Below are 52,818 nucleotides of genomic sequence, written 5' to 3'. Positions count from 1 at the left end.
CGCCCACCCCGAGGCCGGCCCGGACGGCTTCCTCCCGTCGACCGCGCTGCTCGCCGCGGCGCTCGCGGCCGAGGCGGTCGACCGGCTGCGCGCCGACGCGGCCAGCGAGGCGGGCCGGGTGCGCCAGATCGAGGTGCCGGCCCAGCAGGTGCGGACCGGCCGGGTGGTCGGCGCGCACGGTTGCCCGCGGTGCGGGCTGGGACGGGACGAGACGACGCGGTCGTACGAACGGCTGCCCGAGCTGCTGCAGGGAGTGTGGCGATGATCCAGGTCGAGGAGACCACCCGCACCGACGGGCGCATGGACGCGGCGACCATGGCGTACGCCGTGGCCACCGACCCCCAGTTCGCCCCGCCGGCTCGCCCGTGCCTGGCGGCCGGCCTGGTCCAGGTGCCGCTGGTCGACGGCGTCGCGTTCGTGGGCACCGGCAACCGGCAGACCGTGCTCCGCGGCCGTTCGGCGGTGCAGCTCGTTCCCCGGCTGCTGCCGTACCTGGACGGCACCCGCACGGTGGCCGAGCTGGCCGAGGCGCTCCCGCGCGTACCGCTGAAGTCGTTGCACGGCTGCGTGTCCCTGCTCTACGTGAGCGGCCTGCTGCAGGACGGACCGGTCGGCGAGGTCGTCGAGGTGATCCCGCCCGAGGTCGCCGGATACCTCGGCCGGAACCTGGACACCACCCGGGTCAACCGCAGCCGCAACGAGGCGTGCGAGCGCCTGGCCCGTACCCGGGTGCTGGTCGCCGGGGCCGGGCCGCTCGCCGCGACGCTGCGCGCCGAACTGGCCGGCGCGGGCGCCGACGCGCACCCCTGGGCCGGTGAGGAGCTGACCGCCGGTGACTTCCTGGTCGCCGTCGACGACGGGGACGCCGCCGCGATGGCGAAGGTCGACGCCGCCTGCCGGGAAGCCGGGGTCAGCTGGCTTCGGACCGCGGCCGGCGCGAACACCGCCGAGGTCGGGCCCCTGTTCGACGCCCGATACACCTGCTGCCACGACTGCTTCGCGCGGAACCGGTCCGGCCCGGCGGGAGTGCCGTCCCCGGCCCGCGCCGCGGCCTGGGTGGCGCTGGCCGTGACCGAAACCGTTCACCTGCTCTCCCGGGTCGGCCAGACACCGTCGATGCAGGTCTGCACGGTCTACGACCTGAACGAGTGGTCGCAACTCGCCGTCGGCGCCTTCCGCCGGCCCGGCTGCCCGGTCTGCCTGCCCGCCGACCCGAACGCCGCGACGCAGACGCCGCCGGTGGCCCACCGCTACGAGCAGGCGGTCGCCTTCCCCGCCCGGGAATGGCTCAACCCCAAGGAGCACCAGGCGCACTACCGGCCCGCGAACCACGCGCTGCAGCGCTACAACAAGGAGTTCAAGGCCGCCCCGCGTCTCGCGCTGGGCGACGGGTCACTGTCAGATCTTCTTCGCCGTACGGCGGGTCTGCGCGACCTCGGTGACAACGGCCTGCCGGGTCAGATCAGCCGGTGGGCGCCGACCGGTGGGAACCTGGGGTCGGTGCAGGCGTACCTGCTCGCGTCCGGCGTCGAGGGGCTGGACCCGGGCTGGTACTTCTACCAGCGCGCCGACCACAGCCTGGGCCGCGTCCGGGCCGCGTCGGCCGGTGCCTGCCCCGAGCTCGAGGAGACCGGCCCGTCCGCGCTGCTGGTGCTCACCGGGGCCCTCGCCGTCGTCGGGGCCAAGTACTTCGACTTCGCCTACCGGATCCTCGGCCTCGACGCCGGGTGCGCGCTCGCCCAGCTCTCCGCCGTCGCGGCGACGCACGGCATCACCAGCCGGTTCGCCACCCGCTGGGACGACACGGCGATCCACGACGCGCTGCGCACCGACCCGGACACCGAGCCGGTCACCGCCGTGATCGCCCTGGACGGCATCGCGGGAGGCCTGTGATGACCGTTTCTGAGCAGCCCGGAACGACCGCCTGTGGAGGCCTGCCATGACTGTCACCACCGACCAGGACCGCTACCGGATCCTCGGCGAGCTGATGATCGACAGCCGGCTGGACGCGGCCGGGGCCCGCCGCCCGCTCACACCGGTGCCCACCCACCTGATGCCCGCACCCGATCAGGGACCGATCACCGAGTTGCCGTCGCCGGCCCCGCCGCGCGCCACGCTGGACGAGGTGCTGCCCGGCCGGGTCGCGGTCCGCGACTACGGGCCCGAGCCGATCACCGCCGCCGAGCTCTCCGCGATCTTCGCGGCCGCCGAGACGATGGACGCCGAGTCCTGGCCCGGCGAGCGCGACGCCGGCGTCCGCCTGGAGTTCTTCTGCGCCACCTGGCGGGTCACCGGCGTCGGCACCGGCCTCTACCGGTACCTGCCGGGACGCGACGCCCTGCGCCGCGTCGCGAGCCTGCCGACCGGCCAGGAAGCCGCCGACCTGGTCATCCAGACGGAGTTCGCCCAGGCGGCCGCCCTGCTCGTGATCACCGGCAACCTGGCCGGCTCGCTCGACCGGCACGGCAGCCACGGCCACCGCCTGCTGCTGTCGCGGGCCGGCGCGGCCGGGCACGCCGCCTGGCTGGCCGCCCTGCGCCTGCGCCTGGCCGGCACCGTCTTCGCCGGTCTGCTGCCCCACGTGCTGCGGGAACGTGCGGGCGCCGACGGCTATCACCGCGCGCCACTGCTCGCCTTCGCCGTCGCGCACCCCGCGACCGCAACGGCGGCGTAGCGCCCGGTCCACAGTCTGGGGTCCGCGTTTCCGGCGTACGGACCCCGGCCGGAAGGCCCGAACGCCGACCGGAACCTGCATGGACACGACACATCGAAGGAGCTGAGTCGCATGCACAGTGAACTGAACGGACCCGAGGTCATCGATGAACTCGACCTCTGGTTGGAGGACGATCTGACCGCCGAGCAGCTGCCGACCGTGGTCAGCGCGTCGCTGCTCGGCACCGGTGGCTGCGGTGGCTGCGGACCGTGCGGCCCCTGCGGGCCGTGCGGCCCTTGCGGCCCTTGCGGGGGCACCCGCGGCTGCCATCACTGCGGCCCGTGCGGCGGCACCCGCGGCTGTCATCACTGCGGCCCGTGCGGTGGCACCCGCGGCATGCACTGACGTTCGTCAGCTGAGATCGACCCGGGGGTGCGCCGCACGGCGTGCCCCCGGCCCCGCCCGGGTAGACGGAAGGCCCCCGATGACCACCACGGACTGGCTGGAGAGGCCCGTCGCACTGGCACCCGAGGTCACTCTCATCGACGGCGCCGACGGTCACTCCCTGCTCTTCGATCCGGTGAGCGGCAGATACGTCCGCCTGAGCCGGACCGGAGCCCGCCTCATCCCCCTGCTGGACGGCTCCCGGACCGGCACCGCGCTGCTGGAGGCCGCCCGGCGGTCGCGCGGACCTGACGGCGTACGCGATCGTGCCCCTGTTCTGCTGTCCTTCCTGACCGACCTGCGTGCGGCAGGCGTCCTGTCAGTGCCGCCCGACCCCCCACGCGGCGGGCAGCGGGCCTTCCTCTGGTTCCTGCGCCTCGCGCCCCGGATCCGCATCCCGGCCCGGCACCTGAACCGCATGCTGCGCCCGCCGTCGATGGCGCTGGCCCGTTACCCGCGCACGTTCACCACGCTGACGGTGGCGGCCGCACTCGCGTCGACGGTCCTCATCGTCCTGGCGACGGCCCTTCCGGCGCCGCTCTCGTTCGCCGGCCCGCCGTGGCTCCTGACCGTCGGAGTGCTGCTGGTGCAGGCCGCAGTCCACGAGATGGGCCACGCGTCGGTCTGCCAGGCGCTGGGCGTGCCGGTCCGCGAGGCCGGCGTGAAGATGTTCTGCCTGCTGATCCCGCTGACGTACGTCGACCGCACCGACGCCTACCGGGTCCGCTCCCGCTTCGGGCGCAGCGCCGTCGCCCTGATCGGGCCGCTGGTCGACCTGATCGCGACCGGCATCTGCGCGCTGCTGATCCTGCTCGACCCGGTGCGGTTCGCGGACCTGCGCTGGCTGCTCGGCATGCAGCTGTTCATCGTCTTCAACAACCTGAACCCGCTGCTCCCGTTCACCGACGGCCACCACGCCATGGAGGCCGGCCTCGGCGAGATCAACCTGCGGGATCGCGCCTTCCGCTACCTGGGGCACGTGATCTTCCGCCGTCCGCTGCCCGCGGCCCACCGGGCGGTCTCCACCGCACGGCGTGGCATGTACCTGGCCTACGGCCTGATCAGCACCGTCTTCGTGGCCATGCTGCTGGCGATGATCTCGATGAACTACTACAGCCTGATCCTCCACTTCACGAACTGACTTCCCGGGTACGTCGTCGAGCCGCCCGCCCGCACCCGCCTCGTCCCGTGGCGCCCGGTCACGCCGTCGTTCCCTGGCCCGCGACAACGGCCGTCGCCCCCCGCGTAGCAGCAGCGTCACACACCTGTCGGCCAGCCGGTTGGTCGCGGCTGGCGCTGCGGGGTGTGTCGAGGCGGGGATGCGCCCTTGGCGGCCAGCCGGTTGGTCGCGGCTGGCGCTGAGGGGTGTGTTGGAGCTGGGATACACCCCTGGAAGCCAGCCGGGATCTGTTGCACCGTCCGCCGTTACCGGGTCGCGCGAGTCGTTGCCGCCTTGCCCCCGGACGCGCGGGCGCCGACGCCCGGCAGTCGAGCCCGGACGCCGGCGGCGTGGTCAGGACGCGTAGGTCTCGAACTCGGCGACCTTCGGTGTACCGGAAGCGGCAGTGATCCTGAAGGTGATCTTCGTCGTGGAGGTCGCGGCGAAACTGATCACGCCGGCACCGGAGCCGGAGGCCAGGACGGCTCCCGTGGCGCCGTTGACCACCTGGTAGGAGCCGATGACGCCGCTCGTGACCTCGCGGAGGTTGATGCGGGAGACGGTGGTGGCCGAGCCCCACTTGATCGAGATGTCGCCGGTGGTGCCGCTCGGCGACCAGTACGTGCTCAGGCTCGCGTCCTTGACGTTGCCGTAACTGGTGCCGCTGGCCTTGCTGGAGCCGTCCGCGCCGGCGCCCGAGGCGAGGCTCAGGTTCGTGCCGCTCGGCTGGGTCGGGCTCGTCGACGGCGACGGCGGGGTGGACGGCGAGGTCGACGGGCTGCTCGACGTGGTCGGGCTGGGGCTGCTCGTCGTGGTGGCGCAGGTGCCGGTGGAGCTCTTCAGCCCGGTGTTCGCCCCGGCCGTCGCCTTCACGACGGCGGGCACGCACGACGCGTTGTCCAGCGTGTACGCGTACGGGATCGAGACGCTCGTGTTCGAGACCGGGTTCGGCCCGGCCGGGTTGTTGTCCTCACCCGGTGCAGTCCAGGTCACGTTGTCGAAGATGTTGCCGCTGACCTGCCAGTATCCGGGCAGGTCGGTGTAGAACGTGCCGAGCACGTCCTTCGAGTCCTGGAAGTAGTTGTTGTCGACTCTGGCCTTGCCACCCGCGCGCGGGTTGATCCCGGACTCGTTGAGGCTGTGGTAGTAGTTGTTGTAGATGTGCGCTGTCGCGCCGCGCAGCAGCGGTGTGCGGGAGTCGATGTTCTCGTACCAGTTGTGGTGGAACGTGACCGGCCCGTTGGCCAGGTCGCTGTCGCCGGAGCCGACCAGCCCGCCCCGGCCGGAGTTGCGCAGGATGCTGTAGGACAGGGTTACGTACTTCGTGTTGTCCTTCATGTCGAACAGCCCGTCGTAACCCGCCGACTCGCCGCCCGAGGCGATCAGTGACGTGTGGTCGACCCAGATGTTGTGGACGTCGGTCTCCATGCCGATCGCGTCGCCGCCGTTCGACGTCGGCGAGCCGGACTTCTTCACGTTCTGGACGGTCACGTTCTGGATGATGATGTTGCTGGAGTTCCGGATGTGGATGCCCAGCTGGTCGAAGACGGCGCTGCCGACCCCGACGATGGTGACGTTGGAGATGTCCTTCAGCTCGATCCGGTCGGCGGCGGTGTTGCAGCTGGCGCCGGAGACCTTCGTCGTGTTGCCGTGGTTGATGGTGCCGGTCACCTCGATGACGATCGGGGTGCTGGCGCTGGCGCGGCCGCAGAGGGCCTGGTGGATCTGGGTGCCGGTGGTGGCCCGCACGGTGGTGCCGCCGGCACCGCCGGTCGTGCCGCCGTTCTGGGTGGCGAATCCGCTGGCCGAGCCGGTGACGGCGGCGGAGGCCTGGGCGTTGGGGAGGACGAGGGCGATGGCGCCCGCGGCCACGGCGGTGCCGGCGGCGGCGATGAACCGGGTTTTTCTCATGCTCGGCGCTCCTTGGGGATGGGGTGCAGGAAAGCGCTTTCCTACGGTTCTTCCGCCGAGCATAGGAGGACGTCGATTAACAAACAAGAAACTCCGTCGTTTGCATTTTGTTGCAGTCCGGAGCGGCACTATGAGGAGATGAGCACCTACTTCAAGGTCGTGCCGGAATCGTCGGTCCCGTCCCCGGCCGGGTCGGCGGAGAACTTCGACGGGCAGGTGTGGCAGGCCGACGTCCTGCGTGCGGAGCAGCCCGGCGGCCTGCGTGGACACCGCTTCGCGTACGCGCCGGGCGGCCGCTCGCACTGGCACGTCCACACCGGCGAACAGGCGCTGATCGTCGTGGCCGGCCGCGGCCTGATCCAGTGGGAGGGCCTCGACGAGCCGCGCGAACTGCAGCCGGGGGACTGGGTGCACGTCGAGCCGGGAGTCCCGCACTGGCACGGTGCCGCCGACGACAGCATCTTCGTCCACCTGGCGGTGACCGCCACCGGCGCGACCGAGTGGGGCGACCGGGTCGAGCGCTGACCGCCACCGGCGCGACCCGAGAGGGCGGCGGGTGCCGGTGGGACCGAGAGCGGCGGCAGGGCTGCGTGCTGACCGGCGCCGGGTCCGGAGACGCAGGGGGCGAAAGGCCGCGTTTCGGGTCGGTCGGCACGGGAATGCGGCCGGTATGACCACCACCAAGGAAGACCAGCAGGAGAAGGAACGGCAGCAGCAGCCACCCGGCCTCACCACCCGGATGGACCGCAAACCCGACCACGGCGAGGAGTCCTACCGCGGCTCGGGGCGGCTCACCGGCAAACGGGCGGTGATCACCGGCGGGGACAGCGGCATCGGGCGGGCGGTCGCGATCGCGTTCGCGCGCGAAGGCGCCGACGTGCTGATCTCCTACCTGCCGCAGGAGCAGGACGACGCGCGGGACACCGCGGCGCTGGTCGAGGCGGCCGGGCGCAAGGTGGCCCTCGTGCCGGGGGACCTCACCGACCCGGCGCTGAGCAAGCGGATCGTCGAGCAGGCGGTGCGCGACCTCGGCGGCATCGACGTCCTGGTGAACAACGCGGCGTTCCAGATGACCCACGAGACGGTGGAGGAGATCTCCGACGAGGAGTGGCAGCACACCTTCGACACCAACATCACCGCGATGTTCCGGCTGGTGAAGGCCGCCCTGCCACACCTGGGGGAGGGCGCGTCGATCATCAACACCAGCTCGGTGAACTACGACCAGCCGAAGCCGACGCTCCTGCCGTACGCGACGACGAAGGGCGCGATTGCGAACTTCACCGCGGGGCTCGCGCAGATGCTCGGCGAGCGGGGGATCCGGGTCAACGCGGTCGCGCCCGGGCCGATCTGGACGCCGCTGATCCCGTCGACGATGCCACCGGAGCAGGTCGCCGAGTTCGGCAAGAACACGCCGCTGGGGCGCGCCGGTGAGCCGAAGGAGGTCGCTCCCGCGTACGTGCTGCTCGCCTCCGACGAGGCCAGCTTCATCTCCGGTGCGATCATCCCGGTCACGGGTGGCAAACCAATCCTGTGACCACTGCCGTGCCCGGCTCGACGGACACCCCGATGCGGCGCGAGCTGTGGGACGGCGATGACGCCGACGAAAAGGCCGCCGGGAGCACCGGCGGCCGTTTCGGATGCGCAGGTCAGCGCTTGCCGCGCTTCGCGGCGGTCTTCTCGTCCTTGACACCCTCGGTCACCAGCACACCGGCGGCGTTCTCCAGGTGGGCGCGGACGAACCAGTGGTACTGCTCGAGCTGCCCGGCCTGGGCGATGAGCAGGTCCTGCGTCACCGGGTCGGGCTCGTCGGTCTTCTCGATCGCCTCCCGGTGCGCCTCGATCACGCCGGTGTAGACGATGTCGAGCGCGGCCAGGTGCGAGTTGGTGTCGGCGCGGCCGATCGAGTAGTCGTCCCACGACCGCTGGGCGACCAGCGCGCCCGGCGTGCCGACCGGCGAGCCGCCGAGGGTGGCGATCCGCTCAGCCAGGGCGTCGACCATCTCGCGGACCGCGTCGACCTGCGGGTCGAGCATCTGGTGCACCGCGATGAAATGCGGACCGACGACATTCCAGTGAATGTGCTTCAAGGTCAGCGCAAGGTCGTTCAGCGCGTTCAGCCGGTCCTGCAGCAGCGCGATGACCTCACCGGCGACCTCGGGCTTGATCCCGGGCACGGTGTAGCTCGGGCTCGTGGTGCTGATTGTCGCTCGCTTACGCGGTGGCATCGCTCATCACTCCTTTTCCAGGTTTCTCGACCCGCTTTTGTTCCCTGCCCACGAATGCGCAAACGCCATTCCGCGCAACGTGCCGGAGGCCACTGCCCGGTCGAGAATGAGATCCATGATCCTGGCTCGATATCTGCTGGCAGCCGTCTGCGCCCGTCTCGCCGACGAGGGCGCCCGGGTCGCGATCGTCCTGCTCGCGCTGGAGCGCGCCGACGACGCGGCTCTCGGCGGGCTGCTGGTCGCGGCGTTGATGGTGCCGCACGTGCTCGCCGCGCCGCTGGTCGGAGCGGCCGCCGACCGGATCCGGCGCCGCCGGCTGCTCTACACGACGGCCTTCCTCTGGTACGGCGTGAGCCTGGCCGCCGCCGCGACCCTGATTGGCACGTCGTCCTGGGCCGCCGCGCTGATCCTGGCCGTCGCCGGATGCCTGTCCCCGTTGTTGCTGGGCGGCCTGAGCAGTCTGCTCGGTGAGCTGGCGCCGGGGAATCGGGCCCGCGCCTTCAGTCTCGACGCCGGCACCTACGGCACCGCGGGCATCGCCGGCCCGGCGGTCGCCGCGGTGCTGGCCGGCTGGGCGGGAGCGGGCTGGGCGCTGGCCGGGCTGGGCGGCTTCGTCGTGGCCGGGGCGGCGTTGTTCCTGACCTTGCCGTTGCGCGGGAGATCGGCGCCGGAGGCCCAGCCAGTACGGCCGATCGCGGGTCTGATGGTCTTCGTGAGACGACCGCGTCTGGCAGCGGTGACCGCCGCGTCGACGTTCCAGCTTCTGGGTTTCGGGGCGATGCCGCTGGCCGCCGCCTCGATCGCGGCTCAGGCGCACCGGCCCGCGCTGACCGGTTTGCTGGTCTCGGCGAGTGCCTGCGGCGGGTTGTTCGGCTCGGTGATCTGCACCCGGATCCCGGTGGTGCACCGGCGCCCGGAGCTGGTGGTGCTGCTCTGCACCGCGGCGATGACGGTTCCGTTCGCGCTGGCGGTGGTGGGGTGGCAGGCGGTGCTTTTCGCCGTCGCCGGCGTGTTCAGCGGCGTGGCCTCGGTCGCGGTGTTCACCACCCGCGACCGGGAGGCGCCGCCCGGGCTGCGTACCCAGGTGTTCACGCTGGGCGCCGGTTTCAAGGTGACCGCGGCGGCGGCCGGAGCCGCCGCCGGTGGTCTGCTCGCGTCGGGCGATCCCGCGGTCCTGCTGATCGCCATTGCCGCGTGTCAACTGCTGGGAGCGGCAACCGGGGGACTGCTGCTGATCAGACCTTCTGCGTCTCGGTCGTTGACGGGTGCAGCTCAGCGGTCGTCTTCTTGACGAACCGGCCGGTGCTGGTGCTCCGGTTCACCTCGCGGTCGCCGTGGTCCTTCCCGACGTGCTCGGTGGTCGTGGACTTCGGATCCCGCTTCGTGGTCGACTCCTTGACGAATCGGCCGCTGCGCGCGCTACGGTTCACATCGTGTTCCTTGCCGGCCATGTCGGGGGGCCTCCTGTCGTGTCGTCGGTGTGTCTTCCTGATACGTGCCCACCGACGAAAAGTGGAAACGTCTGGATCTGTCCGGCCGGGCAGGCCCCGCCGATGACGGCAACCGCTGCCGTCCGTCGTCACCCGTGCAGGCCGAGCCGGGCCGCGAGGGTTCCGGGATCCAGCGCCGTCGGCGGGGGCCCGGGAGTGACCAGGGCCAGGCGCAGCACGTTGCGCACCGGCGCGGCCGTCACCGTCTCCTCCGGACCGGCGTACATCCGCGCCAGGCAGCTCGGCATCAGCGCCGGCACACCCAGCGCCCGCGCTGTCCGCACCGCGGTCTCCGCGGTCGCCGCAGACCGCGGCTCGGCACCCAGGGCGATCATCCGGTCCCGCAGGACCTGCGCCGACAGGTCGATGGTGTAGACGATCACCACCCTTTCCCGGTACGGCCGACGCCCGCGACCCGGCCCGGCCACCCCGGCCGGGAACAGCATCGCGTGACTGTCCCGCCCGATCGGCGTCGCGACCACGCCCGGGGGCAGCGTCACCTGATCGGCGATCGCCACCACCACCGCGTCCAGCGACCCTTCCGCCACCCATCCGATCATCCGGTCGCCGTGGTCGGTGACCTGCGTGACCGGCACGTCCAGCGCCGGGAACAGCAGTGGCGCGAAACTGGGGAACGTACCGACGGTCAGCGGCCGTTCGCGCGCGGCGGCCCGCGTCTGGTCGACGAGCACCGCCAGGTGCCCCAGGATGTGCGCGGCCCGGTCGGCCATCTCCCGACCCGCGCCGGTCGGCCGGGCGCCCGTCGGATCCCGGTCGAAGAGCCGTTCACCGACCCGGCGCTCCAGCGCGGCGAGCCGCTGACTGGCCGACGGCTGACTGATCAGCAGCTCGCGGGCGGCCGCGCCGACCGAGCCGAGGCGGACGATCGCGGTGACCAGGCGCAGGTCGTCGACCTCCGGCAATGAGCCCATAGGCACAGCCTATGCCCGGCACCGACGCCCAGCACGCTACCGTCGGTCACGGTTCGCCGGACAGCATCGACGACATGCGAGAACGCCGGGATCTGGGAACGCTGCTGCTGACCACGTTCGTGAGCTGGCTGGGTCAGCGGCTGACGGCGATCGCGTTGCCGCTGGTCGCGCTGGAACAGACCGGTTCGGCGTGGACCACCGGGCTGGTCGCCGGGGCGGCCGGGCTGCCACTGGTCACGTCGGGGTGGTGGGCGGGCCGGCCGCGGCGACTCGTCACCGATGGACGATCGCTCAGCGTCACCATGCTCGTGCAGGTGGCCGGGCTGCTCATCGTGCCGGTGGCCGCGTCGGCGGGCGGGGTCACCGCCGTACACCTGGCAGTGGCGGGTCTGATCTCGGGTTTCGCCGCCGCTGTCGCCGGGCCGGCGCGACACGCCCTGACCGCCGACCTCGGTGATCGCCTCGGCGCCGGAACGGCCGCTCGCGCGCTGGCGTGGCAGGATCTCGCGCACCGCGTCAGCATGGTCGTCGCGCCGCCGATCGCCGCTGCCGCTGTCGCGGCGGGCGGCACGATCGGTCTGCTCTGGTCCGAATGCTGCGGCCTCGCGGTGGCCGCTCTCCTGCAATCGCGCGTACGCGGTGAGCACGCCCGCCCGCAGTCCCCGGAACCGCCGGTGCGGCTGCGGCAGGTGTGGCGCCGCCACGCGGAGCTGCGCCGGGTCCTGGTGATGAGCGGCGTCGGGGGAGCGGCCTGGTTCGCGTTCGCGCTGGGTCTGGCAGTGCTCGGCGCGCAGACCGGACGCCCCGGGGTGCTGATCGTGGCCGGCCTGACCGGGTACGGCATCGGCTCGGTCTGCGGCGCGCTCCTGGTCCCCGCGCTGACCACGCGACTGCCCGCGCTGCCGACCGCCGCGACCGCCTGGATCGTGCTCGGAGCATCCTTCGTGGCCATGGCGGGCGGTGCCGGCTCGGTCCCGTTCGTCGCCGTCTGCGCGGCAGTCGGCGGCGCTGTCATGCCGTTCGGGATCGCCGCCGGGAACACGTTGATCAGCAGCCGGACGACGGGCGCGGAACGGCGGGCCGCGTTCGCCGCGGAAAGCGTCGTGCACGACGGCGCGGCCACGATCGGCATGCTGCTCGGCGGCGCGGTGATCGGCCTGGCCGGCGCCCGCCCGACACTGGTGGCGGCGGGACTCCTGCAGCTGGTCGTCGCCGCCTTCGTGCTGGCGCGGGCCGCGGTGGAACGGGCCGCCGGGACGGCTCACGCCCGTACCGTGAATTGAATATCATCGTTGGATGGCAGTTGCGCTGTTGATCCCGGGTTACGCCTATTCGGCGGAACGCCCGCTCCTGCACTTCGCCGGCGAGGTCTTCGCGAAGCACGGCTGGACCACCCGGCAGATCCGCTGGCCGTCGCTGCTGCCGCCGCGCAGTGACGATGTGGCGCTGTGGAACCGGCAGTTGCGCTCCTACGTCCACTACCACCTCGGCCAGGTGCTCGCCGCCGAGCCGGACCGGCGGATCGCCCTGGCCGGCAAGTCGATGGGCTGCTTCGCGGCCGCGCTCGCCGCCGAGCGGGGCCTGCCCGCCGTCTGGCTCACCCCGATCCTGCGCGACTCGGAACTGCCCGCCGACCTGCACCGTGGCACGGCGCCGTTCCTGCTGCTCGGCGCCGCCGGCGATCCGGATTGGGAGCCAGCGGTCGCCCGCGGTCTCGGGCGTCCGTTCTTCGAGGCCGGAAAGGCCGCCCACGGCCTGGAGATCCCCGGCGACCCGGTCCGTTCCGTCGACGTCCTCCGCGAGGCCACCGCCGCCATGGACTCCTTCGTCAGCGGGCTGTGACCGGCCGTCGCTCGCCGCGGACCTGACCGCCGGCTCCGCCGCTCGTGCCGGAGCGCTGTCGGGATCGACGTGCGGGAGGTGCCGGCCGCGCCTGGCCCGCCACCGGGAACCCGGGGGGACGCTGACGACGTCGCGGGCCCGGCGGACGAGCCGGGCCCGCGCTGGTCAGTCGCTGCTGAGCAGCAGGGACGCCAGGGCGTCCGGCTCGGAGAACATCGGCCAGTGGCCGGTCGGCAGCTCGCGGTAGGTCCAGCCGTCGCCGGCCATCGGGCCGAAGAGGGGCACGGTCGCGGCCAGCTCACGCAGCTGCGTTTCCGAGAAGGAGCAGAGGATTGCCGTACGGGGCAGCGCCCGCCACCGGTCTCGATGCCGCACCGGATCGGTGGCGGTCGCGACCGGCTGCGGGCGGCCGCGGTCGCGCACGATCGACCAGTCGAAGCCGGTCGCGGCCGGGGGCGCCTGTGCGGGCACGGGCAGCATGCCGTCGACCGCCACGGGTGGTGTCCCGTCGAAGTCCGCCTGCGACATGCCGTCCGGCAATGGGCCGGTGTCGACGTAGACGAGGCGCCTGATCCGTGCCGGCATCCGGTCGGCCGCCGCGGTCATCACCATGCCGCCGTAGCTGTGCCCGGCCAGCACCACGTCGTCGAGCGTGTTCAGCACGTCGGTGAGCTGCTCGATGTGCTCCTCGACGCCGATTCCCGGGTCGAGGGGCGGCGAGATCTGCCGTACGTCGTGACCCTGTTCCTCGATCTTGGGGGCCACCGCGTCCCAGGCCCATCCGCCAAGCCAGAACCCCGGAACCAGCACGTATGTCGTCATGCCGTCGACGCTAGGGTGAATAGCGGACAGAGCGTGTCCGCTATGAGGTCCTCGTCGGTGAACGGCCATCTTCTACCCGGTTGTAGAAGGTCGGACGTTAGTCGATGGTTGTACGGGGCATCTCACCGCCATGGCGACCATTGTCATGGCAGAGGATGATCCGGACATCCGGGAGATCTCGCTGCTGCTGATGCGCCGGGCAGGCCATCGGGTGATCTCCGCCGAGGACGGCGCCCAGGGTTGGCGGGCCGTACTGTTCCACGACCCGGACCTGGTCATCAGCGACGTCGACATGCCGGAGATGGACGGGCTGGAGCTCTGCGCGAAGATCCGTGGCAACCCGGCGACCGAACTGACGCCGATCATCTTCATCAGCGGCGTGCTCATGCCCGACGACGACCGGGTGATCACGGCCGGCGCCACCGCTCTGCTGCACAAGCCCTTCACCGCTGCCGAGATGTTGAGCTGCGTCAACGCCTCACTGGCTGCCGGGGCGAAGGCCGGGCGCGACACGAAATGACACGGCCTCGGCCAGCGCTTTGTGCTTGGTGTTCTGGAACGCTGCGATCCGCCAGCGCGTATCCGGGTCGCGGACCAGCACATAGGTCTGCACCTTGCCGAGCCGCCCGGCCCGGTTGCCCTTCAGCACGTCGCCGCGGCTCGTCACGACGGCGGTGTCCGGGCCGAGGAACCGGACGTCGGTGATCTCATCCACGAGGGTCGTGCCCTTGAGGAACCTCGACCACAGCTCACGATGGCTGCCGGCGATGTCGGTCCGCCCCTGATACCTGGTCCCGACCCAGGTCACATACGTCGCGTCGATGGTGAACTGGTCCGCGTACGCCTGGTGGTCGTGCCGTGCCCACGCCTGCCGCAGCGCGTCGATCGTCGCCTCGACGGCACGCCGGTCGTCGATCCGCTCGCCAACCATTGTTCCTCCCGGTAATATCTGCGCTTGTGCAGATACTAACCGAGGGAAGCTAAATGCGGGCGGACGCGCACCAGGTTTTCCGGCGCTACCTCGACGCGGTCGGCCTCAACGGGGTCGCCCTCGCCACGGCCGCCGGGCTGAACACCACCGACTGGTTCGCGCTCAGCGTCCTGGAGCAGGCCGGGCCGTTGACCTCGGGCGCGCTCGCCGAGCGGACCGGCCTGACCACCGGCGCCACCACGCGGCTCATCGACCGGCTGGAACGACTAGGGCACGCCCGCCGGGTCGCCGACCCGGCCGACCGTCGCCGGGTGCTGGTCGAGCACGTGCCGAACCTCGACATCGACGCGATCACCGGCCCGGCCCGGCGGCATCTGGGCGCCTTGCTCCAGCAGTACACGCCGGAGCAGATCGAGTTGCTCTTCGACTTCTTCGAGAAGGCGGCGCCCGCGTTGCAGGCCGCCACAGCCGAGATCCGCCGCAAGACTTGACCTGGACGCCGTTGTCGCTGTGCTCATCCCGTGAACGCCACGGCCGGGGATCCGGTCGGCACCTCCCGGGCCTGGCACCAGCACGGCCGGCTCGACCGGGCCGCTCACGCGTGTTCTGGGACGGCGAGGCGAAGTCCTGCTGCCCGCCGAACCCGGGAATCTGAAAGGGCCACCTGACCGATGCGCACTGACTGGGCCGCTCTGCCCAAGGCCGTCACGGAAGAGATAGCCGACCGGGTGGGAGGAACCCACGCCACCCCGGCGACGGCCGGTGACCATGCGGAGATCGCCGCGACCGTCACCGGCACGCGCGGGAAGGTGTTCGTGAAGGCGGCCCACACCGATTTCGGTGTCCGGTCGTTGCGCTTCGAGCTGCGGGTGAGTGAGGCCGTCCGCGGGTCCTACTCGCCTGTCGCGGCATCCCGCGTGGGGATCGGTCGACGCGGAAGTTCTGGACTTCTTCGCGACGAAGAACGCGCAGAAGTGGGCGTCCAAGGCCGCGGGAGCCACCGCAGCCTGGATCCACGATCTGGCGGCGTGGACATCGCAGTGGGCGGCCTACCGCAACCAAACCAGCGCATGACCACTCGCGGCCGGTAGCGCGGTACTCGAGGCGGTCGGCGGAGGAGCCGGCGTCAGAGTGGAGCGAGGGCCTGGAAGCCGGTCGCCCATCGGGCCGGCACCGCCGCCAGCTGGATGCCGCCGCCGGCCACCACGAGGTGGCGGTCGGGGTAGTTGACGGATCGCAGTGCCGTCCCGTCGCCGTTCGCCACGGGGCAGAAGGTGGCGTCCCGGTCGAACAGCGGGGCGCCCGTGGCCTGTTCCAGGCGCAGCACGAAATCGCGGTGCCGCAGGAAGTAGCCGGGGCGGCCGGCCGACTCGAACGACAGGCAGCCGGCGTCCGCCCGTCCCGCCCTGGTGACGAACCTGGCGTCCATCCGGTCCGCCGGGGCGTCCGCCGCCGTGATCACGCCGACGCCGACGGCGGAGTCCCGGTACCGCACCCGGTATCCGGGCATGATCGGCAGGCCCAGCCCGATGGTGGTGCCGACGACGAGGCCCGGCGGTGTGCTGCTGGTTCGCACCGCGGCCGCGCTCCGCGAGGCGGGAGCGCTGTGCCGGGCTGTGGTTCCCGGCTGCGGGCGGGCGCCGTCACGCACCGGGCGGGTGTCGATCGGCGGCTGGTAGGAGCCGGTGGGCAGTGCGGCGCTGGGCGCCGGCAGGATCGAGACCGCCGGCGAGGGCGTGGGCATCGCCCAGTTCAGCGGAGGCGCCGGCGGGTTCGGCGACGACGGCGAGCCGGCCTGCAGGATGGTGACCGCCGTGGCGAAACCCAGCACCGCGAGCACTGTGGTCACGGCGAGTACGAGCAGCGCGCGGCTCGATGTCTCGCGACCGGCATTCTCCGGCATCCCTGACGACTCCTGACGAACGACGCGGATCCGCGCCGACGCCTGATGCGTGACGCGAATCCGCTGATGAGCTGGACCGTGGCCGGGTTGCGCAGAGAGCGCAAGATCACGTTGCCAGGGGAGTGAACGGGTCCGGCAGGAATTTGTCAAGTCAAGTATTTGTAGGTTTGTTTCCGATACTTCGCAAGCGAAGCAATGCTTTCCGGAAGTTCCGGTAGCAGTCCTCAATGGCCGTTCCGGTAGGCGGTCCGATCACGCCGGCCGGCGTGCGGGGACGGCCGATCCGTCCCCGCACGAGGGGCCTCGGGTCAGCCGTGCTGGCCGGGGACGTAGTCGCCGGCCGGGTTCTGCAGGATGACGTTCAGGCGGTTCCAGGAGTTGATGACCGCGATCAGCGACACCAGGGCGGCGAGCTGCTCGTCGTCGTAGTGCTTGGCGGCGTTCTCCCACACCTCGTCGGGAACGCCGCCGGCCGCGTCGGCGATCCGGGTGCCCTGCTCGGCGAGTTCCAGCGCGGCCCGCTCGGCCTCGGTGAAGACGGTGGCCTCGCGCCAGCCGGCGACCAGGTGCAGCCGCTGGTGGGTCTCGCCGGCATGCACCGCGTCCTTGGTGTGCATGTCGATGCAGAACGCGCAGCCGTTGATCTGGCTGGCCCGGATCTCGACCAGGTGGGCAGTCGACTCCGGCAGCGGCGACGACGCCACGGCGCGGGTGACCGCGAGGAAGCCCTTGTAGGCCTTGGTGGCGACCTCACTGCTCTGGAAGTTCAGCCGGATGCTCATGATGTATCTCCTTCGCCGTGGAGCTGCTGACACCTCTATGACCGTCCGGGCTGCCGGATTGTGACGTGACCTGGGTCTCATAGACTCGGCGGATGGGACAGCGCGTCGCGTGGACGCGGTCGCCGGGCGGGGCACGCGTCGCCTACGCGGTCAGTGGCAGCGGGCCACCGCTGGTCTACGTCAACGGATGGCTCAGTCACCTGGAGCTGAGCTGGGCGCTGCCCGCCGAGCGCGGCTTCTTCGAGGCGCTCTCCGAAGGGCGACGGCTCATCCGGTACGACAAACCGGGCTGTGGCCTGTCCACCCCGGCCGTGTCCCCGGATCACACGCTGGAGGACGAGTTCGACGCGCTCCGGGCGGTGCTCGACGCGACCGGAACTGATCGGTGCGACCTGATGGGCGTCTCCAGCGGGGCGGCGGTCGCGGCGGCATGGGCGGCGCGGCACCCGTCGAGCGTGTCGCGGCTCGTGCTCTACGGCGGCTGGGCGTACGGGCCCGACGTGGCGGCGCCGGAGATCCAGACCCACGTGCTCGGGCTGGTGCGGCAGCACTGGGGGCTGGCGTCGGGACTGCTCGGGGACGTGTTCGCGCCGGACGTCGAGGGGCCGGCGCGGACGGCGTTCGCCCGGTACCAGCGCGAGTCGGCGAGCGCGGAGACGGCCTGCGCGATGCTGCTCATGGCGTACCGAATCGACGTCCTTGATCTTCTGAGGAGGGTCACCGCACCGACGCTGGTGGTGCATCGCGAGCGCGACCGGGCGGCCCCGATCGAGCAGGGGCGGCGGCTCGCGGACGGGATTCCGGGCGCACGGTTCGCGGTGATCCCGGGGCGTTCCCATCTGCCGTACGTGGGTGATCCCGAGCCGCTGATCCGGGAGATCCGGCGCTTCCTCGGGCTGCCGGTGCGGCGGCGTGGCGCTGTTCCGGCGCTGACCGCGCGGCAGCGGGAGGTCGCCGGGCTGATCGCGCAGGGCTGCACCAACCGGGAGATCGGCGAGCGGCTCGGCATCGCGGAGCGGTCCGCGGAGGCGCACGTCGAGCGGATCCGGCTGCGGATGGACTTCCGGTCACGGGCGCAGATCGCCGCCTGGTACGTGGCGACCGGCGGCGCGAACTGAGGTATTTCCCGGCCTGCCCCGCCGGTCCGCCGTGCTCAGAATGGGGTGATGATTGTTCTCGGCTACGCCGCTGTCGCCTATGCCGCGTTTCTGTCCAGCATCGCCTGGGCGATCGTTTTCCTCACCGGCCCGATCGACGATCCGGCCGGGCTGCCGGCGCCGGCAGCCCTGGCGATCGACGGCGCGCTGCTGCTGGCCTTCGCCGTGCAGCACACGATCATGGCTCGGGCCGGATTCAAGAAGAGATTGACCCGACTGATTCCGCAAGCCGCCGAACGCGCCACGTTCGTGCTGGCCGCGAGCCTCGTGATGCTGGCGCTGCTCTCCTGGTGGCAGCCCGCTCCACACGTGATCTGGCAGGTCAGCGGGCTGCTGTGGGTGGTCTACGCGGCCGGCTGGGCGCTGGTGATCTGGTCGACCTACATGGTGGACCACTGGGACCTGTTCGGCCTGAAGCAGGCTTACACGCGGTGGCGCGGCCAGGAATACCGCGAGCCGGCATTCACCGAGAGCCGGCTCTATCGCCGGCTGCGGCACCCGATGATGCTCGGCATGGTGATCGCTTTCTGGGCGACCCCGCGGATGAGCGTGGGACACCTTTTCTTCGCGATCTCCGGAACGGTGTACATCCTGATCGGAATCCGATTCGAGGAACGCGACCTGCGCGCTCGCTACGGCGAGGAATATCGGCGGTACGCGCAGCGAGTCCCGTCGATCGTGCCCGGAGCGATTCGGCGCTACGATCGTGCGCGTGTCCGCGCCTCTCGACAGACACCGTGACCAGCGCCAGCGACTGCTTGCCGGCGTCGTCGGACGGCTGCGCCGGCTGAGCATCCCGGTGTCGTTCGGCCTCCTCACCCCGTACTACGACTTCTACGGCCAGATCCCGGACGGGCTGACCGGCCTGATCGTCGACGAGCCGGACGGGCCGGGCAGCATGCAGGTCACCGTGGTCGCCGCGCACCGCACGGGTGAATCCTCGACCGACCCGCACCTGTGGGCGCGCGACGTCGACCTGGAGTACGACCTGGTCGGCGACGTCTACTTCGAGGTGACCACGCTCGACGAGCCGGGTGACAGCGGCGCGGTGTGGGCGCCGCGGCAGCTGGTCGGCACCGAGGAGGGCGTGGTCGACGCGATCCGCCTCTGGCACAGCTACCGGGACACGCTGCGGGCCACCCCGCCGCCGCCCGACCCCCGGCGGCCCGCCCGGCGTGCCAAGCTGCTCGCCGCCCGCACCGACGCGGCCCGGGCCGGCCGGGTCCGGATCGAGGTCGACGAGTCCACGGTCCCGGCGGTGCAGCGGCCCGTGCTGGCTGCCGATCTGACCGATCTGGATCACGCGCAGGTCTGCTTCCACTTCCCGCGGGACCGCAACGGGCGGTACTCGCGCAGTGCCGTGGTCGCGCTGACCGGCTACGGGATCGTGCTCGGCAGGCGCGGCCCGTGGCTGTCGGTGCGCAACGACGGCGGGGAACTGGTCGCCCGGGTCGAGGCCCTCATCGACGTCAACCAGGACCATCGGTGGGACCGGCTGCCCTGGCTGTGGCGGGTGTCCGGGCAGGACACGACACCCGGGCAGCGCTGGCAGGCGCCGTCGGCCGAGCAGGTGCGCCCGATCACCGACCTGCTCGACCGCAACGCGATCGCCGACGCGCTGACCCTCTCCGGCGTCGAGGTCGACGCCGATCTGGCCGCGCTCCTGGACGGGTTCCCGATCAGTTACTCGTACGCGCGGTACACCGAGACCTGGGTGCGCAGCCTCTACGACCAGCTGGCCGGGTGTGCGCCGTGGCGGTTCGCCGACGCGTTCCGCACCTGGCAGGACGAGCGCCGCGCGGCCGGCCGGGCGCCGCAGCACGAGGTGGCGCTCTTCGGCCTGAAAGGGCTCAACCAGCAGGCGAGACCGATGGTGGCCCTGTCCGCGCCGGGCGGGACGAGCCGGTTGACGATGATCTGGAGCGCGAGCAACGCCCGCCTGCCGCGGGCGCTGTGGGAGCTGCCGGCCGACCTCGGCTAGCGTGCCCGGGGGCCGCGCGGCGGATCAGGCGGAGGCCTTGCGGGCGCGGAAGGCGACCATGTTCATCCGGTTCCCGCAGCGGACGGTGCAGAAGCGCTTCGAGCCGTTGCGGGACAGGTCGATGAAGATGCCGGTGCAGTCGTCGGCGGCGCAGACGCGCAGGCGGCCCATCTCGTTCATCCGGATGACGTCGATCAGGGCGAGCGCCGCCTCGACCCGGATCCGCTCGGCGAGCGGCGCGTCCGGGTCGGTGGCGTGGAGGTGCCAGTCGGAGCCGTCGTGCCGGGTCAGGTACGGCACCGCGCGTGCCTCACGCAGCATCCGGTTCACCGCCTCGACAGCCTCGTCGCGGCCCAGTGTCCACACCGCGCGGATCTGCGCGCGTGCCTCGCGGACCTCGTCCAGTTCCGCCTGGTCGAAGTCGACGCGGCCGGTGAAGACGTTGCCGGAGAGCAACCGGCGCAGGCCGTCCACGGTGGCGAGCTCGTCGGAGCCGGACTTGGAGGCGCCCGCGTCGGTGTTGGCGAGCACAGCCGCGAACTCCAGAGCCTCCTCGGTGTCAGGGGCAAAAAGCAATTTGACTCCTCACTCAGCCGAGCCTAGCGTCAGGGGCGTAACCAACTTAGTCCATGACCCGGGAGTTGCCATGAAACCGCAGTCCATCGGGCTGGCCGCCGCGGTCATCTCGGCCGCCTCGTTCGGCACGTCCGGCGCGTTCATCAAGCCGCTCCTCGAGGCGGGCTGGTCACCGGCCGCCGCGGTCACCGCCCGGGCGCTGGCCGCCGGGCTCCTGCTGCTGCCGTTCGTGCTGCTCTCGCTGCGCGGGAACTGGGGTGCGCTGTGGCGCGGCCGCTGGCGGCTGTTCGGGATGGGCGTGATCGCCGTCGCGTTCACCCAGCTGACGTACTTCGCGGCGATCAGCCGGGTGCCGGTGTCGACAGCGCTGCTGGTGGAATACCTGGCTCCGCTGCTGCTCGTGCTCGCGACGTGGGTGGTCACCCGGCGCCTGCCCCGGCCGGCGGTGCTGGTCGGCTCGGTGCTCGCCATCGGCGGGCTGGTGCTGGTCATCGGGCCGGGCGCGTTGCAGGCCGTGGACCCGGCCGGGCTCGCCCTGGCGTTCGGGGCGGCGATCGGCTGCGCCGTCTACTTCGTGGTCGCGGCCCGGCCCGCCGACGGGTTGCCGCCGGTCGCGCTGGCCGGCGTCGGTCTGCTGCTCGGCGGGCTCGTGCTCGGGCTGGCGGGTGCGGCCGGTGTGGTGCCGATGACGGCCACCTTCGGGGACGTGCCGCTGCTCGGGGCGGTCGTGCCGTGGTGGGTGCCGCTGGGCGTGGTCGCTGTCTTCGGGACCGCTGTCGCGTACGCCTCAGGGATCTTCGGGTCCGGTCGTCTGGGGTCACGGCTCGCCTCCTTCGTCGGACTGCTGGAGGTCGTCTTCGCCTCGATCCTCGCGTGGATCGTGGTGGGGGAGCGGCTCAGCCTGCTGCAGATGCTCGGCGGCGCGCTGATCCTCGCCGGCATCGCGGCGATCCCCGCCGAGCAGCCCGCCGAACAGCCGGTCGTCGCCGACGAGGACGAGGCGCGTCCACTGATCGCGCACTGAGCTCCTCCCGGGCCTTCCCAGGGGCCACCGTGGCTTTTCTTCTCGGTCACGTCCCGGGCCGCGGCACAAGACGGAAGATCAACGGCAGAATTGGGCGTACGGCCACAGCGCGCGACCGGTCCCGCGATCGTGCCGCCGAGCGTCCGCAGCGGGCCTGTCGCTGTCACGGTGCGTTCCGGTGGCTCTTCGCCCGGGGCGGGCGCCGGTCCGCTACTGTGCGCGCGGGGACTGCCGATGGACGGTGGAGGGGCCACCGGACGTACCGAGGAGATCTGATCGTGACCACCGACCATCCCGAGCCGGAGTTCCTCGGCATCGGTGACCGGCAGGTCGCACGGCTGCGTCCGCTGATCTTCACCACGCCCGAGCCGGAGATGCCGCACCACGTGCGATCCGAGCTCAACACGTTCCTGATGGTGTACAAGTTCGGCCTCGCCGAGATCGGCACGAAGATCAACATCCTGGCCGAGGAACTCGCGCACCGCGGGCGCGGCAACCCGATCGAGCACGTCAGCCCCCGCCTCAAGAGCCTCGCCAGCATCACCGCCAAGGCCCGGCGGATCGGCTGCCCGATGACCATGGACGACCTGCGCTCCCGGATCCGTGACATCGCCGGCATCCGGATCGTCTGCGGTTTCGTGCCCGACGTCTACACGGTCGCCCGGATGCTCACCCAGCAGCCCGACATCCACCTGGTCACCACCAAGGACTACATCGCCCAGCCGAAGCCGAACGGATACCGCAGCCTGCACCTGATCGTCGAGATCCCGGTCTTCCTCTCCGACCAGGTGGTGGCCGTGCCGGTCGAGGTCCAGCTGCGCACCGTCGCGATGGACTTCTGGGCCAGCCTCGAACACAAGATCTACTACAAGCACGACGCCGACGTGCCGGCCCCGCTGCGCGACGAGCTGGCCGCGGCCGCCGAGGACGCGGCCCGCCTCGACGAGCGGATGGAGCGATTGCACCAGGAGATCCACGGCCCACGCCACTGACGCGGGGGCGGGACGATCTAGTGTCGAGGGCATGTCTTCCACGCCTCTGCCCGAGAACGTTCTCGCCCTGCTCCGGCAGCCCAATCCCGCCGTGATGGCCACCGTCGCCGCCGACGGCCGTCCGGTCACCGTGGCCACGTGGTACCTGCTCGAGGACGACGGCCGGGTGCTGCTCGGGCTGGACGCCACCCGTGCCCGCATCAAGCACCTGCGAGCCGACCCGCGGGTCTCGCTGACCGTGCTCGCGGCCGACGACTGGTACACCCACGTGAGCCTGCAGGGACGGGTCGGCCCGATCACCGAGGACACCGGCCTGGCCCAGATCGACCGGCTGTCCCGTCACTACACCGGTAACGACTACCCGAACCGGGAGAGTCCCCGGGTCGCCGCGCACCTGGAGATCGAGCGCTGGCACGTCTGGGGCAAGCTGCTCTCCTGACCGGCTCCGACCGGCTCGGAGGAGCGCGGCGCGTGCCTCTCCGAGCCGGCGTCGTCGTACGGCAGGCGGCTGAGATTCTCGGTGGTCACGAGACGTCGCTGTGGGGCCGCCCGTGGCCGGCCGGGTCGGGCGCGGGAGCCGGCTGCTCGACGTCGCGGGCGTCCTCGGGCGACGCCAGGCCGCGGATGCGGCGGGCCATCATCGGGATCGTCGACAGCGCCATGCCGGCCGCGCCGAGCGCCACCGCGGCCCGGCTGCCCAGCGCACCGCCGACGGCACCGCCGAGCACGCTGCCGAGCGGGATGACGCCGTAGATGAGCAGGCGATAGCCGGCACCGGTCCGGGTCAGCGCGTTCTTCGGCGCGACGATCTGGCGGAGCGTCAGCGAGAGCACGTTCGCTGTGCCGAGGCCGAAGCCGGCCGCGATCTGACAGGCCGCCAGTGCCGCGGCCAGGGCCACCCCACGCCCGGGCAGCACCGCGATGAACAGGGGCACCCCGGTCGAGAAGGCCAGCGCGGTGGCGAACGCCCGGCCGTAGCCGATCCGGTCGGCGAGGCGGGAGGCCAGCATGGTCCCGGCGAAAGCGCCGACCCCGCTCGCGCTCAGCGCCAGACCGTACAGGCCGGCGCCGAGGCCACGCTCGCTGATCAGATAGACGATCAGGTTGATGCTGAGGATCTGCCAGGCCAGGTTGTAACCGGCGGCGTGCACGGTCAGCGCACGCAGGAACGGGTTGGTCACGATCGGACGCAGACCGTCCCAGAAGTGGGTGCTGTCCCCGGGCTCCGGTGGGGCCGGCTCGGGCCGCCTGGCCGCCGCCACGCCGAGCGCGCTCATCAGGTAACTGATCGAGTCGGCCAGCAGCGCCATCGGCGGGCCGAGCAGGTTGACCAGCAGTCCGGCGAAGCCGGGACCGGCGATCTCCGAGGCGGTGCGTGAGCCCTGCACGGCGCGGTTGGCGGCGGGCAGGTCGACCTCCTCGACCATGTTCGGCACGTACGCGAAGCTGCCGGTGTCGAACACGACGCTGAGCGCGCCCACCGCGAAGGCGACCGCTGCCAGCAGCGGCACGGACAGCAGGCCCGCGAAGTGGGCCACCGGAACGACCGCCAGCGCGACGCCACGCAGGATGTCCGACCAGATCATGACGCGGCGTCGCCGCCGGTGCTCGAGCCAGTGGCCGGCCAGCAGCGGGAAGATCAGATTGGGCAGGAACGAGGCGGTCGAGATGGCCGCCACCGCGCCCGCGCCGGAGTGCAGGGTCAGCACGGCGACGAGCGGCAGCGCGACCGCCGTGATCTGGGTGCCGAAGACGGAGACGGTGTGGCCACCCCAGAACCAGCGGAAGTCACGATCGCGCTTGAGCAGGCCAGGCTTGGTTACCATCAGAACCCCTTCTTCGGTAACGGTTACCTGATGATGCTGGCACAGAGGTAACGTGTTCGCATGGAGCAACCCGGGAACCGACCCGCCGCACCCGGTTCCCTTGCCCTGGTCCAGGACTTCGTCAATACGGCTGACCTGGAGGGCGGCACCGATGTCCTGCGCGATCCCGGCGAGTTCCGGGATTTCTGGCGGGCTCACGTCGAGGGAGCGCATGAGCCGGCGGACCTCTCGGAGGAGGAGGTCGCAGTGTGCCGTGACGTGCGGGAGGCGCTGCGCGCGGCGTGCCGGGCACACGTCGGTGTCGCCGTGCCCGCGCCCCTCGGCGACTTGCTGGCGCGCGGCCCGCTGGTCCTGGCCATCACCGCGTCCGGTGACGCGTCAGTGGTCCCCGCCCCCGGCCTGACCGGCGTGCCGCTGATCGTCGCCACGCTCGCCGCGGCAGTGGCCGACGCCGTCCGCGCCGGGACCTGGCAGCGGCTCAAGGCGTGCGAGTCGGATCCGTGCCAGTGGGTGTATTACGACCGCAGTCCCGCCGGGCGCAGCCGTTGGTGCACGATGTCGATCTGCGGCAGCCGCGCGAAGATGCGCGCCTACCGCAGCCGTACGGCGTAGGGCGAGCAGGGCCGGGGCCTCAGCCTTTGTCCACCCGGCACGCGATGCCCGAGTGGCGTCGGCGATGCTGGGGGAATGCAGTACGTGTCCAGAGTGCCGCGACCGCCGCTGGACGGGCTGATCGACGACCTCTACTACCTGGAGGGCACGCCGCCGTACGCCCGGCTGGCGCTCCCGGCAAGTCCGGCGGCGTTCCTCATCGTCAACCTCGGGGCACCGTTGCGCATCCGCGCCGGCGACGGCATCGAGACGGCCGAGTACGCCGACGGCTGCATGGTCACCACGCCCGCCCGCGCGTACGAGTTCGGTTACCCACCCCGGACCCGGTCCGTCGGCGTGCACTTCAAGCCGTGGGGCGCGGCGCCGTTCCTGCCGATGCCCGCGGCCGAGCTGTGCGACCGGCCGGTGACGATGGAGCAGGTGTGGGGCCGGCCGGCCGTCGCCCGGCTGCGGGACCGGCTGGCCACGGCGGACGAGCCGCACGAGATGCTGACGCTGCTCGAGGAGGAGCTGATGCGGCGGCTGGGCGAGACCGCCGGCCTGGGCCTGGTCCGCCAGGCGAGCAGCGTCATCGCGGCGACCGGCGGGGCGGTGGCGATCGGCGACCTGAGGGTGGCGGCCGGTGTCAGCAGCACTCACCTGGCACGGCGGTTCAAGGAGCTCATCGGCGTCACGCCGAAGCAGTTGGCCCGCAGCTACCGCTTCGCCGCCACCGTGCTCGCGATCGACCCCGCCGGACCGATCGACTGGGCCGGCGTCGCCGGCGGCGCCGGGTACTTCGACCAGGCCCACTTCGGCCACGAGTTCCGGGCCTTCACCGGGCTCACCCCGACGCGATATGTCGAGGTCCGGCGGCGGTTCCTGCGCGAACATCCCGGTCACGTGCTGGACGGCTGGCCACTGCCGATCGATTGACCTCTCGTCGGACAGGAGCGGCGCGTCGCGGGTCTCGCGGCACCCGCGCTGCCGGGTCCGCCGTCGACCGCAGAGTCCGCCACCCCGACCGGCGCGCCGCGTCACGAGGCGGGGCCCGCGACGACGGGCGGGTCGGCCGTGCGTGCGTAAACGGCTCGTCGGGAGCCCTCGGCGGAGCCACCCGAGCCGCCGGCTGACCGCCGGCACCGGCCGGCCCGGCTGGTGCTCATGGTCGTCTACCGGTGCGGGTGACGACTGTGGGCGCCGGCCGGGCGGCGTGCGGGGTCAGCGGGTCCAGACGACCGCGGACGGGGATTCCGGGGTGAGGGTGACGTTGCCGGTCCAGTTCAGGAAGGACGAGCCCGGCAGGTACGACTCGCTCAGGAGGAAGCCCCGGGACAACGCCGTGACCTGCACCGGGGCGGCGGTGTCGGTGCCCACGACGATGCGGTGGACGCTCACCGCGGCGATGTCGTCGAGGGTCGTGCCGGCCGGCAGCTCGACCGTCGTGGCGGCCGGCACGTCACGCTGGATCGACCAGGCCGGGTCCACGTGGTGGGACAGGTGGACGGTGTCCCCGCTGGTCAGCTTCACGCCGAGGGCCACCCCCACCCACGAGCTGCCCGAGTTCACGCCCTGGGTGGTCTTGCTGACCGCCGCGTAGAGGTAGTTGCGCTGGTCGCTGACCTCGGGCGTGCTCACGGCGTACGGCGAAGGAATCTCGATCTTGCCCTCGCGGGTCATCTCCTCGGCCATGATCCGATAGGTCCACGGGTTGGTGTCCATCAGGTGCTCGCGCGGCTGCCCGGCCGGGAGCGTCGGCAGCGTGGAGAGGAAGAACCGCATCGGGTCGTCGACGACGTCGCACATGTTGTTGTTCGACGTGCACGTCTCCAGCCGCGGGTGGTCGCCCTCGTAGGCGCCCGTGTAGTGCAGCGTCTGGTGGTTCGCGGCCTGGTAGGTGTCACTGCCCGGGACGCGCTCGCCGTGCTCGTCGAGCTCGACGGCGTACGTCCACTCGATGTCGGTCGTCCGTCCCCAGCGGGCCATCAGCGCCGGCGTGTTGGTGCCGCCGTCCTCGTTGCTCCAGATCAGCGAGTACGTCAGGACGGTGTGCCCGGGCGTCGCCGCCGGCGTGACCTCGTGCCACGCGAGGAGCGGCACGTCCGTCGTCGCGCTCTGGAATCGGCTGCCGAGCTCGGGCACGTTGCGGCCGTACATGATCGGCGCGAAGCGCAGGACCTGGTACTCCGGGTCACGCTTGTCGTAGGTGGTGACCCGGAGCCGGTCGATGCGGACGCTCGCCCTGTCGACCGGCGACCGGTCGGCGGCAAAGTGCAACTTCAGCGTGTGTACGCCGGCCGCAACCCGCCCGAGCGCAAGCTGCCGGGCCAGTGGCTGGGCGCCGGAGACGACCAGGTCCGCGGCGTACCTCCCGTCGACGAAGATCGACACGACGGCCGACTCCGCGCCGCGGGTGGCCCAGTCCGTGCCGGGGGCGGCGGCCCGCAGATCGAGGACGGCCTCGCCGGCGTGCCGGCTGACGAACGGGACCCGTACGTCCGGCTTGTGGTTTCTGACCTGGATCGTGCCCGCCGGGTGGGCGGTGGCCGGACCATTCGCGACCAGAGCACAACCTGCGGCTATGACGGCAACCGTCAGCATTCGACCGATTCGCATGGGCGAAAGCTATCGGCAGACATCGACCATCGGGCGACGCGCCGATGAACGCCGCCTAGAGTCGAGGGTCAGCGCCGAGACCGAGGAGTTCCGTGTCCGATCACGAGGCGTTCTACCTGCCGGTGGGCGACGACGAGTACGAGTCCACCCCGGCCACGGCCAGCCCGTGGGACTTCAGCCTGCAGCACGGCGGCCCGCCCGCCGCGCTGCTGGCCCGGGCGATCGAGCGCTGCGACCCGGACGACGGCCTGCCGATCGCCCGGATCAGCGTGGACTTCCTCGGCGGGATCCCGCAGGGGCGGGTCCGGACGCAGGCGCGGGTGGTGCGGCCCGGCAAACGGGTCGAGCTGGTCGAGGCCGAGCTGTGGGCGAACGGCAAGCTCGCCGTCCGGGCGTCCGGCTGGCGGATCCGGCGGCAGCCGGGCGCGACCGCCCAGGTGGCGACGCCTGCCGCGCTGCCGCCGCCGCTGCCCGGGCCTGAGCCGCGGCCGGAGGTCTACTTCGAGGGCGTCGGCGCCGAGTGGGGGTACGGCGAGGCGATCGAGTGGCGGTTCGTCGAGAGCGGCTTCAACCGGACCGGCCCGGCGAAGGTGTGGACGCGGGTGCGGATCCCGCTCGTCGACGGTGAGGAGGCCGGGGCGCTGCAGCGGATGCTGGTCGTCGCGGACTCCTGCAACGGGTTGTCCGGTGAGATGCCGCTCACCGAATGGCTGTTCATCCCGCCGACACTCACCGTGACCGTGCAGCGCGTGCCGGAGTCGCCGTGGATGTTCTTCGACGCCGCGACCACGATCGGGCCGGACGGGGTCGGGATCGCGCACGGCACGCTCAGTGACGATCGGGGACTGCTGGGCCGGGTCGCGCAGCCGCTGCTGGTGGCCCCGCGCGGTTAGGCAGGGTCTCTTCCGGTGCGATACTGATTGACGTATCAATCTGTGGAGGGACCGCGATGACACACCCCGTACGGTTCGGCGCGCTGGTCACCTCGGTGGCGCAGGCCCGCCGGGCCGAGGAGCTGGGCTACGACCTGGTCGCGGTTCCGCACGCGCCGGATGACGGCGACGACTGGACGCTCCTGACCTGGATCGCCGGTCAGACCGAGAAGGTCGGCCTGGTCGCCACCGGGCTCGACGTCGCGCGCGGCGAGCCGGCGGTGCTGGGCCGGGCCGCCGCCAGCCTCGACCTGCTCTCCGGCGGGCGGCTCGAACTGGCGCTGACCGGGGCGCACCTCGACGAGGTGACCGGCATCGTGCGCGGGGTGCTCGACGCCGGCGAGACCGGGCCGCTGCGGTTCCTCGGTGAGCACCATCGCGTCCCCAAGGCGCAGCGCGGCCCGTTGCCGGCTCACCGCATCCCGATCTGGCTGACCGGAAATGACCAGCAGTCGGTGCGCCTGGCCGGGCGGCTCGCGGACGCCTGGGTCGCCGATCTCGAGCGGATCACCGCGGACGAGCTGGCCACGGCGTACAAGCAGCTCGAAGCGGCGGCGACCGAAGCGGGCCGGGACCCCGAGGAGATCCGCCGGGTGCTGATCGTCGGCCCGGGCCTGAGCCCGGCCGAGCTGACCGCTCTCGGCGCGGACACGTTCCTGGTGCGCGCCGCCGAGCTGCCCGGCCTGTCCGCGTGGGAGACCCTGCGGGACGCCACCGGGCCGATCATCTTCAGACCTTCCTCGGTACGGGCGAAGCGCCGCCCCGGCATCGACTACGACGGCGTGCCGGCCGGGCTGGCGAGCACCGCGGTCGAGCCCGGTGACCTGGACTACGCACGGGTCCGCTCGACCTACATGCGCGGCGGCGCACCCGGTCTGGTCCTGCGACCGCGCACCACCAGCGAGGTCGTCGACGCGCTGGCCTTCGTGCGCCGGCACCCGGACCTGCCGTTCGGTCTGCGCAGCGCCGGGCACGGAGTCAGCGGGCGGTCCACGAACGACGGCGGCATCGTGGTCAGTCTCGCCGCGATGACCACGATCGAGGTGCTCGACGAGTCACGGCGGCTGATCAGAGTCGGTCCCGGCGCGCGCTGGACGGACGTCGCCCAGGCCATCCACCCGTACGGCTGGGCGCTGAGTTCCGGTGACTACGGCGGCGTCGGCGTCGGCGGGCTCGCCACCGCGGGCGGCGTCGGCTGGCTGGCCCGCAAACACGGCCTCACCATCGATCACCTCGTCGCCGTCGAGATGGTGCTCGCCGACGGCAGCGTCGTGCGGGCCTCCGACAGCGAGAACGCCGACCTGTTCTGGGCGGTCCGCGGCGCCGGCGCCAACTTCGGTGTCGTGACGTCGTTCGAGTTCGAGGCGTACGACGTGGGCGACGTCGGCTTCGCCCAGCTCGTCGTGGCCGCCGACGACCCCGCCGACCTGCTCGTCAAGTGGGGCCGCGCCATCGAGGAGGCGCCCCGCGACGTCAGCGGCCAGCTGATCATGGGTCCGCCGCGGCCCGGGCAGCCCGTGTTCGCCCAGCTCATGGCGGTGGTCGACAACGACGACCCGGAAACGATCATCGAGCAGTTGCAGCCGATCGCCGCGATCGCGCCGCTCTACCAGCAGAACGTGGTGCTCACGCCGTACACCGGGGTGATCTCGAACGCCGCCGAGGGCGGTTACCACCAGGGGGCCGGCGAACCGGTGTCCCGCTCCGGGCTGATCGAGCACCTCACGCCCGAGTTCGCGCGGGCCGCCGTGGAACTGCTGGCGAGCGGCGCGGTCCACTGGTTCCAGATCCGCACGGTCGGCGGCGCGGTCGCCGACGTGCCGGCCGAGCAGACCGCTTACGCCCACCGCTCGGCGAACTTCTCGGTCATCGTGATGGGCTCCTCGAAGCAGCGGGTGGACGCCGCGTGGGCGCCGCTGACCGCGCATTTCGACGGGCTCTACCTGAGCTTCGAGACCGATCTGAGCCCGGAGCGGGTCGAGGACGCGTTCCCGCCGCGAACCCTGGCCCGGCTGCGCGAGCTCAAGCACCGCTACGACCCGGACAACCTGTTCCGCGACAACTTCAACATCAAGGCGGCGACCCGATGACCGATTATGGACACGAGCTGCTGTTCGGGACGTTCATCACGCCCACCGCCCAGCCGGTGCACCAGGCCGTCGAACTGGCAGTGGTCGCCGACCGGGCCGGGCTCGACCTGGCCACGTTCCAGGACCACCCGTACCTGCCGAAGTTCCACGACACCTGGACGCTGATCACGTACGCGGCGGCGCGCACCTCCCGGATCCGGCTCAGCGGCAACGTGCTCAGCCTGCCGCTGCGGCAGCCGGCCGTGCTCGCCCGCAGCCACGCGAGCCTGGATCGGCTCACCGGCGGCCGGATCGAGCTGGGTCTGGGCGCGGGCGCGTTCTGGGACGGCATCGAGGCGATGGGCGCCCGGCGGCTCACCCCCGGCCAGGCCGTCTCCGCGCTCGGCGAGGCGATCAGGGTCATCCGCGCGGTCTGGGACGCCGACCGGCCCGGCCCGGTCAGCGTGCACGGCGAGTTCTACCAGGCGGAAGGCCTCAAGCGCGGGCCCGCTCCGGCACACGACATGAGCATCTGGGTCGGCGCGTACAAGCCCCGGATGCTGCGCCTGATCGGCCGCGCCGCGGACGGGGTGCTGCCGTCGCTGTCCTACCTCGAGGGCGGGCCGGGCGACTACGCCACGATCAACGAGCACATCGACGACAGTGCCCGCGAGTCCGGCCGCGATCCCGCGCGGGTCCGCCGGTTGCTCAACATCAACGGCACGTTCAGCCAGTTCGGCCGCTCCTTCCTGAACGGCCCGGCCGAACAGTGGGCCGAGGACCTGGCCGGGCTCGCCCTGGAACATGGGATCAGCACGTTCATCCTGGCCACCGACGACCCGGCGACCATCGAGGAGTACGCGGCGGAGGTCGCCCCGGCCGTGCGGGAACTGGTCGCCGCCGAGCGCCCCTAGGCGGTGTTTCGCAGTGTGGCCGGGGCTGCGGCATGGCGGGGCGGGCCCGTGCCGGCCGATCTGCACCGCGCGTGGGCCGGCGGCGCCCGCTCCTTCCACCTCACTCTGCGCTGAGCGGGACCGGAGCCGCACCGGGTGGGCGACCCTATGCTCGGCGGGTGATCACCTGCGTTGTGCACTACACCATCGACCCTGCCCAGATCGAGGCGTTCGAGCGCTTCGCCCGGGAGTGGATGCGCCTGGTCGCGAAGCACGGCGGCGTTCACCACGGGTACTTCCTGCCGGCCGAGGGTGCGAGTGACCGGGCGGAGGCGCTGTTCAGCTTCGAGAGCCTGGCCGCCTATGAGCGGTACCGTGCCCGGTTCGGCGACGACCCGGAGTTCGTCGCGGCCGACCGGATCCGGGACGAGTCGGGGTGCGTGCTGCGATACGAACGCACTTTCATGCGCCCGCTGCTGCCGGGATAGGGTGCGGGACGGCACGAACTTGTTGCGAGGTGCCCGGCCGGCGACGGCGGGGAGAATCTGGGAAGCCGGTGCGAATCCGGCACGGGCCCGCCGCGGTGACCGGGGAGCTGCCGCCCACACGCGTTCGCGCGTAGCCACTGGCCCGGCGGGCTGGGAAGGCGGGCGGTGAGGTGACGATCCGGGAGTCCGAAGACCGGCCTCGCGTCCGATCACTCCGGCCTGCCCGGAGTCGAGCGCAGCGGGAGCCTGCCCATGACGCACGACCTGTACGAGATCGTCCACCGCCGCCGTGACGTCCGCGCCGAGTTCACCGGCGAGCCGCTGGACGACGCGGTGCTGGACCGCATCCTGACCGCCGCGCACGCCGCGCCGAGTGTGGGCATGTCCCAGCCGTGGGACTTCATCGTCGTACGCGACGAAGGGTTGAAGAAGGCATTCCACGAGCACGTCCGTGACGAACGGGACGTCTTCGCCGCGACGCTGGGCGGGGACGCGGCTGCCCGGTTCGCCCGCATCAAGATCGACGGCGTGCTGGAGTCGACGCTGTCGATCGTGGTGACCTACGACCCGGAGCGTGGCGGGCCGGGGATCCTAGGGCGGCACGCGATCGCCGACGCCGGCCTCTACTCGGTGTGCCTGGCCATCCAGAACCTGTGGCTCGCGGCGACCGCCGAGGGCCTGGGCGTGGGCTGGGTGTCGTTCTACCGCGAGGATTTCCTGCGGGAGCTGCTCGGCATCCCGGTGGGCATCCGGCCGGTCGCGTGGCTGTGCGTCGGCCCGGTCAGCCACCTGCAGGACGTCCCCGACCTGGAGCGGCACGGCTGGCGCAGTCGCCGCCCGCTGGCGCTGGCCCGCCACGACGACCGGTGGTAGTGCACCCGGGCCGTCGTCAGGACGCGGCCAGCGAGGCCAGCAGGCGCAGCTTCTCGGCGTTCTCGCCGGCCTCGTCGGGGTAGTAGAGCACCAGCAGGAGGCCGTCGACCGGCAGCTTGTCCCGGTGCAGCGTCAGCTCGCCGACCACCGGGTGCCGGACGGTGGTCGTGCCGCCCCGCAACTGCCGCACGTCGTGACGCGCCCACAACGAGCGGAACCGCGCGCTGGACAGCGTCAGCTCGCCGACCAGCCCGACGACCCGGGCGTCGTCGGGCGCGTCGCCGATGGTCTGGCGGAACGCCGCGACGAGGCTTGCCGCGGAGCGTTCCCAGTCGGCGTGGAACTCGCGCTCCTCCGGGTCGAGCAGCATCGAGCGCAGCCGGTTCTGGCCCGGGCGCAGCCGGGGTGACAGTGCCGTGGCCAGGGCGTTGGCCGCCAGCACGTCGAAGGCCCGGCCCTCGACGAAGGCCGGCACCCCGACGGCGGCCAGCAGGTGGTGCAGCCGCGCGGGCACGTGCTCGGCCCGGGCCCGGGGGCGGCTCCGGGGCCGGGGCGCGGCGAGACCCAGCAGGTACCGGCTCTCGACCTCGTCCAGGTGCAGGACCCTGGCGAGCGCTTCGAGGACCTGAGGTGACGGGTTCTTGTCGCGGCCGCGTTCCAGCCGCAGGTAGTAGTCGGCGCTGATCCCGGCGAGCAGCGCCACCTCCTCGCGGCGCAGACCACTGACCCTGCGGCGGGCGCCGGGCTGGATGCCGGCCTGCTCGGGCGTGACCAGTTCGCGCCGCGCGCGCAGGTATTCGCCCAGCCGATTGGTGCTCATGAGGCCGAGGCTAGTACCGGCGCGGGCGCGGACAGGGGGTCCTGCCACTACCCGGATCAGCAGAGCACTTCCTGGGCCCCGGCGAGGCTGCGACCTTGGTGTTCATGGACATCAACAACCGCACGGTCTTCATCGCCGGGGGCACCTCCGGCATCGGCCTGGGCCTGGCCCGCCGCTTCGCCGCCGCGGGCGGCACCGTCATCGTCGGCGGCCGGCGCCCGGTCTCCCTCGACGGTCTGGGCACCGTCGAGATCGACGTCACCGACGCCGACTCGGTGCGGCGGGCCCGCGACAGCGTGCTGGACAGCCACCCCGGCCTCGACGTCGTGGTCACCATGTCCGGGGTTCAGCTGACGGAGGACCTGCGCGACCCCGGGCACTTCACCGTGGCCGAGACGACCGTGCAGACCAACCTGCTGGGCACCATCCGGGTGCTCGACGCTTTCACCCCGCACCTGGTCGGCCGTGGTGCCGGCACCTTCATGACGGTCAGCTCCGGCATCGGCTTCCTGCCGTTTCCCCTGATGGCCACGTACGCCGCCACGAAGGCGGGCGTGCACGCGTACACCGAGGCGTTGCGCGCCCACCTCGCCGGCACCGGCGTCGAGGTCACCGAACTGGTGCCGCCGGGGGTGGCGACCACGCCGGAGCACAAGCGGCTGAACCCGCGCGCGCTGGACCTCGACGACTACCTCGACGAGGTGATGGGGCTGCTCGGGCAACATCCGACCCCGGACGAGATCCTCGTGCAGGCCGTGCGGCAGCACCGCTGGGCGGAACGCGACGGCACCTACGCCGATCTGGTGGCGCAACGCTCGCAGGCGCTCACGACCCTGCCCGGGCGCTGAGAGCTGGGCCGGCGGCCCGGGAAGCTCCTGCGGGACCGGGCCGCCACGGCGACCGCTGGTGACCCGGTAGAGGTGGAACCGGAGCATCTCGGCGGCGGCCTCGGGCTGGGTGTTCCGCGGGGTGCCGACGTTCAGCAGCTCAGCTGGAGGATGACACCCCGGTTCTGCCCGGCTACCGCGGGATTGATGTGCCCCGCCCCATCGGTGTCTTCGACGAAGCCCGGGAAGTCGGTGCCGACGCCCTTCGAGTTGATCAATTTGACGGGCACGCCGAGCCGCACGAGTTCGCTTTCGACCGCGTTGGCACGGGCCAGCGAGAGCGCCATCTGCTGCGCCGATGAGCCGCTGGTCGACGAGGTCCCGGTAATGGTGACCGGTCGATTCCTGGCGATGATCTCGCCGGCGATGCTCTGCAGCGCTGTCCTGGCTGCGGAGGGGTTCCGGAAGGTGGTGGAGTCACCCACGAAACCGATCGCGCTGGCGGCCGCGAAGGTCGACGGACGGCAGGACAGGTCCAGCGACGGTGTCCGGGGCAACGGCACCACGCCGACCGGCGGTAGACCGGACAATGTGGTGCCCATCGCCGGTTCCGCCACCACGGAGACGCAGGATGCGCCCGCGTCCTTGACGATCTGCTGCCAGATAGCCACGAGATCGGCGTGAAGAGCCTCGTCGAGGCTTGGTTGCGGGGCGGCCGTGTCGCCCAGCCCGGCAAGCAGCACGGTGCGCTCCCGCAGATCCGGAAGCAGACGATTCTCCTTCAACCAGGTGCTGATCTCCATAGGTGATGTGGTGATGAAGCCCTTCCGGAAGTCGAGCGGAGCCACGGTCTGGAGTCCGGAGTCCAGGAGAACGACCGCTCCGCCCTTGCCCGCCTCCCGCGCGGCCAGCGACAGCGCCGCCAAGGGCGCAGCCTCGGCGGAATCGGCTCGAACGCCGTCGATCGCGGCGGCGACTTCTATGATGAACTGGTTCGACGCAGCCAGTCGGTTCTGCAGACTTTCCGACCGGTGTGCCTCGTGGGAGTAGTTCAGCCGCTTGATCAACGACGGGGATCCGTCAGCACGGACGATCGACGCACGCTCGTCCCCGTTCAACCCTTCGACCATCCGGATGATCAATTCGGGAGGGATCGGGGGCGGTGGGGAATTTGAATGGGCACCGACGGCTATCGCATAACTTCCGGTGGCGGGCCCCGGGCATTTCGGCTTCGTGTCACCCACCGCATGAGCGGTGTGCGTCTCCTCCGGGAACGACTTCCAGCGCGCCTGCACCAGACCGGCCAGCACGACGACGGCAAAGGCCAGCACGCTCGCGGCGGTCATCGTCCAAACCCGCCGGCTGCGGAGAAAGGCCGGCACTGATCTCGCGGATCGAGGCGTGGCAGCGGGCACGCCGGCCGCCGGCTGTCCCGCGCGGAAGTCGACGATGATCTGAACGGTCAGGACAACTACGAAGGCAAGGCCGAGAAGCCAGGTGAACTCGTCAGTCAGAAGGTTGATGACGATCGCGAGAACCGCGGTCAGCACGGGCGGGAATATCCGGAGCCAAGCCTTTTGCACCGCTTCGATCTCCATCCGGGACCACCGGGCGGCATACAGCGGTGGACGACCGATGATAGTGGACGTCGTCGGCCCGCGCCGCTGTGGCGAAGCGGGCCGGCGGCGACCTGCGTCAGACCCGGCTGGCGCCACCGTCGACGTAGACCTCGGCGCCGATCATAAAGGAGCTGGCGTCCGACGCTAGGGAGACGACCACGTCCGCGATCTCCGAGGACGACCGAGGCGATTCATCGGTACGCCGGAGCCAGCTCCTTCAGAGGAAGGCGAACTCACGCCACTGCGCGGGCGGACATCAACCGCACCAGCATGTACGCGGCGTACGGCAACAAGGACCAGCTTTTCCGGCGGGCGGTCGCGCGTTACGCCGAGTCCGGCATGGCCTACGCGCGCGAGGTGCTGGCGCAGCCCTCGGCGTACGCGGTGATCGAAGCTTTTCTCCGCGCGATCCCGCGCTGACCGACGGCGCCGTCAAGAATCAGGCCCGGCTCATCCCCGGGTCACGCGGGCGACGAAGCCGTTGCAGGCGACGTCCTCGACGCGCGGGCGCGGGGCCGGCGCCTCCTGCGCCCACCATTGCGACACCGACTGCACGCCCGGCCCGATCGGCGTCAGGCGGGGGTGGGCGAAGAGCTCGGCCAGCTCCACGCCGGAACGGGACTGCGACTGGGCCTCGGCGACCGCGCGGACCGCCTTGAACTCCTCCGGGGTCATGTACTCGAGCGTCACGTGGCTGGCCACCACGTAACTGCCGTCGGGCAGCGCGTCGATCAGTGTGTCGAGGATGGCGCGCGGGTTCTCCGCGTCCCGGACGAAGTGCAGGATCGCGATCAGCATCAGCGCGACCGGCTGGGTCAGGTCGAGCGTGTCCCGCAGGTCCGCGTTGCCGAGGATCTTGGCGGGGTCGCGCAGGTCGGCGTCGAGGTAGGCGGTCCTGCCGCGTTTGTCGCCGGTCAGCAGCGCGCGGGCGTGCGCGAGCACGAGCGGGTCGTTGTCGGCGTAGACGACCCGGGCGCTCGGGTCGATCTCCTGCGCGATCTCGTGGGTGTTCGGCGAGGTGGGGATGCCGGTGCCGATGTCCAGGAACTGCCTGATGCCCTGCCGGGCCAGGAAACGCACCGCCCGGTGCAGGAACCACCGGTTCTCCTGCACGGTGAGCCGGACCAGCGGCATCCGCTCCTCGATCTGGCGCGCGGACTCGCGGTCGGTCTCGAAGTTGTCCTTGCCGCCCAGCCAGTAATCGTAGCGCCGGGCCGGGTGCGGGCGGCTGGTGTCCAGACCGGGATGAGACACGGATACGCTCCTTTGTGGACGTCGCCGCCCACCTTACGACATCCGGTACGGTGCGCCGATGGAAAACACTCACCGGCGCGGGCCGCGGCAGGTGCCGACCGAGGAGCGCGGGCGCCACATCGTCTACGCGCCGGACATCGACGGCGACGCGGACCCGGGCGAGATCGTCTGGACCTGGGTGGAGTTCGAGGACGACGAGACCAAGGGCAAGGACCGGCCGGTGCTCGTGGTCGGCCGCGAGGGTCGTACGTTGCTCGGCCTGATGCTCTCCAGCCAGGACGAGCGCAACGGCCAGCGGCACTGGCTGGCGCTCGGCCCCGGCGAGTGGGACCGCGACAACCGCCCCAGCTGGCTGCGGCTCGACCGCATCCTGGAGGTCGACGAGGACGGGATCCGGCGCGAGGGCGCGATCCTGGACCCGGTGCGGTTCACCAGGGTCGCGATGATCCTGCAGCGCAACTACAACTGGAAGTGACCGGACGCCGTCAGGATGCGGGCGGCCTGCGCCCAGTCCGTGACCACCGCCGGTGCCGGCGCTGAGTCACGGACCGGGTTCTTGAGGCCGCTCGACGTGGCAACGCAGACCACCGGACCCTCGACCGGGCCGAGAGCGCGCAGCCCGGCCAGGCCCGCGGCGCCGGCGAGTTCCGTCCACAGGCCGGCCCGGGCGAGCTCCGCCTGGGCCGCCCGCAACTGCGGGTCGGTCACCGCGAGAGCCCGGCCGTCGCTCGACCGGACCGCGAGGACACCGCGGTAACCACTGACCGGGGACACGATCGACCCGGCGTCGGTGGCACCCACCTCGACGTGCGCCGCGGGAACACCCTCACGCAGCGCCTTGACGAGCGGTGCGGCGGCGGCCGGCTCGCACGCGATCATGCGGGGGACACGCCGCGCGCGGCCCAGGCGCCGCAGCTCGGTGAAACCCTTCGCGATGCCGTACAGCAGCTCGCCGTACCCCGTCGGCACGAAGACCGCCTCCGGCGTGCCGAGATCGGCGTGGATCTCGTACGCGATCGTCTTGTAGCCCTCCGGGCCGAACGGATGGCCGGTGTGCGTGACGGTGGTGCTGCTCACCGGGTGCAGACCGGCGCGCTCGGCGATCCGCCGCATCAGGGGCCAACGACCTTCCCACGGTACGGCCATGACCACCGCCCCGTAGGCGCGCAGGAACGCGACGACGCCCGGCTGTGGCTCCGGACCGGTGATCACCACGCAGGGAAGTCCGGCGCGGGCCGCGTACGCGGCGGCGGAAGCCCCGTGATTGCCGGACGACGCCACGACGACACCGGCCGCGCCCACCCCGACGGCGGCGCTGACCGTGCACCGGTTGAGCCGGTCCTTGTGGCTCCAGGTCGGATTCCGGGACTCGTCCTTGACGAAGACGCCCGGCTCCAGCTCGACCAGCGGGGTCCGGCCCTCGCCGAGCCCCGGCGCCGGCAGCGGCGGCAGCAGCGCGGGATACAGCTCCGCCCCGGCCCGCTCGTAGTCGTAGTCGACGTCCACCGGGTACGCCACGTCGGCGGTGCTGGTCCGCGGGCACCCGTCGGTCAGCGGCGGCCACAGCGGGAAGCCGATCCGCGGATCGCCCAGGGAGCGCTGCCCGATCGCGAGTGAACCCACCCCCGAACCCTAGCCAGCGCCTAGTTTCGAACCCTGCTCAGACGCCGGCGATTTCTACCAGCGGCCGCCGCCTGTCGTGGCGTCACGCCGCGGGGGCCGGCTGCTCCGTACCATGGGCGTGGTGACCACGTTCCTGGTTCTTCTGCGCGGCATCAATGTCGGGGGCAAGAACAAGGTGCCGATGGCGGAACTGAGGAAATGCCTGGAAGGGCTCGGGTTCTCCGGCGTCTCGACGTTCATCGCCAGCGGCAACGTCATCCTGACGTCGGACCGGCCCGCCGGCGAGACGGCGGCCCGGATCGAAGCGGCGCTGCCGAAAGCCTTCGAGCTCGACAGTGAACTCGTCAAAGTCCTGGTCCTCACGCATGATCAGCTGCGGGCCGTCGTGGACGACCGGCCGGAGGGCTTCGGCGACCAGCCGGACAAGTACCACAGTGACGCCATCTTCCTCATCGGCATCGATTCCGCGGAGGTGATGCCGATCTTCAACCCGCGCGAGGGCGTCGACAGGGTCTGGCCGGGTGACGGCGTCGTCTACGCGGAACGTCTCAGCGCTCAGCGCACCAAGAGCCGGTTGAGCGTGATGATGACGTCACCGCTGTACAAGTCGATGACGGTGCGCAGCTGGAACACCACGGTGAAGCTGCTGGAACTGCTCGATGCCGGTGCCGCATCCGCGGATCTCGGGTAGGAATCGCCGGCAGAACGCTGTGCGGACGTGTGCCATCGTGGGCGGGTGCCGCTGACTCGTGCTCCGATCAACTGTCCAGGCGAGACGACCCGGCGAAGGCTTCGCTCGCTGGCGGTGCTGGAGCTGCTGAACATCCCGTTGCACGGGTGGCTCTGGTTCGGGGCGATCGGCCTGCCGCCGACCGCTGTCAACATCTCGGGGTTCGCGGCGTTCGCCGTGCTGCTCGTGGTCGGTGCGGTGTACTGGGCGCTCAAGCTGCGGCAGTTGCGGCGCAGGGAACCGCACCTTCCCGGCCGTCGGCAGTTCGCCGCTGTCCGGGCAGTCCTGCCGGTCGTCCTGGCCGTCGTGCTCATCGTGTGCGTCATCGCCGTGGCCCGTGAGCCGGGCGCGGCGTCGTGGCCGGGCCTGGCCTTTGCGTTCTTCGGCGCCTTGGAATACGTCAACTACTTCCACGTGCAACTCATGCACGACAACCGAGCAGACCTGAGGCGACTCGGCACGGTGGGGTTCCGGCGCGCCCATCTGTCCCGGGACCTGCGAAGTGTGACAGCCGCAGACCGTCAGGTCCGCCGGGCGACGGCGGGTTGAAGCCTGCGAGCGGGATGGGATGCGCGCTCAGTCGTCCGCCAGGTATCCCGTGGCGGGGTCGATGGCGGACAGGAAATCGCGGACCATTGCCGTGTGCTGTTCGACCGACAGGTCCGCGGTCGGGCTCGCGCTGAAACCGTAGCCGGGGTTGGGGCCGGTGAGCCACGTGTAATCGGTGCCGGAATCCCTCGCACGCAGAGCGAACCTCTCGCCGTCGACGGTGAGCACCGCGGGGGCCGTCTCCCGGCCGCCGTCACCGTCGTGCGGGCTGCTGGTCTCCATGCACTCATTTTGCCTCGTGCTCACTCCCGGGGCAGGCGCTGAGTGAGAAAGAGGGCGGCACGGTCGAGGGCGTCGACGGCCTCGGTGAGGGTGCCGGCCCAGGCCTGGAAGACGTGCGGGACGCCGGCCGTGACGTCGAGGATCACGTCGACGCCGGCGTCGCGGGCCCGGGTGGCCAGGCGGGTGGAGTCGTCGAGGAGCAACTCGTCGGTGCCGGTCTGCAGCAACATGGGCGGGAAGCCGGTCAGGTCGGCGCAGACCGCCGGGCTGAGCAGGGGTTGCCGGGGATCCTGGCCGGCCAGGTACATGGCGCCGGTGCGATCCAGGCCTTCGCGGGTGAAGAACGGGTCGACGCCGGCCTTCGTGGTCATGCTCGCGCCGGTGCGGGTCGCGTCGAGGCCGGGGGAGAAGGCGGCGATCGCGGCGGGCAGTGGCAGGCCGGCATCGCGAGCGGCCAGGCAGGTGGTGACGGTGAGGCCGCCGCCCGCGGAGTCACCGGCGAACACGATCGTCGCGGGGTCCTCACCGGCATCGAGCAGCGCGCGGTAGGCGGCGAGCGTGTCCTCGATCGCGGCCGGGAACGGGTGTTCCGGCGCGAGCCGGTAGTCCACCGAGTACGCCCGCAGGTTCGTCCTGGTCACGAGGTTGGCGGTGACGGACAGCGCGGTCCGGGGTGAGCCGGAGAAGAAGCCGCCGCCGTGGAAGTAGAGGATCGTGCCGCCGCGCGGCTGCCCGAGGGGTTCGACGAGCAGTGCCGGGCGGGAGCCGAGCGTCGCCGGCGTGGTGCGGATGTCATCGGGCACGTGCATGGTGGCCATCAGCGAACGGAATCCGGCCCGGAGGTCCTCGATCGACGGGGCGGGCCGGCCGGGCGTGGTTGCCGGAGTGCCGCGGTGAGTGCCGCGCGCTGGGCCATGGTCATGAGCTGCTCCTCGTACGTAATAGGTGTCCTGGAAGTATATTCCTTGGCAACTAGATTCGAGGCGCCGCGTTGCGGAGGTCACCACCCGGCCGCGAGAGCGAGGGCGGGGGCATACTTGCGGCGTGACCGTGACGTCTGTCAGCCGCACCGGCTCTCTGCTCTCCTGGGCCGAGGACGAGCTGCGCGTGGCGCTGGAGCGGTCCGCACTGCTCGACCCGCGCTCCTACGAGATCTTCGGCCAGGGCTCCCGCGTGAACGACACGTTCATCGAGCCCGGCAGCGACATCGATCTGGTCCTCATGCTCAAGACCCCTTTCGCGTACGGCTGGGAGCAGTTCCGTGACGACGTCCTCGCCGCGCTGAGCGAGTCGTTCGACGTGCGGATGGGTCGCCGATGCCTCAACGTCGACGACCCGGCGTCGCTGTTCGGCGAGATGGTCGACATCCTGGTCGCGACGGAGTTCCGGCTGCCCACCGGCCCGGGCACGGACGAGCAGGGGGTCTTCTTCCGTGATCGGGAGGGCCGCCCGATCGTCAACTTCCCCAAGCGGCACCGGCGCAACGGCGACGCGAAGGAGTTGCGCACCCGCGGCGGCTTCAAGGCAGCGGTACGGACGGCGAAGCGCGCCCGGATCCGGGCCGGGCTCTCCGCCTGGGACGCCCCGTCGTACCTTCTCGAGTGTCTGCTCCACAACGTCCCCGACGGGATCTACCGCGGGCCCGATCCGTATCGAGCCGCGCTCGACTGGCTGCGGCGGTGCGACCCGGCCGCGTTCGCGGAGTTACCGTGCCAGAACGGTATCAACCACCTGTTCGGCCCGGGGCCGGATCAATGGGAACCCGCGACGGCTGGAAGAATCATCGACGTCCTTCACGAGATCTGACGTCCCGGGGCGGTAGCCGCAGCATGACTTGGACAGCCGCGCAGACCACGGCCGTCATCGCGATCCTCGGCACCGCGCTCACCGCGCTGCTGACCTACGGGCTGAACCGGCGTGCCGCGCGGCGCGAACGCCGGGCCCTCGCGTTCGGTGAGGCGCTGAGCGTCGTCGAGGACTTCGCCGAGATGCCGTATCGGATCCGCCGGCGGCCGGGCACGCCCGAGGGCCGCCACCAGTTGACCGAGGAGGTCAGCCGGATCTACTCCCGGCTCGCCTTCCACCAGGCGCTGCTCGACATCGAGGCGCCGGCGGTCGCGGCGGCGTACCGGCGGCTTGCCGGCGAGGCGCGCGCCGAGGTGGGCGAGCAGATGAAGACGGCCTGGCAGAAACCGCTGCGTCTCACCGACGCGGAGATGAATCTGGAACAGCACTACGACCGTACGCGGGTGGATGTGGCCCGTGACGAGTGCGTGGCGACGATGCGGGCCGCGCTGGGCCAGGCCCGTTTCCCGGCAGTGCCGGCGCAGATCGTCCGAGGAGGCCGGCCGGCGCAGTGACGCCGGCCCCGACCGTTGTCCGGATGCGTCGACGACGTCGAGGCCGGCTGATCAGAAAGTTCCGGAACCGGCAGCGACCAGGCGTTTCCGACATGTGAGCGGTGTCTCGGTTGTCCGTCTCGTGCATGGTCCGCTAGATTCCCTCGCGTTGTCCTGATCGGTGGGCACCGATGAGTGATTCTGCGACGGGGGAAACGCGCGTGAAGGATCGGCGCCGGGCGTGTCTGGTCGTTCCCACCAACCGTGAATGCGTGGCGACATTGGCCGAGGTGATAGCCGAGGCGGAATATGCGGCCGGTCATTTCGACGTCGACGTCCACCTGCTGATCCTGGACTCGTCGGAGCATTTCGCGGAGCATGCGGCGGCGCTGTCCGCGGCCCGGAACGTGTGGCATCTCGACGACGCGCGGCAGCGGGAGTTCCTGCGCCGGGTCGTCGGGGCGGCCGACGTGACCAAGCCCGATCTGCTGCTGGACCTGATGCAGCCGAAGGCACTGTCCTACGGCGCGTGCACCAACCGGGCGTTCCTGACCGCGGCCGCGCTGGGCTGCGACACCGTGCACCGCCGCGACTCCGACCTGTACTTCCAGACGTACGCGGGGGAGAAGGTCTTCCCGATCCACGCGGAGCTGTCCGCGCTGGGCAGGCCGGCGCGCGACGTCGTGGCCACCGAGGACCGGCTCGACGACAGCCGCCGGGACCTTCCGGTCGCGATGGCCGGGGCCTCGTTCGTGGGCAGCATGTCGGTGGACATCGAGGACATCCGCGACCACGACGCCTACTACGACCTGGTCAGCCTCTGGGCCGCGCCGGGCAGCACCGACGAGGAGAAACGGGCGCTGGTCGACGAGTCGTTCACCGGCAGCGCGCCGTTCGACGGCGACCACACGATCCTTTCCGTCGTCGACCCGATGCGCGTCGACATGCACAACATCAGCTTCCACGGATTGCAGGAAAGGGTTCCGCTGCCGCCCGCCACGGACACCATCGGCAGCGACTACTTCCTCATTCACGTGGCGGACAAAGCGGGGCTTCCGGGTCTGCTGCACAACCGGCACATCGTCAATTTCCACACCGCGGAACGCAAGACTGACGCCGGATTCCTGGCGTACCAGTTGCGGTTCGCCAAGTTCATCCTGTCGATGTACTACCTGCACTTCGTCTACCAGCGGATGACCACCGACGCCCCGGCGGACATCGCCGCTCTGGTCCGGGAGAGTACCTGGCAGCCGCGGGAGCCGAACGAGACGACCGCCGACCTCATGGAAGCGGCGTACCGGCGGCTCGGCGGGCGGTTCACCGGCGTCGCCGACCTGATCCGGGAACGCCGGGACACCCTGCTGATCGAGGCGCGGCGCGACATGGACGACTACGCGCTGCTGATCGACGCGTGGGCGGCGCTGATCGCCGCGGCCCGCGAGACGCCCGTCTGAGATGACCCTCGCCCCACATCTGAGCGCCGCCCTGTCCACGGCGGACACCGACCGGATCGTCTACGACCTGACCGGCGTCGAGAGCCAGTACCGGCGGCTGCGGGCCGAGCTGCCCGGGGCCGACGTGCGGTTCGCGATGAAGGCGTGCCCGGTCGACGACGTGCTGACCACCCTCGCCGACCTCGGGGCGGGCTTCGACGCCGCCAGCCCGGGCGAGATCCGGCAGGCGTTGCGGACCGGGGTCCGCCCGCGTCGCGTGCACTACGGCAACACCGTCAAGTCCGACGACGACATCGCGGCGGCGTATCGGCTCGGCATCACGACGTACGCGACGGACTGTGTGGAGGACGTCGAGGCGATCGCCCGGCACGCCCCGGGCAGCCGCGTCTTCTGCCGGGTGACGACCACCGGGACGGGCGCGGTGTGGGGGCTGACCGGCAAGTGCGGCAGTGACGACCCGGTCGGGGTGCTGGACCGGGCGCGGGCGCTCGGGTTGCGACCGGCGGGACTGTCCCTGCACGTGGGGTCGCAGCAGATGACCGTACGCGGATGGCAATGGGCTTTCGACTCTCTCGCCGGACTCCTTCCACGGCTGCGCGAGAAAGGTATCCGGCTCGCCTTCGTGAATCTCGGTGGTGGTCTGCCGGCGGCCGGTTATCCGGGGCTGACCCCGCCGACCGGGGAGATCTTCGCGACGATCCGGGCCGGGATGCGGCGATTGCGAGCCCTCGCCGGCGAGCTCGCGTTCATCGTCGAGCCGGGGCGCTATCTCGTCGCCGATCACGGCGTCATCCGCGCGACGGTCGCACGATTCACCATTCGCCGCCAAGCCTGGCTCTATCTGAGCCGCGGGCGATTCAACGGCCTTTTCGAGGGTGACCAGCTCCGCTATCGGATGGAATTCCCGGGACACGAGGACGGCCCGGTCGTGCCCGCCGTCGTCGCCGGACCCAGCTGCGACAGCGACGACGTGCTCGGCGGTGGCGTCCCGGTGCCGGTCCCGGCCGGGCTGACCTCGGGCGATCCGGTGTGGATCCACTCCGCCGGCGCGTATGCCACCAGCTACACCACTGTCGGTTTCAACGGCTTCGACCCGCTGACCTGTGACACCGTGCGGGCCGAGCGGATCCGCCCGATCGGCGAGCCGGACTGGCCCGCGATCGTCGCGCTCGAATCCGAGACCTACGGCAAACAGGAATTGTCGGAGAGCCCGGCGGCATTGCGGTCACGGGCATGCCCGGAAACGTCGTTCGTGCTCGATCTCGGGGACCGGATCGGCGGCTATCTGCTCGCGCTGCCCTACCCGCCCGGGGAATTCCCCGACCTCACCCGCCCGGAGATGTCGCCGTTCACCTCGGCCGGCCTGCACCTGCACGACATGGTGATCGACCCCGATCTCCGCGGCCGTGGATGGGGACGGCGCCTGGCGCGGCACCTGATCACCAAAGGGCGATTGCTGGGGTACGAACGGATCGCGCTCGTCTCCGTCGACGGCAGCGCCGGATTCTGGTCGTCGCTCGGATTCCGCGCCCGGCCGGAGGTCACGATGCCCGCGTCCTACGGCCCGGACGCCGTCTACATGTCCCGTGACCTGAAGGAATAGGCCCGCATGTCGTTTCGACGCGCCCAGTTGTCGGTCGCCGCGCTGTTCGGTTCGCTCGGCTTCCAGTACTCGACCTGGGCCGCCCGCATCCCCGCGCTCACCGACCGGATGCACCTGTCCGCGGCCCAGGTCGGGGTCCTGCTGCTCGCCGCCGGGGTGGGCGCCGTGGTGTCGGCCCCACTGGTCCCGAAACTGATGTCCACGTTCGGCTCGCGCATCCTGGCGGTGTCCGCGGTCGTCGTGCTGGTCACCGTGCTGGCCTGCCTCGCGGTCGTCCCGCTCTACCCGCTCGCCCTGGTCGTGCTGCTGGCCGACGGGGTCGCGGTCGGCTGCCTCAACGTGGCGATGAACGCCCAGGGCGCCGCGCTGGAGAGCACCTTCGAGCGCACCACGATGGCGAAACTGCACGCCACGTTCAGCGGCGGCATCTTCGCCGGCGCGCTGCTGGCCTCCGCGGTCACGTCGGTGACCGGCTCGGTGCCGGCGCACTTCGCGGTGGCCGGCCTGATCCTTCTCGGACTCACGCTCGCCGCCCGGCCGGCCCTGCTGACCTCCGAGCCGGCGCCGGCCGAGCCTGCCGGGCGCCGGTGGAGCCTGCCGACCGGCGCGGTGCTGTGGCTGGGCCTGGCGATGCTGCTCGCCACAATCACCGAGGGGGCGATGACCGACTGGTCGGCGCTCTACCTCAAGGAGATCACGCACGCCGCCGATCACCTGCTGCCACTGGGCATCGCCGTCACCTCCGGGATGATGCTGCTGGCCCGCCTGTTCGCCGACGGCTGGCGCGACCGCTGGGGCGACCGGACGGTCGTCGTGGCCGGCGGCACCCTGGCCGGCGCGGGCCTGGCCGCGGGACTGCTCGCCGGCGGCGCCTACCCCGCGCTCGCCGGGTTCGCCTGCGTCGGCCTGGGCATGGCCGCGGTCAGCCCGTGCCTGTACATGGCCGCCGCCCGGCACGGCACCACCGCCCTGACCGCGGCCGCCACAATGAGCACCACCGGCCTGCTGCTCGGGCCACCGGCGATCGGCTTCGCAGGTCTGCACTGGAGCATGGCGGTGGTCGTCGGCACGGCCTGGCTGACCGTGCTCTGCGCGTTGGCGATGCGCTGGCCCGCCCGTAGCCCCGCGCCGGTGGGCTGAGGCCGTTCCGACTCCGGCCGCTTGCCGGTCCCGGGCGAGCGGCCGGGCCGTCCGGTGTCAGCTGGACACCAGGAGTGCTTCAGCGGCGGGAAGCACCTGTGGTGTCCAGCCGCCCGGGTGTCGGCCGGCCGTCAGGGGTACTTCAAAGAGCGGAAGCACCCCTGACGGCCGGCCGGGGTGCCGGCGGCTCGAAGGCGTCACCGGCGAAGTGACCGCCGGCGAGGACGGTCCGCCCGTCACGGAAGCGGGTGAGCACCCCGGCGCGCTGCCGCCGGGCCCGCGCCGGGTCGTCGTCGGAGCGGAATTGCCACGCGAGCTCGTCGAACTGCGCTCTGGTGTGGAGCAGGTCACCGAGGACGAGAACGCGCTCGTCCGTACCCGGGTCGGTGATCAGGAAGCTCGTGTGGCCCGGGGTGTGGCCGGGTGTCGGTATGGCGCGGATCCCGGCGGGCAGCTCGTCGAGGAAGCCGAGATCACCGGCGAGAGCGGGCAGGACCCGCTCCGGATCCGGCCCCACGCCGCCGGGGCAGGCGCTCCAGAAGTCCCACTCGCGTCGTTCCACGAGATGCCGGGCGCGCGGGAACGCTCCGGCCCAGCCGACGTGGTCGCGGTGCAGGTGGGTCAGGAGCACCAGGTCCACGTCGGCAGGCGATGTCCCGAGCGCCGCGAGGTTGTCCAGGAGAGCGCCGCCGGGGCCCAGGCCGAGATCGACGAGGATCACGTGGGCATCGGTGCGGATCAGGAACGAGCCGACGTTGGCGACCGCCTGGCCGGTGTCGTCCAGCAGATCGGCGTGCGCTGTCCAGTCGCTGCCCGGGAAGAAGCTCTGCGGATCGCCGCGCACCTCGCCGTCGTGGACGAAAGTGATCATGGTCTGTCCGATCTTCATGTCCACACCGTCTCCGGGCGGCGGGGCTCCGGCAAGTACGCACTTGCGGGTAAGGGCCGGATAGGGTCGCGGCATGGCGATCAGGTTGCGGCCCGGGTCCCGGCTCCCGGTGCATGCCGACACGGACTGCCCGACGACCTGCCCGACCCGGCAGACGCTGTCCCGGCTGGCGGACCGTTGGACGCTGCTGCTCGTCGAGAGTCTGGCGGGTGACGCCCGGCGGTTCGCGGAGCTGCGCGCGGCGGCGACCGGGATCAGCGAGAAGATGCTGGCCCAGACGCTGCGCAGTCTCGAACGGGACGGGCTGGTGCGCCGCGAGGTGCTGCCCGGTGTGCCGCCGGGGGCGAGGTACCACCTGACCGATCTCGGCCGGTCACTGCTGGAACCTCTGGAGGCGGTGCGCGCGTGGGGCCGGCGGCACATGGCCGAGGTCGAGCGGGCGCGGCTGGACTACGACGCCCGCTGACCCCGGCCGCGCCCGGATCAGCCGCGGCGCCACTTCTGGTTGGTGGTGCCGGCGCAGTCCCAGAGTTGCAGTTTCGCGCCGTCGCCGTTCACCCAGTCCTTGATGTCCAGGCACTTGTTCGCCTGGGGGTTGACCAGGTCGCCGGCGGCGCTGAGCACCCACTGCTGGGCCGGGTTGCCGCTGCACGTGGCGATCTGGATGATCGCGCCGCTCGCGGTGGAGCCCCACGGCACGTCCAGGCACATGTTGTTGCCGGTGCGCAGCGCCCCGCCGGTGGCCTCCCACTTCTGCGCGCCGCTGTTGTTGCAGCCCCACGTCTGCACCTGCACGCCGTCGGCGAAGTTGCCGTTGGGCACGTCGACGCAGAGGTTGTTCCAGTTGCTGATGATCGGCTGACCGCTGCCGCCGCTGCCGCCACTGGTGGTCAGCGACAGGCCGTACACGGAAAGGATCTCGTTGACGGGCTGGAACCACATCGTGCCGCCGGAGGTGCAGTTGCCGGTGCCGCCCGACGTGACGCCCTGTGCCTGGTTGCCGGAGATCCACGACCCGCCCGAGTCGCCGGGCTCGGCGCACGCGTTGCTGCGGTTCAGGCCGGAGACGGCGCCCTGGGCGTAGTTGATCGTCTCGTTCTTGCCGAGCAGGGTGCCGCAGCGCCAGCCGGTGGTGCGTCCGGAGCGGCAGATCGAGCTGCCGACCGCGGCTTCCGCCGAGCCGCTGACCAGGACGTTCCCGCCGGCGTAGTTGTTCACCCAGGGCTGGGAGACCCAGTTGCCGTTGGTACGCACCCACGCGTAGTCGTTGCCGGGGAACGACGAACCGGCGAACGTGCCCTGGGCGACGTTGTTGTAGCCGAGCGTCGGGCTCCCGGCACCACCGCAGTGACCGGCCGTGACGAAGCCGCCGGCGACCGGGAAGCCGACCGAGCACAGGGTGTTGCCGTTGATCACGTACTGGTCGCCGCCGCGCGTGTCGTACATCGGTTTCGGCTGCTCGGCAGCGGTCCGCACGGTGACCGGGCCGGCGTGCGCGGCGGCGGCGAACCGGCGGGCCTGCGCCTCGGCGCCCGGCGCCGCGGTGATCACGACACTGTTGGTGGCCGCGTCGGCGTACCAGCCGCGGATCGCCGCGGGAGCCTGCGCGGCGTGGCGATCCAGTGTGGCGCGAGCGGCGTCGAGGTCGCTCTCGGAGCGTTCGACGACGACCGGGTCGGCGCCTTCCGCCCGTACCGCCGAAGCGTCTTTCTCGCTGGTCACAGCGACGGTGAGACGGCTCGCGCCGGCCGGGATCCAGGCGCCGCCGAACCGCTTGCCGAGGTGGGCGCGCAGCCGCTTCTCGATGACCGGCGCGGCGGCCTCGATGGCGAGCCGCCCGGCGATCTGGGCGTCGTCGAGGTGCAGGTCGCGGCGCATCGCGTCGAGCATGCCGGGCGCGAGGTCGAAGCTTGCCGTGGCGAGGCCGGACCTCGTTGCCGCGAGGGCCGAGTCTGCCGGCGGGAAGCCGGAACGTGCTGCCGCGGGGGCCGGCTGTGGTGCGGCGCCGATGACCGCGAGGGCGGCCATGCCGGCGATCAAGGCTTTGCGGGTACGGGTCATCGAACGTCCTTCACGGTGGGGGAATGCGGAAGAGAGCGCTCTCGCGTTGATTGTTCGCACGGAGTCGCTCTACTGTCAACAAACCTGCACAAAGAAGTACGTCGATGACTTCGTCGTCGGGGACTGCGGAGGTCGGCCGCTCCCCGAGCCCCTCAGCTCGGGCGGGTCGGGTTCGCCGAGGGCCCTCACGAGCCCGCGCCCGAAGACGCCCCCGGAACGTGCGATCAGCGGGAACCAGCGGCGGAGTCGAGCATCTCCATCATCTCCGGGAGCTTGAAGAACTCGGCGGTCGGCCGCGCAGAGGCCGGATCCGCACCCGCCGCCAGCAGCGTCCGCACCGCCTCGGCGTTGCGGCGGAAAACGGCTGCGGCCAGCGCGGACTGGCCGCGGTCGTTGATCCGTTCCGGGTCGGCGCCGTGCGCCAGCAACGCGGCCACCGTGTCGGTGTGGCTGTGGTACGCCGCGAGGATCAGCAGCGTGTCACCCTTGTCGTTGGTCAGGTTGGCGGGCAGGCCCGCGGCCACGTTGGCGATCAGCTCGCCGGTGTCCCCGGAGCGCGCCAGGTCGAACATGCGATGGGCGAAAGCGATGGTCTCGTCGTCAAGGTCTGCCACGCCCGGGCCCATACCCACGACGCACCCCTCCCACACTCAACATATATCGGACCGGGGGACTTGCCGCAAGACCCGGGTCAGGGCGCAGAATCGTCGGTCGGAAGCCTGAGACCTGCGAAAACGGGAGTCGCGAGAATGCGTGTATTGCTGACGACATGGGGGTCGCGGGGAGACGTCGAGCCGCTGGCCGGGCTGGCGGCGGCGCTGCGGCGCGAGGGCGCGGAGGCGGTGGTGGCGGCCCCGCCGGACGACGACTTCGGGACGCTGCTGGCGCGGGCCGGGGTGCCGCACGTGCCGCTCGGCCCGACGGTCCGGTCGATCGTCGCCGGGCCGAAGCCGCCGGGCGCCCAGGAGGCGTTCCGGCTCGCTCCGGCGCTGGTCGCGGCCCGGTTCGAGACGCTGATGAGCGCGGCGCAGGGGTGTGACGCGCTGGTGGCGACCGGACTGATGCCGGCCGGTGCGCGGGACGTGGCCGACAAGCTCGGCATCCGCTATGTGCTCGCCTGCTTCCACACGCTGGGACTGCCGTCGCGGCACTCCGCGCCGGGGCGGCGGCCGGGCACCCCGTCCGACGAGGGGGCCGATCTCGCGACGAAGTGGAAGCAGGACGCCGACCGGGTCAACGCCCTCTACGGTGGCGCCGTCAACACCCATCGGGCGGCGATCGGCCTGCCGCCCGTCGACAACGTCCGCGACTACGTGTTCGGCGATCAGCCGTGGCTGGCCGCCGATCCGGTGCTCTGCCCGGCCCCGGACGATGTGGACGTGCGGCAGACGGGCGCCTGGTTCCTGCCCGACGACCGGCCGCTGCCCGACGATCTGCGAGCCTTCCTGGACGACGGGGAGCCGCCGGTCTACGTGGGTTTCGGCAGCATGGCGTCGTACACCCAGAAGGACATCGCGAAGGTCGGCATCGAGGCGGTCCGGGCACAGGGGCGGCGGGTCGTGCTCGCGCGCGGCTGGGCCGGGCTGACCGCGATCGACGACGCCGCTGACTGTTTCGTCGTCGGCGAGGTCAACCAGCAGGCGTTGTTCCCGCGGGTCGCCGCGATCGTGCACCACGGCGGGGCGGGCACCACGCACGCCGCCGCGCGTTCCGGGTCGCCGCAGGTCATCGTGCCGCACATCGCCGATCAGCCGTCCTGGGGCGCCAAGATCACGGAGCTGGGCATCGGGGTGACCGCGACCCCGGAGACGCTCGCCGACGCGCTGTCGCAAGCCCTGAAGCCCGATCTGCGCGTACGGGCGGAGGCCGTCGGTGCCCAGATAAAGCCGGACGGCGCAACGGTCGCGGCCCGGCTGCTCCTCGAAGGATAGTCACGTTCGTGGTCGTCGCCGGCCGGGATTCGTGGTCCTCTCTGGTAGGACGGAGGGCAACCAGAAGGAGGACGCCATGCCGGATCCGGTGTCGGTACGACTGCCCAGCGGCCAGGTCATCCAGGTCGCCGTGAACGAGAGCGAGCACCTGAGACCGTCCGGCCCGCGCGACGTCGGGCTCGGGGACGCCGCCATCCAGATCATGCAGTTGCCCGATTTCGTGGGCACTGTCGACGGCGTTCTCGACATGGTGAAGCTGGCGGTCTCCCGGTCCCGGCCGGACACCGTCTCGGTCGAGTTCGGCATCGAGATCAGCGTGAAGGCCGGCAAGCTGGTCAGCGTCGTCGCCGACGCGGGCGGCAAATGCCAGCTGAAGCTCACCGCCACGTGGGGGAAGGCGGCGGCCGCTCCCGCCGGACCGGCCGCCGCGGACGACGCCGATCAGGAGACCCCCGATCAGGAAACCGACGGCCGTCCGGGCTGACCCCACCACCCCGTGCCCCGGTTCCCTGAGAGGCAGCTCACCAGGGAACCGGGCCGTGCTCGTCGAAGAAGCCGCCGGTCGGCCCGTCATCGGGCAGCGTG

At 71.5% G+C, this 52,818-nt stretch carries 59 protein-coding genes and 1 riboswitch (2 of these 60 running past the window's edge); of the genes, 37 read left to right on the top strand and 22 right to left on the bottom strand.

Going from position 1 to position 52,818, the window contains the following annotated elements:
• From Acy02nite_RS16695 to Acy02nite_RS16680, 4 genes are all read left to right on the top strand, one after another.
• Positions 1-265, top strand: the 3' end of a protein-coding gene (locus tag Acy02nite_RS16695; RefSeq protein WP_203741577.1) for a TOMM precursor leader peptide-binding protein. Its footprint begins 380 nt before the window's first position; only the last 265 of its 645 coding nucleotides appear in the window; its start codon lies beyond the left edge, outside the window; its stop codon occupies positions 263-265.
• Positions 262-1,893, top strand: a complete 1,632-nt coding sequence (locus Acy02nite_RS16690) for a nitroreductase family protein (protein WP_203741576.1) — start codon at positions 262-264, stop codon at positions 1,891-1,893. The genes Acy02nite_RS16695 and Acy02nite_RS16690 overlap by 4 nt, the downstream gene beginning before the upstream one ends.
• A 46-nt stretch (positions 1,894-1,939) precedes the next feature.
• Positions 1,940-2,674, top strand: coding sequence for a nitroreductase family protein (locus Acy02nite_RS16685; RefSeq protein WP_203741575.1), 735 nt, complete (start codon positions 1,940-1,942; stop codon positions 2,672-2,674).
• Between the two features lie 463 nt (positions 2,675-3,137).
• Positions 3,138-4,238, top strand: a complete 1,101-nt coding sequence (locus Acy02nite_RS16680) for a hypothetical protein (RefSeq protein ID WP_203741574.1) — start codon at positions 3,138-3,140, stop codon at positions 4,236-4,238.
• A gap of 372 nt (positions 4,239-4,610) precedes the next feature.
• Here Acy02nite_RS16680 and Acy02nite_RS16675 read toward each other — a convergent pair whose 3' ends face one another.
• Positions 4,611-6,167, bottom strand: a complete 1,557-nt coding sequence (locus Acy02nite_RS16675) for a pectate lyase family protein (RefSeq protein ID WP_203741573.1) — start codon at positions 6,165-6,167, stop codon at positions 4,611-4,613.
• Positions 6,168-6,305: 138 nt separating this feature from the next.
• Here Acy02nite_RS16675 and Acy02nite_RS16670 point away from each other — a divergent pair, with 138 nt between their 5' ends.
• Both Acy02nite_RS16670 and Acy02nite_RS16665 read left to right on the top strand, forming a co-directional pair.
• Positions 6,306-6,692 (top strand): cupin domain-containing protein, encoded by a 387-nt coding sequence (locus Acy02nite_RS16670; protein WP_203741572.1) that lies wholly within the window; start codon positions 6,306-6,308, stop codon positions 6,690-6,692.
• A 145-nt stretch (positions 6,693-6,837) separates the two neighbouring features.
• The gene (locus Acy02nite_RS16665) at positions 6,838-7,701 is read left to right on the top strand and encodes an SDR family oxidoreductase (RefSeq protein WP_203741571.1); all 864 of its coding nucleotides are present in this window, start codon (positions 6,838-6,840) and stop codon (positions 7,699-7,701) included.
• 112 nt (positions 7,702-7,813) lie between these two features.
• On the opposite strand, the gene Acy02nite_RS16660 is transcribed toward Acy02nite_RS16665, so the two are convergent.
• Positions 7,814-8,392: a Dps family protein gene (locus Acy02nite_RS16660; protein WP_203741569.1), complete on the bottom strand. Its 579-nt coding sequence runs from the start codon at positions 8,390-8,392 to the stop codon at positions 7,814-7,816.
• Between the two features lie 115 nt (positions 8,393-8,507).
• Between Acy02nite_RS16660 and Acy02nite_RS16655 the strand changes: the two genes are divergently transcribed.
• Positions 8,508-9,683 (top strand): MFS transporter, encoded by a 1,176-nt coding sequence (locus Acy02nite_RS16655; RefSeq protein WP_203741567.1) that lies wholly within the window; start codon positions 8,508-8,510, stop codon positions 9,681-9,683.
• Here Acy02nite_RS16655 and Acy02nite_RS16650 read toward each other — a convergent pair.
• Both Acy02nite_RS16650 and Acy02nite_RS16645 read right to left on the bottom strand, forming a co-directional pair.
• The gene (locus tag Acy02nite_RS16650) at positions 9,628-9,822 is read right to left on the bottom strand and encodes a hypothetical protein (protein ID WP_239174925.1); all 195 of its coding nucleotides are present in this window, start codon (positions 9,820-9,822) and stop codon (positions 9,628-9,630) included. The genes Acy02nite_RS16655 and Acy02nite_RS16650 overlap by 56 nt on opposite strands.
• A gap of 149 nt (positions 9,823-9,971) precedes the next feature.
• On the bottom strand, positions 9,972-10,814 hold the full coding sequence (locus tag Acy02nite_RS16645) for a LysR family transcriptional regulator (protein ID WP_203741563.1): 843 nt from the start codon (positions 10,812-10,814) through the stop codon (positions 9,972-9,974).
• An 11-nt stretch (positions 10,815-10,825) separates the two neighbouring features.
• Here Acy02nite_RS16645 and Acy02nite_RS16640 point away from each other — a divergent pair, with 11 nt between their 5' ends.
• Both Acy02nite_RS16640 and Acy02nite_RS16635 read left to right on the top strand, forming a co-directional pair.
• Positions 10,826-12,097: an MFS transporter gene (locus Acy02nite_RS16640; RefSeq protein WP_203741561.1), complete on the top strand. Its 1,272-nt coding sequence runs from the start codon at positions 10,826-10,828 to the stop codon at positions 12,095-12,097.
• A 13-nt stretch (positions 12,098-12,110) separates the two neighbouring features.
• On the top strand, positions 12,111-12,656 hold the full coding sequence (locus Acy02nite_RS16635; protein WP_203741559.1) for an alpha/beta hydrolase: 546 nt from the start codon (positions 12,111-12,113) through the stop codon (positions 12,654-12,656).
• Between the two features lie 165 nt (positions 12,657-12,821).
• On the opposite strand, the gene Acy02nite_RS16630 is transcribed toward Acy02nite_RS16635, so the two are convergent.
• Entirely contained in the window at positions 12,822-13,478 is a 657-nt protein-coding gene (locus Acy02nite_RS16630) for an alpha/beta fold hydrolase (RefSeq protein ID WP_203741557.1), read from the bottom strand.
• Between the two features lie 145 nt (positions 13,479-13,623).
• On the opposite strand from Acy02nite_RS16630, the gene Acy02nite_RS16625 reads away from it, so the two are divergent.
• Positions 13,624-13,998 (top strand): response regulator, encoded by a 375-nt coding sequence (locus tag Acy02nite_RS16625; RefSeq protein ID WP_239174923.1) that lies wholly within the window; start codon positions 13,624-13,626, stop codon positions 13,996-13,998.
• Here Acy02nite_RS16625 and Acy02nite_RS16620 read toward each other — a convergent pair.
• Positions 13,957-14,409: an SgcJ/EcaC family oxidoreductase gene (locus Acy02nite_RS16620; protein WP_203741546.1), complete on the bottom strand. Its 453-nt coding sequence runs from the start codon at positions 14,407-14,409 to the stop codon at positions 13,957-13,959. The two genes, Acy02nite_RS16625 and Acy02nite_RS16620, sit on opposite strands and share 42 nt — an antisense overlap.
• Before the next feature lie 53 nt (positions 14,410-14,462).
• Between Acy02nite_RS16620 and Acy02nite_RS16615 the strand changes: the two genes are divergently transcribed.
• Complete coding sequence (locus Acy02nite_RS16615) at positions 14,463-14,900, top strand: MarR family winged helix-turn-helix transcriptional regulator (RefSeq protein WP_203741542.1); 438 nt, start codon at positions 14,463-14,465, stop codon at positions 14,898-14,900.
• Between the two features lie 635 nt (positions 14,901-15,535).
• On the opposite strand, the gene Acy02nite_RS16610 is transcribed toward Acy02nite_RS16615, so the two are convergent.
• Together Acy02nite_RS16610 and Acy02nite_RS16605 are read right to left on the bottom strand one after the other, a co-directional pair.
• The gene (locus tag Acy02nite_RS16610; protein ID WP_203741540.1) at positions 15,536-16,312 is read right to left on the bottom strand and encodes an AbfB domain-containing protein; all 777 of its coding nucleotides are present in this window, start codon (positions 16,310-16,312) and stop codon (positions 15,536-15,538) included.
• Positions 16,313-16,620: 308 nt separating this feature from the next.
• Positions 16,621-17,094, bottom strand: coding sequence for a carboxymuconolactone decarboxylase family protein (locus tag Acy02nite_RS16605; RefSeq protein WP_203741538.1), 474 nt, complete (start codon positions 17,092-17,094; stop codon positions 16,621-16,623).
• Between the two features lie 92 nt (positions 17,095-17,186).
• Here Acy02nite_RS16605 and Acy02nite_RS16600 point away from each other — a divergent pair, with 92 nt between their 5' ends.
• The 3 genes from Acy02nite_RS16600 to Acy02nite_RS16590 are packed head-to-tail and all read left to right on the top strand — an operon-like array spanning position 17,187 to position 20,232.
• Positions 17,187-18,212 carry an alpha/beta fold hydrolase gene (locus Acy02nite_RS16600; RefSeq protein ID WP_203741537.1) on the top strand — a complete coding sequence of 342 codons (1,026 nt, stop codon included), beginning with the start codon at positions 17,187-17,189 and terminating at the stop codon, positions 18,210-18,212.
• A gap of 48 nt (positions 18,213-18,260) precedes the next feature.
• On the top strand, positions 18,261-18,992 hold the full coding sequence (locus Acy02nite_RS16595; protein WP_203741535.1) for a methyltransferase family protein: 732 nt from the start codon (positions 18,261-18,263) through the stop codon (positions 18,990-18,992).
• Positions 18,964-20,232: a hypothetical protein gene (locus tag Acy02nite_RS16590; protein ID WP_203741533.1), complete on the top strand. Its 1,269-nt coding sequence runs from the start codon at positions 18,964-18,966 to the stop codon at positions 20,230-20,232. Before Acy02nite_RS16595 ends, Acy02nite_RS16590 begins: the two co-directional genes overlap by 29 nt.
• 24 nt (positions 20,233-20,256) lie before the next feature.
• Here Acy02nite_RS16590 and Acy02nite_RS16585 read toward each other — a convergent pair whose 3' ends face one another.
• Positions 20,257-20,808: a CGNR zinc finger domain-containing protein gene (locus tag Acy02nite_RS16585; RefSeq protein ID WP_203741531.1), complete on the bottom strand. Its 552-nt coding sequence runs from the start codon at positions 20,806-20,808 to the stop codon at positions 20,257-20,259.
• 70 nt (positions 20,809-20,878) lie between these two features.
• On the opposite strand from Acy02nite_RS16585, the gene Acy02nite_RS16580 reads away from it, so the two are divergent.
• The 3 genes from Acy02nite_RS16580 to Acy02nite_RS16570 all read left to right on the top strand — a co-directional run bounded on the left by Acy02nite_RS16580 (position 20,879) and on the right by Acy02nite_RS16570 (position 23,263).
• Complete coding sequence (locus Acy02nite_RS16580; protein ID WP_203741529.1) at positions 20,879-21,832, top strand: EamA family transporter; 954 nt, start codon at positions 20,879-20,881, stop codon at positions 21,830-21,832.
• A gap of 278 nt (positions 21,833-22,110) precedes the next feature.
• On the top strand, positions 22,111-22,824 hold the full coding sequence (locus Acy02nite_RS16575; protein ID WP_203741527.1) for a GTP pyrophosphokinase: 714 nt from the start codon (positions 22,111-22,113) through the stop codon (positions 22,822-22,824).
• Positions 22,825-22,855: 31 nt separating this feature from the next.
• Entirely contained in the window at positions 22,856-23,263 is a 408-nt protein-coding gene (locus Acy02nite_RS16570) for a TIGR03618 family F420-dependent PPOX class oxidoreductase (RefSeq protein WP_203741525.1), read from the top strand.
• A gap of 85 nt (positions 23,264-23,348) precedes the next feature.
• Here Acy02nite_RS16570 and Acy02nite_RS16565 read toward each other — a convergent pair whose 3' ends face one another.
• Positions 23,349-24,650: an MFS transporter gene (locus tag Acy02nite_RS16565; RefSeq protein WP_203741523.1), complete on the bottom strand. Its 1,302-nt coding sequence runs from the start codon at positions 24,648-24,650 to the stop codon at positions 23,349-23,351.
• A gap of 60 nt (positions 24,651-24,710) precedes the next feature.
• Between Acy02nite_RS16565 and Acy02nite_RS16560 the strand changes: the two genes are divergently transcribed.
• Together Acy02nite_RS16560 and Acy02nite_RS16555 are read left to right on the top strand one after the other, a co-directional pair.
• On the top strand, positions 24,711-25,262 hold the full coding sequence (locus Acy02nite_RS16560) for a CGNR zinc finger domain-containing protein (protein ID WP_203741521.1): 552 nt from the start codon (positions 24,711-24,713) through the stop codon (positions 25,260-25,262).
• A 75-nt stretch (positions 25,263-25,337) separates the two neighbouring features.
• Positions 25,338-26,177, top strand: a complete 840-nt coding sequence (locus Acy02nite_RS16555) for a helix-turn-helix domain-containing protein (protein WP_203741519.1) — start codon at positions 25,338-25,340, stop codon at positions 26,175-26,177.
• Positions 26,178-26,462: 285 nt separating this feature from the next.
• Here the strand turns inward: Acy02nite_RS16555 and Acy02nite_RS16550 are convergent, their stop codons facing one another.
• Positions 26,463-27,857, bottom strand: a complete 1,395-nt coding sequence (locus Acy02nite_RS16550; protein WP_203741517.1) for a hypothetical protein — start codon at positions 27,855-27,857, stop codon at positions 26,463-26,465.
• A 92-nt stretch (positions 27,858-27,949) separates the two neighbouring features.
• On the opposite strand from Acy02nite_RS16550, the gene Acy02nite_RS16545 reads away from it, so the two are divergent.
• From Acy02nite_RS16545 to bluB, 5 genes are all read left to right on the top strand, one after another.
• A complete protein-coding gene (locus Acy02nite_RS16545; RefSeq protein WP_203741515.1) occupies positions 27,950-28,750 on the top strand; it encodes a thioesterase family protein in 801 nt (266 codons plus the stop codon).
• A gap of 56 nt (positions 28,751-28,806) precedes the next feature.
• Positions 28,807-30,879: an LLM class flavin-dependent oxidoreductase gene (locus Acy02nite_RS16540; protein ID WP_203741513.1), complete on the top strand. Its 2,073-nt coding sequence runs from the start codon at positions 28,807-28,809 to the stop codon at positions 30,877-30,879.
• A complete protein-coding gene (locus Acy02nite_RS16535; protein ID WP_203741511.1) occupies positions 30,876-31,772 on the top strand; it encodes an LLM class flavin-dependent oxidoreductase in 897 nt (298 codons plus the stop codon). Before Acy02nite_RS16540 ends, Acy02nite_RS16535 begins: the two co-directional genes overlap by 4 nt.
• A gap of 158 nt (positions 31,773-31,930) precedes the next feature.
• A complete protein-coding gene (locus Acy02nite_RS16530; RefSeq protein ID WP_203741510.1) occupies positions 31,931-32,239 on the top strand; it encodes an NIPSNAP family protein in 309 nt (102 codons plus the stop codon).
• A gap of 10 nt (positions 32,240-32,249) precedes the next feature.
• Positions 32,250-32,455: riboswitch (cobalamin riboswitch) on the top strand.
• A 36-nt stretch (positions 32,456-32,491) separates the two neighbouring features.
• Positions 32,492-33,112 carry a 5,6-dimethylbenzimidazole synthase gene (bluB, locus tag Acy02nite_RS16525; RefSeq protein WP_203741509.1) on the top strand — a complete coding sequence of 207 codons (621 nt, stop codon included), beginning with the start codon at positions 32,492-32,494 and terminating at the stop codon, positions 33,110-33,112.
• A 16-nt stretch (positions 33,113-33,128) separates the two neighbouring features.
• On the opposite strand, the gene Acy02nite_RS16520 is transcribed toward bluB, so the two are convergent.
• Entirely contained in the window at positions 33,129-33,932 is an 804-nt protein-coding gene (locus Acy02nite_RS16520; RefSeq protein ID WP_203741508.1) for a helix-turn-helix domain-containing protein, read from the bottom strand.
• A 104-nt stretch (positions 33,933-34,036) separates the two neighbouring features.
• On the opposite strand from Acy02nite_RS16520, the gene Acy02nite_RS16515 reads away from it, so the two are divergent.
• Entirely contained in the window at positions 34,037-34,780 is a 744-nt protein-coding gene (locus Acy02nite_RS16515) for an SDR family oxidoreductase (RefSeq protein WP_203741507.1), read from the top strand.
• Between the two features lie 131 nt (positions 34,781-34,911).
• Here Acy02nite_RS16515 and Acy02nite_RS16510 read toward each other — a convergent pair whose 3' ends face one another.
• Positions 34,912-36,357: an OmpA family protein gene (locus Acy02nite_RS16510; protein ID WP_203741506.1), complete on the bottom strand. Its 1,446-nt coding sequence runs from the start codon at positions 36,355-36,357 to the stop codon at positions 34,912-34,914.
• A 97-nt stretch (positions 36,358-36,454) separates the two neighbouring features.
• A complete protein-coding gene (locus tag Acy02nite_RS47495; protein ID WP_307872283.1) occupies positions 36,455-36,538 on the bottom strand; it encodes a hypothetical protein in 84 nt (27 codons plus the stop codon).
• A gap of 110 nt (positions 36,539-36,648) precedes the next feature.
• Here Acy02nite_RS47495 and Acy02nite_RS16500 point away from each other — a divergent pair, with 110 nt between their 5' ends.
• Entirely contained in the window at positions 36,649-36,798 is a 150-nt protein-coding gene (locus Acy02nite_RS16500; RefSeq protein WP_203741505.1) for a hypothetical protein, read from the top strand.
• A 30-nt stretch (positions 36,799-36,828) separates the two neighbouring features.
• Here the strand turns inward: Acy02nite_RS16500 and Acy02nite_RS16495 are convergent, their stop codons facing one another.
• Positions 36,829-37,632 (bottom strand): SAM-dependent methyltransferase, encoded by an 804-nt coding sequence (locus tag Acy02nite_RS16495; protein WP_203741504.1) that lies wholly within the window; start codon positions 37,630-37,632, stop codon positions 36,829-36,831.
• Positions 37,633-37,690: 58 nt separating this feature from the next.
• On the opposite strand from Acy02nite_RS16495, the gene Acy02nite_RS16490 reads away from it, so the two are divergent.
• A complete protein-coding gene (locus tag Acy02nite_RS16490; RefSeq protein WP_203741503.1) occupies positions 37,691-38,107 on the top strand; it encodes a type II toxin-antitoxin system PemK/MazF family toxin in 417 nt (138 codons plus the stop codon).
• Here Acy02nite_RS16490 and Acy02nite_RS16485 read toward each other — a convergent pair.
• On the bottom strand, positions 38,092-39,255 hold the full coding sequence (locus Acy02nite_RS16485) for a threonine synthase (protein WP_203741501.1): 1,164 nt from the start codon (positions 39,253-39,255) through the stop codon (positions 38,092-38,094). The two genes, Acy02nite_RS16490 and Acy02nite_RS16485, sit on opposite strands and share 16 nt — an antisense overlap.
• Before the next feature lie 112 nt (positions 39,256-39,367).
• Here Acy02nite_RS16485 and Acy02nite_RS16480 point away from each other — a divergent pair, with 112 nt between their 5' ends.
• Positions 39,368-39,946, top strand: coding sequence for a DUF1697 domain-containing protein (locus tag Acy02nite_RS16480; RefSeq protein WP_203741499.1), 579 nt, complete (start codon positions 39,368-39,370; stop codon positions 39,944-39,946).
• Between the two features lie 114 nt (positions 39,947-40,060).
• On the top strand, positions 40,061-40,534 hold the full coding sequence (locus Acy02nite_RS16475; RefSeq protein ID WP_239174921.1) for a hypothetical protein: 474 nt from the start codon (positions 40,061-40,063) through the stop codon (positions 40,532-40,534).
• A gap of 27 nt (positions 40,535-40,561) precedes the next feature.
• Here the strand turns inward: Acy02nite_RS16475 and Acy02nite_RS16470 are convergent, their stop codons facing one another.
• Both Acy02nite_RS16470 and Acy02nite_RS16465 read right to left on the bottom strand, forming a co-directional pair.
• Complete coding sequence (locus Acy02nite_RS16470; protein WP_203741497.1) at positions 40,562-40,816, bottom strand: hypothetical protein; 255 nt, start codon at positions 40,814-40,816, stop codon at positions 40,562-40,564.
• A 20-nt stretch (positions 40,817-40,836) separates the two neighbouring features.
• A complete protein-coding gene (locus Acy02nite_RS16465; RefSeq protein ID WP_239174919.1) occupies positions 40,837-41,634 on the bottom strand; it encodes an alpha/beta hydrolase in 798 nt (265 codons plus the stop codon).
• 226 nt (positions 41,635-41,860) lie between these two features.
• On the opposite strand from Acy02nite_RS16465, the gene Acy02nite_RS16460 reads away from it, so the two are divergent.
• From Acy02nite_RS16460 to Acy02nite_RS16440, 5 genes are all read left to right on the top strand, one after another.
• Positions 41,861-42,622: a nucleotidyltransferase-like protein gene (locus Acy02nite_RS16460; protein ID WP_203741495.1), complete on the top strand. Its 762-nt coding sequence runs from the start codon at positions 41,861-41,863 to the stop codon at positions 42,620-42,622.
• A gap of 23 nt (positions 42,623-42,645) precedes the next feature.
• Entirely contained in the window at positions 42,646-43,176 is a 531-nt protein-coding gene (locus Acy02nite_RS16455) for a hypothetical protein (RefSeq protein WP_203741492.1), read from the top strand.
• A gap of 170 nt (positions 43,177-43,346) precedes the next feature.
• Positions 43,347-44,609, top strand: a complete 1,263-nt coding sequence (locus Acy02nite_RS16450) for a DUF6271 family protein (RefSeq protein ID WP_264653309.1) — start codon at positions 43,347-43,349, stop codon at positions 44,607-44,609.
• 1 nt (position 44,610) lies between these two features.
• The gene (locus tag Acy02nite_RS16445) at positions 44,611-46,212 is read left to right on the top strand and encodes a GNAT family N-acetyltransferase (RefSeq protein ID WP_203741488.1); all 1,602 of its coding nucleotides are present in this window, start codon (positions 44,611-44,613) and stop codon (positions 46,210-46,212) included.
• A 6-nt stretch (positions 46,213-46,218) separates the two neighbouring features.
• Complete coding sequence (locus Acy02nite_RS16440; RefSeq protein ID WP_203741486.1) at positions 46,219-47,352, top strand: MFS transporter; 1,134 nt, start codon at positions 46,219-46,221, stop codon at positions 47,350-47,352.
• Between the two features lie 142 nt (positions 47,353-47,494).
• Here the strand turns inward: Acy02nite_RS16440 and Acy02nite_RS16435 are convergent, their stop codons facing one another.
• Positions 47,495-48,241, bottom strand: a complete 747-nt coding sequence (locus Acy02nite_RS16435) for an MBL fold metallo-hydrolase (protein WP_203741484.1) — start codon at positions 48,239-48,241, stop codon at positions 47,495-47,497.
• Between the two features lie 73 nt (positions 48,242-48,314).
• Between Acy02nite_RS16435 and Acy02nite_RS16430 the strand changes: the two genes are divergently transcribed.
• Positions 48,315-48,707 carry a winged helix-turn-helix transcriptional regulator gene (locus Acy02nite_RS16430; protein ID WP_203741482.1) on the top strand — a complete coding sequence of 131 codons (393 nt, stop codon included), beginning with the start codon at positions 48,315-48,317 and terminating at the stop codon, positions 48,705-48,707.
• A 17-nt stretch (positions 48,708-48,724) separates the two neighbouring features.
• Here the strand turns inward: Acy02nite_RS16430 and Acy02nite_RS16425 are convergent, their stop codons facing one another.
• Both Acy02nite_RS16425 and Acy02nite_RS16420 read right to left on the bottom strand, forming a co-directional pair.
• A complete protein-coding gene (locus Acy02nite_RS16425) occupies positions 48,725-50,302 on the bottom strand; it encodes a ricin-type beta-trefoil lectin domain protein (RefSeq protein ID WP_203741480.1) in 1,578 nt (525 codons plus the stop codon).
• A 224-nt stretch (positions 50,303-50,526) separates the two neighbouring features.
• Positions 50,527-50,874, bottom strand: a complete 348-nt coding sequence (locus Acy02nite_RS16420; protein WP_307872282.1) for an ankyrin repeat domain-containing protein — start codon at positions 50,872-50,874, stop codon at positions 50,527-50,529.
• Positions 50,875-51,051: 177 nt separating this feature from the next.
• Between Acy02nite_RS16420 and Acy02nite_RS16415 the strand changes: the two genes are divergently transcribed.
• Both Acy02nite_RS16415 and Acy02nite_RS16410 read left to right on the top strand, forming a co-directional pair.
• Positions 51,052-52,233, top strand: a complete 1,182-nt coding sequence (locus Acy02nite_RS16415; RefSeq protein WP_203741478.1) for a glycosyltransferase — start codon at positions 51,052-51,054, stop codon at positions 52,231-52,233.
• 76 nt (positions 52,234-52,309) lie between these two features.
• Positions 52,310-52,717 carry a CU044_2847 family protein gene (locus Acy02nite_RS16410; RefSeq protein ID WP_203741476.1) on the top strand — a complete coding sequence of 136 codons (408 nt, stop codon included), beginning with the start codon at positions 52,310-52,312 and terminating at the stop codon, positions 52,715-52,717.
• Between the two features lie 37 nt (positions 52,718-52,754).
• Here the strand turns inward: Acy02nite_RS16410 and Acy02nite_RS16405 are convergent, their stop codons facing one another.
• Positions 52,755-52,818, bottom strand: partial view of an SDR family NAD(P)-dependent oxidoreductase gene (locus Acy02nite_RS16405; protein WP_203741474.1) — the 3' end only. 263 nt of this gene lie beyond the right edge of the window; the window shows 64 of its 327 coding nt (coding positions 264-327); its start codon lies off the right edge, out of view; the stop codon is at positions 52,755-52,757.

It is taken from the genome of Actinoplanes cyaneus, from assembly GCF_016862095.1.
GTDB classification, from domain to species: Bacteria; Actinomycetota; Actinomycetes; order Mycobacteriales; family Micromonosporaceae; genus Actinoplanes; species Actinoplanes cyaneus.
The sequence above is the reverse complement of the archived record's forward strand: the minus strand, read 5'-3'. Positions and strand labels throughout refer to the sequence as shown.

Bases quoted from the DNA above. Each gene is read 5' to 3' on its own strand.
- Acy02nite_RS16690 (WP_203741576.1), top strand. From the start codon at position 262: ATGATCCAGGTCGAGGAGACCACCCGCACCGACGGGCGCATGGACGCG.
- Acy02nite_RS16685 (WP_203741575.1), top strand. From the start codon at position 1,940: ATGACTGTCACCACCGACCAGGACCGCTACCGGATCCTCGGCGAGCTG.
- Acy02nite_RS16680 (WP_203741574.1), top strand. From the start codon at position 3,138: ATGACCACCACGGACTGGCTGGAGAGGCCCGTCGCACTGGCACCCGAG.
- Acy02nite_RS16675 (WP_203741573.1), bottom strand. From the start codon at position 6,167: ATGAGAAAAACCCGGTTCATCGCCGCCGCCGGCACCGCCGTGGCCGCG.
- Acy02nite_RS16670 (WP_203741572.1), top strand. From the start codon at position 6,306: ATGAGCACCTACTTCAAGGTCGTGCCGGAATCGTCGGTCCCGTCCCCG.
- Acy02nite_RS16665 (WP_203741571.1), top strand. From the start codon at position 6,838: ATGACCACCACCAAGGAAGACCAGCAGGAGAAGGAACGGCAGCAGCAG.
- Acy02nite_RS16660 (WP_203741569.1), bottom strand. From the start codon at position 8,392: ATGCCACCGCGTAAGCGAGCGACAATCAGCACCACGAGCCCGAGCTAC.
- Acy02nite_RS16655 (WP_203741567.1), top strand. From the start codon at position 8,508: ATGATCCTGGCTCGATATCTGCTGGCAGCCGTCTGCGCCCGTCTCGCC.
- Acy02nite_RS16645 (WP_203741563.1), bottom strand. From the start codon at position 10,814: ATGGGCTCATTGCCGGAGGTCGACGACCTGCGCCTGGTCACCGCGATC.
- Acy02nite_RS16640 (WP_203741561.1), top strand. From the start codon at position 10,826: ATGCCCGGCACCGACGCCCAGCACGCTACCGTCGGTCACGGTTCGCCG.
- Acy02nite_RS16635 (WP_203741559.1), top strand. From the start codon at position 12,111: ATGGCAGTTGCGCTGTTGATCCCGGGTTACGCCTATTCGGCGGAACGC.
- Acy02nite_RS16630 (WP_203741557.1), bottom strand. From the start codon at position 13,478: ATGACGACATACGTGCTGGTTCCGGGGTTCTGGCTTGGCGGATGGGCC.
- Acy02nite_RS16625 (WP_239174923.1), top strand. From the start codon at position 13,624: ATGGCAGAGGATGATCCGGACATCCGGGAGATCTCGCTGCTGCTGATG.
- Acy02nite_RS16620 (WP_203741546.1), bottom strand. From the start codon at position 14,409: ATGGTTGGCGAGCGGATCGACGACCGGCGTGCCGTCGAGGCGACGATC.
- Acy02nite_RS16615 (WP_203741542.1), top strand. From the start codon at position 14,463: ATGCGGGCGGACGCGCACCAGGTTTTCCGGCGCTACCTCGACGCGGTC.
- Acy02nite_RS16610 (WP_203741540.1), bottom strand. From the start codon at position 16,312: ATGCCGGAGAATGCCGGTCGCGAGACATCGAGCCGCGCGCTGCTCGTA.
- Acy02nite_RS16605 (WP_203741538.1), bottom strand. From the start codon at position 17,094: ATGAGCATCCGGCTGAACTTCCAGAGCAGTGAGGTCGCCACCAAGGCC.
- Acy02nite_RS16600 (WP_203741537.1), top strand. From the start codon at position 17,187: ATGGGACAGCGCGTCGCGTGGACGCGGTCGCCGGGCGGGGCACGCGTC.
- Acy02nite_RS16595 (WP_203741535.1), top strand. From the start codon at position 18,261: ATGATTGTTCTCGGCTACGCCGCTGTCGCCTATGCCGCGTTTCTGTCC.
- Acy02nite_RS16580 (WP_203741529.1), top strand. From the start codon at position 20,879: ATGAAACCGCAGTCCATCGGGCTGGCCGCCGCGGTCATCTCGGCCGCC.
- Acy02nite_RS16570 (WP_203741525.1), top strand. From the start codon at position 22,856: ATGTCTTCCACGCCTCTGCCCGAGAACGTTCTCGCCCTGCTCCGGCAG.
- Acy02nite_RS16565 (WP_203741523.1), bottom strand. From the start codon at position 24,650: ATGGTAACCAAGCCTGGCCTGCTCAAGCGCGATCGTGACTTCCGCTGG.
- Acy02nite_RS16560 (WP_203741521.1), top strand. From the start codon at position 24,711: ATGGAGCAACCCGGGAACCGACCCGCCGCACCCGGTTCCCTTGCCCTG.
- Acy02nite_RS16555 (WP_203741519.1), top strand. From the start codon at position 25,338: ATGCAGTACGTGTCCAGAGTGCCGCGACCGCCGCTGGACGGGCTGATC.
- Acy02nite_RS16550 (WP_203741517.1), bottom strand. From the start codon at position 27,857: ATGCGAATCGGTCGAATGCTGACGGTTGCCGTCATAGCCGCAGGTTGT.
- Acy02nite_RS16540 (WP_203741513.1), top strand. From the start codon at position 28,807: ATGACACACCCCGTACGGTTCGGCGCGCTGGTCACCTCGGTGGCGCAG.
- Acy02nite_RS16535 (WP_203741511.1), top strand. From the start codon at position 30,876: ATGACCGATTATGGACACGAGCTGCTGTTCGGGACGTTCATCACGCCC.
- bluB (WP_203741509.1), top strand. From the start codon at position 32,492: ATGACGCACGACCTGTACGAGATCGTCCACCGCCGCCGTGACGTCCGC.
- Acy02nite_RS16520 (WP_203741508.1), bottom strand. From the start codon at position 33,932: ATGAGCACCAATCGGCTGGGCGAATACCTGCGCGCGCGGCGCGAACTG.
- Acy02nite_RS16515 (WP_203741507.1), top strand. From the start codon at position 34,037: ATGGACATCAACAACCGCACGGTCTTCATCGCCGGGGGCACCTCCGGC.
- Acy02nite_RS16510 (WP_203741506.1), bottom strand. From the start codon at position 36,357: ATGGAGATCGAAGCGGTGCAAAAGGCTTGGCTCCGGATATTCCCGCCC.
- Acy02nite_RS16500 (WP_203741505.1), top strand. From the start codon at position 36,649: ATGTACGCGGCGTACGGCAACAAGGACCAGCTTTTCCGGCGGGCGGTC.
- Acy02nite_RS16490 (WP_203741503.1), top strand. From the start codon at position 37,691: ATGGAAAACACTCACCGGCGCGGGCCGCGGCAGGTGCCGACCGAGGAG.
- Acy02nite_RS16480 (WP_203741499.1), top strand. From the start codon at position 39,368: ATGGGCGTGGTGACCACGTTCCTGGTTCTTCTGCGCGGCATCAATGTC.
- Acy02nite_RS16470 (WP_203741497.1), bottom strand. From the start codon at position 40,816: ATGGAGACCAGCAGCCCGCACGACGGTGACGGCGGCCGGGAGACGGCC.
- Acy02nite_RS16465 (WP_239174919.1), bottom strand. From the start codon at position 41,634: ATGGCCACCATGCACGTGCCCGATGACATCCGCACCACGCCGGCGACG.
- Acy02nite_RS16455 (WP_203741492.1), top strand. From the start codon at position 42,646: ATGACTTGGACAGCCGCGCAGACCACGGCCGTCATCGCGATCCTCGGC.
- Acy02nite_RS16450 (WP_264653309.1), top strand. From the start codon at position 43,347: ATGAGTGATTCTGCGACGGGGGAAACGCGCGTGAAGGATCGGCGCCGG.
- Acy02nite_RS16445 (WP_203741488.1), top strand. From the start codon at position 44,611: ATGACCCTCGCCCCACATCTGAGCGCCGCCCTGTCCACGGCGGACACC.
- Acy02nite_RS16440 (WP_203741486.1), top strand. From the start codon at position 46,219: ATGTCGTTTCGACGCGCCCAGTTGTCGGTCGCCGCGCTGTTCGGTTCG.
- Acy02nite_RS16435 (WP_203741484.1), bottom strand. From the start codon at position 48,241: ATGAAGATCGGACAGACCATGATCACTTTCGTCCACGACGGCGAGGTG.
- Acy02nite_RS16430 (WP_203741482.1), top strand. From the start codon at position 48,315: ATGGCGATCAGGTTGCGGCCCGGGTCCCGGCTCCCGGTGCATGCCGAC.
- Acy02nite_RS16425 (WP_203741480.1), bottom strand. From the start codon at position 50,302: ATGACCCGTACCCGCAAAGCCTTGATCGCCGGCATGGCCGCCCTCGCG.
- Acy02nite_RS16420 (WP_307872282.1), bottom strand. From the start codon at position 50,874: ATGTTCGACCTGGCGCGCTCCGGGGACACCGGCGAGCTGATCGCCAAC.
- Acy02nite_RS16415 (WP_203741478.1), top strand. From the start codon at position 51,052: ATGCGTGTATTGCTGACGACATGGGGGTCGCGGGGAGACGTCGAGCCG.
- Acy02nite_RS16410 (WP_203741476.1), top strand. From the start codon at position 52,310: ATGCCGGATCCGGTGTCGGTACGACTGCCCAGCGGCCAGGTCATCCAG.